Source organism: Amycolatopsis xylanica (assembly GCF_900107045.1).
Taxonomy (GTDB): Bacteria; Actinomycetota; Actinomycetes; order Mycobacteriales; family Pseudonocardiaceae; genus Amycolatopsis; species Amycolatopsis xylanica.
This window is the reverse complement of sequence record NZ_FNON01000001.1, coordinates 1,539,458-1,596,824: the sequence shown is the minus strand read 5'-3', so window position 1 is coordinate 1,596,824 and position 57,367 is coordinate 1,539,458. Positions and strand designations below refer to the sequence as shown.

General features: G+C 70.1%; 47 protein-coding genes and 6 tRNA genes (2 of these 53 cut by a window edge). 32 read left to right on the top strand and 21 right to left on the bottom strand.

Features of this window, described 5'->3' with window-relative positions; all coding sequences use genetic code 11:
- Positions 1 to 1,135, top strand: the 3' portion of a protein-coding gene (locus BLV57_RS07020; protein ID WP_091287669.1) for a permease prefix domain 1-containing protein. 227 nt of this gene lie to the left of the window's left edge; only the last 1,135 of its 1,362 coding nucleotides appear in the window; the start codon falls outside the window, past its left edge; its stop codon occupies positions 1,133 to 1,135.
- Positions 1,136 to 1,199: 64 nt separating this feature from the next.
- Positions 1,200 to 1,880: a class I SAM-dependent methyltransferase gene (locus tag BLV57_RS07015; protein WP_091287668.1), complete on the top strand. Its 681-nt coding sequence runs from the start codon at positions 1,200 to 1,202 to the stop codon at positions 1,878 to 1,880.
- Here the strand turns inward: BLV57_RS07015 and BLV57_RS07010 are convergent.
- Positions 1,864 to 2,814, bottom strand: coding sequence for a D-alanyl-D-alanine carboxypeptidase family protein (locus BLV57_RS07010; protein ID WP_091287667.1), 951 nt, complete (start codon positions 2,812 to 2,814; stop codon positions 1,864 to 1,866). The two genes, BLV57_RS07015 and BLV57_RS07010, sit on opposite strands and share 17 nt — an antisense overlap.
- Positions 2,815 to 2,970: 156 nt before the next feature.
- Here BLV57_RS07010 and BLV57_RS07005 point away from each other — a divergent pair, with 156 nt between their 5' ends.
- Positions 2,971 to 3,570, top strand: coding sequence for a dihydrofolate reductase family protein (locus BLV57_RS07005; protein WP_091287666.1), 600 nt, complete (start codon positions 2,971 to 2,973; stop codon positions 3,568 to 3,570).
- Between the two features lie 9 nt (positions 3,571 to 3,579).
- Entirely contained in the window at positions 3,580 to 4,692 is a 1,113-nt protein-coding gene (locus BLV57_RS07000) for a PucR family transcriptional regulator (protein WP_091287665.1), read from the top strand.
- A gap of 71 nt (positions 4,693 to 4,763) precedes the next feature.
- Here the strand turns inward: BLV57_RS07000 and BLV57_RS06995 are convergent, their stop codons facing one another.
- Complete coding sequence (locus BLV57_RS06995) at positions 4,764 to 5,711, bottom strand: alpha/beta hydrolase (RefSeq protein WP_091287664.1); 948 nt, start codon at positions 5,709 to 5,711, stop codon at positions 4,764 to 4,766.
- An 82-nt stretch (positions 5,712 to 5,793) separates the two neighbouring features.
- Complete coding sequence (locus BLV57_RS06990) at positions 5,794 to 6,459, bottom strand: DsbA family oxidoreductase (RefSeq protein WP_245757184.1); 666 nt, start codon at positions 6,457 to 6,459, stop codon at positions 5,794 to 5,796.
- Between the two features lie 78 nt (positions 6,460 to 6,537).
- Between BLV57_RS06990 and BLV57_RS06985 the strand changes: the two genes are divergently transcribed.
- From BLV57_RS06985 to BLV57_RS06975, 3 genes are all read left to right on the top strand, one after another.
- Positions 6,538 to 7,677, top strand: coding sequence for a glycosyltransferase (locus tag BLV57_RS06985; protein WP_091287663.1), 1,140 nt, complete (start codon positions 6,538 to 6,540; stop codon positions 7,675 to 7,677).
- Positions 7,678 to 7,806: 129 nt separating this feature from the next.
- Positions 7,807 to 8,361, top strand: a complete 555-nt coding sequence (locus BLV57_RS06980; RefSeq protein WP_176968515.1) for a M12 family metallopeptidase — start codon at positions 7,807 to 7,809, stop codon at positions 8,359 to 8,361.
- 191 nt (positions 8,362 to 8,552) lie between these two features.
- Positions 8,553 to 9,521: a PI-PLC domain-containing protein gene (locus BLV57_RS06975; protein ID WP_218134623.1), complete on the top strand. Its 969-nt coding sequence runs from the start codon at positions 8,553 to 8,555 to the stop codon at positions 9,519 to 9,521.
- Between the two features lie 68 nt (positions 9,522 to 9,589).
- Here BLV57_RS06975 and rimO read toward each other — a convergent pair whose 3' ends face one another.
- From rimO to BLV57_RS06955, 4 genes are read right to left on the bottom strand one after another with little or no spacing between them, the layout of a single operon-like run.
- A complete protein-coding gene (rimO, locus tag BLV57_RS06970; protein WP_091287661.1) occupies positions 9,590 to 10,957 on the bottom strand; it encodes a 30S ribosomal protein S12 methylthiotransferase RimO in 1,368 nt (455 codons plus the stop codon).
- Between the two features lie 8 nt (positions 10,958 to 10,965).
- A complete protein-coding gene (locus BLV57_RS06965; protein WP_091287660.1) occupies positions 10,966 to 11,256 on the bottom strand; it encodes an uS12 family ribosomal protein in 291 nt (96 codons plus the stop codon).
- A gap of 47 nt (positions 11,257 to 11,303) precedes the next feature.
- A complete protein-coding gene (locus BLV57_RS06960) occupies positions 11,304 to 12,491 on the bottom strand; it encodes an ATP-grasp domain-containing protein (RefSeq protein ID WP_091287659.1) in 1,188 nt (395 codons plus the stop codon).
- A gap of 9 nt (positions 12,492 to 12,500) precedes the next feature.
- Complete coding sequence (locus tag BLV57_RS06955; RefSeq protein ID WP_176968514.1) at positions 12,501 to 13,658, bottom strand: MFS transporter; 1,158 nt, start codon at positions 13,656 to 13,658, stop codon at positions 12,501 to 12,503.
- 129 nt (positions 13,659 to 13,787) lie between these two features.
- On the opposite strand from BLV57_RS06955, the gene BLV57_RS06950 reads away from it, so the two are divergent.
- From BLV57_RS06950 to BLV57_RS06940, 3 genes are all read left to right on the top strand, one after another.
- Positions 13,788 to 14,207 carry a YciI family protein gene (locus tag BLV57_RS06950; protein WP_091287657.1) on the top strand — a complete coding sequence of 140 codons (420 nt, stop codon included), beginning with the start codon at positions 13,788 to 13,790 and terminating at the stop codon, positions 14,205 to 14,207.
- 15 nt (positions 14,208 to 14,222) lie between these two features.
- Entirely contained in the window at positions 14,223 to 15,500 is a 1,278-nt protein-coding gene (locus BLV57_RS06945) for an RNA polymerase sigma factor (protein ID WP_091287656.1), read from the top strand.
- Between the two features lie 239 nt (positions 15,501 to 15,739).
- A complete protein-coding gene (locus BLV57_RS06940) occupies positions 15,740 to 19,240 on the top strand; it encodes a reprolysin-like metallopeptidase (protein ID WP_218134622.1) in 3,501 nt (1,166 codons plus the stop codon).
- Positions 19,241 to 19,287: 47 nt separating this feature from the next.
- Here BLV57_RS06940 and BLV57_RS06935 read toward each other — a convergent pair whose 3' ends face one another.
- Positions 19,288 to 21,891: a CHAT domain-containing protein gene (locus tag BLV57_RS06935; RefSeq protein WP_218134620.1), complete on the bottom strand. Its 2,604-nt coding sequence runs from the start codon at positions 21,889 to 21,891 to the stop codon at positions 19,288 to 19,290.
- A gap of 42 nt (positions 21,892 to 21,933) precedes the next feature.
- Between BLV57_RS06935 and BLV57_RS06930 the strand changes: the two genes are divergently transcribed.
- Entirely contained in the window at positions 21,934 to 23,412 is a 1,479-nt protein-coding gene (locus tag BLV57_RS06930; RefSeq protein ID WP_091287654.1) for a S8 family peptidase, read from the top strand.
- Between the two features lie 7 nt (positions 23,413 to 23,419).
- On the opposite strand, the gene BLV57_RS06925 is transcribed toward BLV57_RS06930, so the two are convergent.
- From BLV57_RS06925 to BLV57_RS06910, 4 genes are all read right to left on the bottom strand, one after another.
- Complete coding sequence (locus BLV57_RS06925; protein ID WP_091287653.1) at positions 23,420 to 23,860, bottom strand: carboxypeptidase-like regulatory domain-containing protein; 441 nt, start codon at positions 23,858 to 23,860, stop codon at positions 23,420 to 23,422.
- A complete protein-coding gene (locus BLV57_RS06920; RefSeq protein ID WP_091287652.1) occupies positions 23,857 to 24,414 on the bottom strand; it encodes a sigma-70 family RNA polymerase sigma factor in 558 nt (185 codons plus the stop codon). Before BLV57_RS06920 ends, BLV57_RS06925 begins: the two co-directional genes overlap by 4 nt.
- An 84-nt stretch (positions 24,415 to 24,498) precedes the next feature.
- Entirely contained in the window at positions 24,499 to 25,851 is a 1,353-nt protein-coding gene (locus BLV57_RS06915; protein WP_091287651.1) for a cobyrinic acid a,c-diamide synthase CobB, read from the bottom strand.
- On the bottom strand, positions 25,848 to 26,801 hold the full coding sequence (locus BLV57_RS06910; RefSeq protein WP_091287934.1) for a cobalamin biosynthesis protein: 954 nt from the start codon (positions 26,799 to 26,801) through the stop codon (positions 25,848 to 25,850). The genes BLV57_RS06915 and BLV57_RS06910 overlap by 4 nt, the downstream gene beginning before the upstream one ends.
- A gap of 152 nt (positions 26,802 to 26,953) precedes the next feature.
- Here BLV57_RS06910 and BLV57_RS06905 point away from each other — a divergent pair, with 152 nt between their 5' ends.
- A complete protein-coding gene (locus BLV57_RS06905; RefSeq protein ID WP_091287650.1) occupies positions 26,954 to 27,526 on the top strand; it encodes a cob(I)yrinic acid a,c-diamide adenosyltransferase in 573 nt (190 codons plus the stop codon).
- Positions 27,527 to 27,579: 53 nt separating this feature from the next.
- Positions 27,580 to 28,221 carry a 5,6-dimethylbenzimidazole synthase gene (gene bluB, locus BLV57_RS06900; protein ID WP_091287933.1) on the top strand — a complete coding sequence of 214 codons (642 nt, stop codon included), beginning with the start codon at positions 27,580 to 27,582 and terminating at the stop codon, positions 28,219 to 28,221.
- 19 nt (positions 28,222 to 28,240) lie between these two features.
- Here bluB and cobF read toward each other — a convergent pair whose 3' ends face one another.
- Positions 28,241 to 29,011 (bottom strand): precorrin-6A synthase (deacetylating), encoded by a 771-nt coding sequence (gene cobF / locus BLV57_RS06895; protein WP_091287649.1) that lies wholly within the window; start codon positions 29,009 to 29,011, stop codon positions 28,241 to 28,243.
- Positions 29,012 to 29,013: 2 nt separating this feature from the next.
- Here cobF and BLV57_RS06890 point away from each other — a divergent pair, with 2 nt between their 5' ends.
- Entirely contained in the window at positions 29,014 to 29,844 is an 831-nt protein-coding gene (locus BLV57_RS06890; RefSeq protein WP_245757183.1) for a zf-HC2 domain-containing protein, read from the top strand.
- A 69-nt stretch (positions 29,845 to 29,913) separates the two neighbouring features.
- A complete protein-coding gene (locus BLV57_RS06885) occupies positions 29,914 to 31,221 on the top strand; it encodes a hypothetical protein (protein WP_143046998.1) in 1,308 nt (435 codons plus the stop codon).
- A gap of 57 nt (positions 31,222 to 31,278) precedes the next feature.
- On the opposite strand, the gene BLV57_RS06880 is transcribed toward BLV57_RS06885, so the two are convergent.
- Entirely contained in the window at positions 31,279 to 32,229 is a 951-nt protein-coding gene (locus BLV57_RS06880) for a ferritin-like domain-containing protein (RefSeq protein WP_091287647.1), read from the bottom strand.
- Between the two features lie 161 nt (positions 32,230 to 32,390).
- On the opposite strand from BLV57_RS06880, the gene BLV57_RS06875 reads away from it, so the two are divergent.
- The 8 genes from BLV57_RS06875 to BLV57_RS43175 all read left to right on the top strand — a co-directional run bounded on the left by BLV57_RS06875 (position 32,391) and on the right by BLV57_RS43175 (position 35,793).
- The gene (locus BLV57_RS06875; protein ID WP_091287646.1) at positions 32,391 to 32,852 is read left to right on the top strand and encodes a MarR family winged helix-turn-helix transcriptional regulator; all 462 of its coding nucleotides are present in this window, start codon (positions 32,391 to 32,393) and stop codon (positions 32,850 to 32,852) included.
- 87 nt (positions 32,853 to 32,939) lie between these two features.
- Positions 32,940 to 34,400, top strand: a complete 1,461-nt coding sequence (locus tag BLV57_RS06870) for an aldehyde dehydrogenase family protein (protein ID WP_091287645.1) — start codon at positions 32,940 to 32,942, stop codon at positions 34,398 to 34,400.
- An 858-nt stretch (positions 34,401 to 35,258) separates the two neighbouring features.
- Positions 35,259 to 35,331, top strand: a tRNA-Gly gene (locus BLV57_RS06865).
- A gap of 13 nt (positions 35,332 to 35,344) precedes the next feature.
- Positions 35,345 to 35,418, top strand: a tRNA-Arg gene (locus BLV57_RS06860).
- Positions 35,419 to 35,445: 27 nt separating this feature from the next.
- Positions 35,446 to 35,519 (top strand) — tRNA-Pro (locus tag BLV57_RS43180).
- Between the two features lie 11 nt (positions 35,520 to 35,530).
- Positions 35,531 to 35,605, top strand: a tRNA-Ile gene (locus tag BLV57_RS06855).
- A gap of 31 nt (positions 35,606 to 35,636) precedes the next feature.
- Positions 35,637 to 35,711, top strand: a tRNA-Lys gene (locus BLV57_RS06850).
- 10 nt (positions 35,712 to 35,721) lie between these two features.
- Positions 35,722 to 35,793: transfer RNA gene (locus BLV57_RS43175), tRNA-Asn, on the top strand.
- A gap of 128 nt (positions 35,794 to 35,921) precedes the next feature.
- On the opposite strand, the gene BLV57_RS06845 is transcribed toward BLV57_RS43175, so the two are convergent.
- Positions 35,922 to 40,418, bottom strand: a complete 4,497-nt coding sequence (locus BLV57_RS06845) for a ThuA domain-containing protein (RefSeq protein WP_091287644.1) — start codon at positions 40,416 to 40,418, stop codon at positions 35,922 to 35,924.
- A 230-nt stretch (positions 40,419 to 40,648) separates the two neighbouring features.
- Here BLV57_RS06845 and BLV57_RS06840 point away from each other — a divergent pair, with 230 nt between their 5' ends.
- From BLV57_RS06840 to BLV57_RS06820, 5 genes are all read left to right on the top strand, one after another.
- Complete coding sequence (locus BLV57_RS06840; protein ID WP_143046997.1) at positions 40,649 to 42,043, top strand: hypothetical protein; 1,395 nt, start codon at positions 40,649 to 40,651, stop codon at positions 42,041 to 42,043.
- A gap of 114 nt (positions 42,044 to 42,157) precedes the next feature.
- On the top strand, positions 42,158 to 42,724 hold the full coding sequence (gene pspAB / locus BLV57_RS06835; RefSeq protein WP_091287642.1) for a PspA-associated protein PspAB: 567 nt from the start codon (positions 42,158 to 42,160) through the stop codon (positions 42,722 to 42,724).
- A 71-nt stretch (positions 42,725 to 42,795) separates the two neighbouring features.
- A complete protein-coding gene (locus BLV57_RS06830; protein WP_091287931.1) occupies positions 42,796 to 43,773 on the top strand; it encodes a zinc-binding alcohol dehydrogenase family protein in 978 nt (325 codons plus the stop codon).
- A 111-nt stretch (positions 43,774 to 43,884) separates the two neighbouring features.
- On the top strand, positions 43,885 to 44,823 hold the full coding sequence (locus tag BLV57_RS06825) for a nitroreductase family protein (protein ID WP_143046995.1): 939 nt from the start codon (positions 43,885 to 43,887) through the stop codon (positions 44,821 to 44,823).
- Between the two features lie 82 nt (positions 44,824 to 44,905).
- A complete protein-coding gene (locus tag BLV57_RS06820) occupies positions 44,906 to 46,621 on the top strand; it encodes a sensor histidine kinase (protein ID WP_091287930.1) in 1,716 nt (571 codons plus the stop codon).
- 7 nt (positions 46,622 to 46,628) lie between these two features.
- Here the strand turns inward: BLV57_RS06820 and BLV57_RS06815 are convergent, their stop codons facing one another.
- Together BLV57_RS06815 and BLV57_RS06810 are read right to left on the bottom strand one after the other, a co-directional pair.
- On the bottom strand, positions 46,629 to 47,285 hold the full coding sequence (locus BLV57_RS06815) for a response regulator (protein ID WP_091287641.1): 657 nt from the start codon (positions 47,283 to 47,285) through the stop codon (positions 46,629 to 46,631).
- Between the two features lie 95 nt (positions 47,286 to 47,380).
- Complete coding sequence (locus tag BLV57_RS06810) at positions 47,381 to 48,673, bottom strand: CHASE3 domain-containing protein (protein ID WP_091287640.1); 1,293 nt, start codon at positions 48,671 to 48,673, stop codon at positions 47,381 to 47,383.
- 452 nt (positions 48,674 to 49,125) lie between these two features.
- Between BLV57_RS06810 and BLV57_RS06805 the strand changes: the two genes are divergently transcribed.
- The 4 genes from BLV57_RS06805 to BLV57_RS06790 all read left to right on the top strand — a co-directional run bounded on the left by BLV57_RS06805 (position 49,126) and on the right by BLV57_RS06790 (position 51,851).
- The gene (locus BLV57_RS06805) at positions 49,126 to 49,494 is read left to right on the top strand and encodes a roadblock/LC7 domain-containing protein (protein ID WP_091287639.1); all 369 of its coding nucleotides are present in this window, start codon (positions 49,126 to 49,128) and stop codon (positions 49,492 to 49,494) included.
- 57 nt (positions 49,495 to 49,551) lie between these two features.
- Entirely contained in the window at positions 49,552 to 49,923 is a 372-nt protein-coding gene (locus BLV57_RS06800; protein WP_091287638.1) for a hypothetical protein, read from the top strand.
- A 37-nt stretch (positions 49,924 to 49,960) separates the two neighbouring features.
- Positions 49,961 to 50,668 (top strand): hypothetical protein, encoded by a 708-nt coding sequence (locus BLV57_RS06795; protein ID WP_091287637.1) that lies wholly within the window; start codon positions 49,961 to 49,963, stop codon positions 50,666 to 50,668.
- A gap of 88 nt (positions 50,669 to 50,756) precedes the next feature.
- Entirely contained in the window at positions 50,757 to 51,851 is a 1,095-nt protein-coding gene (locus tag BLV57_RS06790; protein WP_091287636.1) for a nucleotidyl transferase family protein, read from the top strand.
- On the opposite strand, the gene BLV57_RS06785 is transcribed toward BLV57_RS06790, so the two are convergent.
- The 4 genes from BLV57_RS06785 to BLV57_RS06775 form a co-directional block, all read right to left on the bottom strand.
- Positions 51,852 to 52,685: a hypothetical protein gene (locus tag BLV57_RS06785; protein WP_091287635.1), complete on the bottom strand. Its 834-nt coding sequence runs from the start codon at positions 52,683 to 52,685 to the stop codon at positions 51,852 to 51,854. It lies immediately after the preceding gene.
- Between the two features lie 24 nt (positions 52,686 to 52,709).
- A complete protein-coding gene (locus BLV57_RS06780) occupies positions 52,710 to 55,409 on the bottom strand; it encodes a winged helix-turn-helix domain-containing protein (protein ID WP_176968513.1) in 2,700 nt (899 codons plus the stop codon).
- Between the two features lie 8 nt (positions 55,410 to 55,417).
- Positions 55,418 to 55,669, bottom strand: a complete 252-nt coding sequence (locus BLV57_RS43170) for a hypothetical protein (protein ID WP_176968512.1) — start codon at positions 55,667 to 55,669, stop codon at positions 55,418 to 55,420.
- 350 nt (positions 55,670 to 56,019) lie between these two features.
- A protein-coding gene (locus tag BLV57_RS06775) for a glycoside hydrolase family 15 protein (RefSeq protein ID WP_091287633.1) crosses the window boundary here: on the bottom strand, positions 56,020 to 57,367 show its 3' portion. Its footprint extends 488 nt past the window's final position; the window shows 1,348 of its 1,836 coding nt (coding positions 489–1,836); the start codon falls outside the window, past its right edge — the gene reads right to left on this strand; the stop codon is at positions 56,020 to 56,022.

The window sequence follows — 57,367 nt, the reverse complement described above, 5'->3', positions numbered from 1 at the left end:
GGAGCGGTTGTGGAAGCAGCTGGTGCTCACCGGCGAACCCGACGGCCCGGCGGCATCGCGGTCACGCCGCGACCTGGTCGCGATGATCGTGTGCGCGGCGGGCGCGGCACTGTCCATCAAGGTCCCCGCGCTGTTCGGAATGGACCTCGAGCACGACATCGCCTTCTACGGTCCCAACATCGCCCTGTTCGTGCTGCCGTGGCTGGCGGGTTTCCTGGCGTGGCGCCGCCAGGCGCCGAAGCCGCTGATCGGGGCGCTGCTGGGGCTCTTCGTGCTCGGCGCGGTCGCGGCCAACGTCTTCCCGCTCGGCGACAAGTCGCAGACGCTGGTCCTGACCACGATCCATCTCCCGATCGCGCTGTGGTTCGCGGTCGGACTGTCCTATGTGTCCGATGACCCGCGTTCGCCCAGGCGTCGCATGGACTTCATCCGCTTCACCGGCGAATGGTTCGTCTACTGTGTCCTCATCGGACTCGGCGGCATCGTGCTGATCGCGTTCACCTTCGGCACCTTCAAGGCGATCGGGATCGTCCCGGAGACCTTCGTCGGCCAGTGGCTGGTGCCGTGCGGCGCCGCGGCCGCGGTCGTCGTCGCGGGCTGGCTGGTCGAGGCCAAGCAGAGCGTCGTCGAGAACATCGCCCCGGTGCTCACCAGGCTGTTCACCCCGCTGTTCGCCTTGGGACTGCTGGCTTTCCTGGTCGCGGTCGGCGTCAACGGCCACGGCATCGACATCGAGCGCGACGCGCTGATCCTGTTCGACCTGCTGCTGGTCGTGGTGCTCGCCCTGCTGCTCTACTCGATCTCGGCCCGTGACCCGCTGGGCCCGCCCACCCTGTTCGACACGCTCCAGCTCGCGCTCGTGGTCTGCGCGCTGGCCATCGACGTGCTGGTGCTGGTGGAGATCGTCGGCCGGATCTCCGAGTTCGGCACTTCGGCGAACAAGGCGGCCGCGCTGGGCGAGAACGTGATCCTGCTGGCAAACCTCGCCTGGTCGGCTTGGCTGACGCTGGGACTCGTGCGTCGGCGCAAGCCGTTCGCGGCCCTCGAAAGCTGGCAGACGAGCTATCTGCCGGTGTACGCGCTGTGGGCTTGGTTGGTCGTTTTGGTGTTCCCGCCGCTGTTCAGCTTCCAGTGACCGCGCGTTACGCCGCGGGCGGAATCCGTGGCGCCCGCGGCGACCGCGACGGTCCAATGGTGTGGTGGCGAAAACGGCATACGATGAGATCGCTGACTGGTACGAAGAGCAGTTCCTGAGCACCCAGCGGCTGGGTCACGATCCGCTCGGCATTGAAGGCGCGCTGTGCGCTCTTCTCGGCGAGGGCAGCGGTGTGTGCCTCGAGATCGGCTGCGGTACCGGGGTCCATGCCGCCGTCGTGCGGGAGCTGGGGTGGGCTCCGGTCGGTGTCGACCTGTCCAGCGGGATGCTGCGGCACGCCCGTGGACGGCTGCCGATCGCGCGCGCCGATGCCGGGCGGCTGCCCTTCCGGGACGGCAGCGTTCCCGCCGTCGTCGCCGTGATGGTCCACACCGATATGCCCGAGTACCCGGCCGTGCTGCGTGAGGCGGCCAGGGTGCTGCGGCCTGGCGGGGTGTTCGTGCACGCCGGTGTCCATCCGTGCTTCTGCGGTGGGTTCGCCGATCGCGGCGACCCCGGCGCGGTGGTCATCCGTCCTGGCTACCTCGACGGGCATTGGACCAAGGAGTCGTGGACCGACCAGGGAATTCGCGACAAGGTCGGCGCCGCGCACTGGCCGCTGCCCGAGCTGATGCAGGGGTTCCTCGATGCGGGCTTGACCCTCGAACGGTTCACCGAGGGCGGAAGCCCGGTGCCGATCGTGCTGGGGGTCCGGGCCCGCAAACCGCTTACCGGTTGGCGGTGACGATGGCGGGGAGTGCGTGCTCGACCGCGGCGATCAGCTTGCCGCTTTCGGAGAGCGCGGCCTCCAGGCCCGCTCGGGGTGAGTTGCCCGAGTTCTGGTGGAGCACGACACCGAGCACGAGGCGCTTCGTCGCGCCGTCGGTCGGCTCGGCCGCCCACATGAGCGCGCCGCCGGCGGCCGTGCTCGAACCGGTCTTGAGGCCGATCACGCCACTGCGGCCGAGCAGGGTGTTGGTGTTGGGCAGGGTCCGGCCGCCATTGCCCACCTGGACGTTCGGCATGGCCACGATCGACCGGATGACCGCGTCGCGCATGGCCGCGTGCGCCAGCAGGAGCTGATCGGAGGCGGTGCTGGTGGTCGAGTCCTCGACGCCGCTGGCGCCGGTGTACTTGGTGTCGGTCATGCCGAGGTCGGCGGCCGCGCGGTTCATCTTCTCGACGAAGGCCTCCTGGCTGCCCGCGTCCCAGCGGGCGAGCTGGCGGGCGATGTTGTTGCCGGAGGGGATGAGCATCAGCTCCAGTAGCCGGCGCTCGGAGAAACGCTGGCCGGCGCGGACCGGGGCGGTCGACTCCTCGGTCGACGAGGACTCGGCTTCGGCCTGCTGGTCGATGACGATGTCGGGCCCGGCCTCGCCGTCGCGCAGCGGGTGATCGCGGAGCACGACGTACGCGGTCATCACCTTCGTGACGCTGGCGATCGGGACGGGTGCCTGCACGCCGATCGTGCCGATGCGGCCGAGTCCCTCGACGTCGACCGCGGTCTGGCCGCCGGACGGCCAGCTCAGCGCCGGGACCGAGAGTGTGCGGGGGCTCGCCGAGCCCGCGATCGTGTGCGAGGACACCACCCAGACCGCGGCGCCCGCCATGACCGCCGCGACGACGGCGAGGACCGCCCAGTGGCGGCGCGGAGCGGTTTTGTCGGTTGTCAGCTGCATACTCGACACTCTGACCAGCGAAGATCGTCAGACGGTCCGGGAAGTTCGACGATCTTGCCCCGGTTATGTCCCGATTTCGTCCCAACCGGTGTCGAAACCGGGGATCGCCGATCGACGCGTTGACGGAAGCCACCGAACAACGAGGGAGAGATCCACATGAGCAAGGTCATCGCCGGAGCCACCATGTCGCTCGACGGGTTCATCGCCGGTCCCGGGGAAAGCGGCTTCGACCTGCTGTTCCAGTGGTACGGCAACGGTGACGTCGAGATCCCGTCGGACAGCCCGAACGTGCCGGCGTCGCGGGTCTCGGCCGCGAGCGCGGAGCTGGTTCAGGCCGAGTACGCGGGCATCGGCGCGCTGGTCGTCGGGCGGCACCTCTACGACATGACCAAGGCGTGGGGCGGGCGGCACCCGCTGGGCGTGACCACGGTCGTGCTCACCCACCAGCGCCCCGCCGACCGGCCGGAGGACGACGAGAACTTCGTCTTCGTCACCGAGGGCATCGAGGCTGCGGTCGCGAAGGCGCGAGAGCTGGCAGGCGGCAAGAACGTCGTGGTCAACGGCGGCCAGATGGCCAGGCAATGCCTTGAGGCCGGGCTGCTCGACGAGGTCGGGGTCGAGCTGGTGCCGGTCGTGCTGGGCGCGGGCAAGCCGCTGTTCGCCGAGCTCAGCGGTGCGCCGGTGCAGTTCGAGGGCCCGCACACCGTCGTTCAGGGCACCGGCGTCACGCACCTGCGTTACCGCGTGAAGAAGTAGCCTGGGCAGATGAAAGGGCTGCTTCTCCGACTGTCCGCAGTGGACGCCGACGCGGAAGCGGCGGTCCGGGTCATCGCCTATTTCGACGAGCTGGTGGCCAGGCAGGGACGGCCTGCCGACCTCGTGCGGGCCGCGGCGGCGCTGGCGGAGTGCGTCGCGGGGTTCGAACGGGACGGCGCCGCGCCGCTGCGGTTCTCATCGGACGGTGAACGGGCCGGCGCGGCCGTCGCCGAGCCGACGTCGGTGGAGCTGGGAGAACCGCCGGGCCGGGTCTGGTTGGAGCGGCCGGGGACACCCGGTCCGCTCGACGACCTGGTGCTCGAACGGTTCGCGATCGCGGCGCGGGTGCTGGCCAGTGCGGAGCGGGTCACACCCGCGCCGCATCTGGCAGACCCCGCGCTGGTCGAGTTGTTGCTGGGCGAGCAGGCCGCGGCCGAAGACCGGGCGCGGGCGTTGGTGCTGCTCGGACTCGACGCCACGCGTCCGGTGCGGGTGATCGCGGTCGGCTCCGAGGACGGTGGCGATCCCGGCGCGGCGGCCGTCGGGCTGCTGGCGCGCGGCGGGCCGCTGCCCCGGCTGCACGTGGCGGTGATCGGGGGTGTCGCGGCGGTGGTGTCGCAGCCGCGCGCGGACACCGTGATCGAGTCGCTGCGTGCCGCGCTCGACGATCGGGCCCGCGAGCGCAGCAGCGCCGGGCCGATCCGGGTCGGTGTCGGGGACGCCGTGCCGGGACTCGAGGTCCGGCGGTCGTGGGTGCAGGCCAAGCTGGCCGAGCGGTTCGCGGTGGCCGGCGTCGAGCCGGTCGTGGTGCACGGCGATCTCGGCTCCCTCACCCTGCTCGCGGAGATCCCGGTCGCACGGCTGCGGGACTCCGGCGACGTGCGCGCGCTCGACGCGCTGGCCGCGAGGCCGACCGGCGCGGCCGACGTCGCGACGCTGGAAGCCTTCTGCCGCACGGGATCGCTGCGGCAGGCGGCGCTCGCGTTGCATCGCCATCACAGCTCGGTGGCGACCAGGCTGGCGCATGTGGAGGAGGCGTTGGGCTGGCGGCTGGACGAGCCGGGCGACCGGTTCCGTGCCCGGCTCGCACTGCTCGCCCGCCGCCTCGCGCGGCGCGGCTAGGTGCCAAAAGCCCGAAAGCCACTTTCGCCAGATCGCATCTGACGAAAGTGGCTTTCGGGCTTTCGCGCGGCCTAGTCGACGCCCAGTGCTCGCCCGAGCACCGCGATGGCCTCCGCGGACTCGCGTTTGCTGACCGCGGCGTGCGGCACCAGCGACGAGCCGTGGAAGGTGCCGGGGAACAGGTGCAGCTCGGTGGTGACGCCCGCGGCGAGCAGCGCCTGGGCGTAGGCGATGCCCTCGTCGCGCAGCGGGTCGAACTCCATCGCCGAGATGTACGCGGGCGGCAGGCCGGAGAGGTCGGTCGCCCGCGCGGGCGCGGCGTAGACCGAGACGTCGGCGCCGCCGCGGACACCGGCGCCGAGGTAGCAGTCCCAGCTGATCTCCGCGCGCGGCTTGCTCCACATCGGCGTGTCGACGAACTGGCGCATGCTCGGGGTGTTCAGGCGGTCGTCGATCTCCGGCACACCGAGGTATTGGAACGCGATCGACGGCCCGCCGCGGTCGCGGGCGAGCAGCGCGAGCGCCGCGCAGAGCCCGCCGCCCGCGCTGACGCCGTGGATCGCGAGCCTGGCCGGGTCGAAGCCGAGCTCGGCGGCGTTCTTCGAGGTCCAGGCCAGTGCCGCGTAGCAGTCCTCGAGCCCGCCGGGAAACGGCGTCTCCGGGGCGAGCCGGTACTCGACCGAGACGACCACGACGCCGAGTTCGCGCGCGAAGCGGAGGTTCGCCGCGTGGTCGAAGTCCAGGTCACCGACGATGAAGCCGCCGCCGTGCACGTCGAAGATCGCGGCGGGTGTGGTGAGGCGCTCGGGCGTGTAGATCCGGATGGGGACGTCCGGTGCGCCGTTCGGGCCCGGCACCAGCTCGTCGCGCACGGTCACCCCGGTCGTGTCGACCTCGGTGCCGAGCGCGGCGAGCATGGTCCGCACCAGCTCGCGCGCGGCAGGCGGGTCGGTCAGGTCGGACGGCGGCGGCAACATCGGGATCACCGCGGCGATCTCCGGGTCGAACGCGTAGGTCATCGGTCCTCCATGGCGTCGGGTACCGGATCGATTCTCGGCGCACGCCGCCCGGATTTCATCCGCCACACGTCGCCGGACCGGGCTACCCGTCCCGACGGACGCGCGCCTGCTCCAACGCGGCCAGGAACGTTTCGGCCGATTGGGCGCCGGAAACGCCGTGGGTGCCGTTCAGCACGAAGAACGGGACACCCGTGATGCCGAGCCGTTTCGCCTGGTCGATGTCGGCTTGGACCTCGGCGGCGTACTTGGTGCCGCGCAGGACGTCGCCTGCCTCGTCCTCGGGCACGCCGACCTCGGCGGCGAGGCGGATCAGGGTGTCGAGATCGTCGAGCACCTCGCCGTCGGACAGGTGCGCCTTGAGCAGCCGTTCGTGCATCCGGTCGCCGAGCCCGTGCTCGGCGGCGAGGTGGCCGAGGCGGTGCGCGTCGAGCGTGCTGACCGCGATGGCGCGGTCGAGGTGATAGGTCAGGCCCTCGGCGGCCGCGAGGTCGGTCACCCGCTGCTGCATGGCGTTGACCTGCGCGGGCGGCGCGCCGAACTTCGTGGCGAGCATCTCCTGGACCGGGACGCGGTGGCCCTTCGCGTGCGCCGGGTCGAGCTGGAAGCTGTGCCAGTGGAGCTCGACCTCGTCGGCGTGCTCGAACTGGGCGAGCGCGGTCTCCATGCGCCGTTTTCCGATGTAGCACCAGGGACAGATGACGTCCGACCAGATGTCGATCCGCAAGCTCGTGGTGCGTGTTTCAGGCATGGGCCACTTCCAATAGTTTCTTCTCGTTAGTAACCCCACTGTACGGCAGTATCGGCGGCGCTGTGGAAGTGTGCCCGTGTGCGAGTGGCCATAGTCGCCGGTGCCGATCCCGGTCATGTCTTCCCGGCGATCGCGTTGTGCCTGCGTTTCCTCGAAGCGGGTGACGTGCCGACCCTGTGCACGGTCGATCCGTGGGTCGACGCCGCGGCGGAGCTGGGCATCGGCGTGATCCGGCTGAACGGGCTCGTGCCCGGCCGTGAACCGGACCTCGGCCGCGCGCTGCACGAACGGGCCGCGATGCTGGCGCCCGCGCTCGCGCCGCTGCTGGCCGACCTCGAGCCCGACCTGGTGGTCTGCGACGTCATCGCGCAGGGCGGTGGCATGGCCGCTGAGCTGGCGGGGGTGCCGTGGGCACAGCTCTCGCCGCATCCGCTGTACGAACCTTCGCGAGGCCTGCCGCCGATCGGCACCGGGCTCGCCGCGGGCGTCGGGGTCGCCGGGAAGCTGCGCGACGCGGCGCTGCGCGTGGCGGCGTCGAGGTCGATCCGGCGCGGCGACAAACAACGCGCCCGTGCCCGGCGGAGCATCGGGCTGGCCGAGCGGGGTCCTGGGCCGGTGGTCCGGCTGATCGCGACGCTGCCCGCGCTGGAGGTGCCGCGTCCGGACTGGCCGTCGAACGCGCACGTGGTCGGCCCGCTGCTGTGGGAGGCGTCCCAGCGGCGGCTCGCCCCGCCACCCGGCGACGAGCCGCTGGTGGTGATCGCGCCGTCGACCGTGTCGTCCGGAACGGCCGGGTTGGCCGAGCTGGCGCTCGAAGCGTTGCGGGACATGGGAGTGCGGGCGGTGGTGTCGACGTTCGGGCCGTCGCCCGCATTGCCCGAGTGGGCACGAGCGGGTCAAGGCAGGCAGGACGAACTGCTGCGCGAGGCGGCGGTGGTCGTGTGCGGGGGAGGGCACGGCCTGCTCGCGAAGGCGTTGCTGGCGAAGGTGCCCGCGGTGCTCGTTCCCGGCGGGGGCGACCAGTGGGAAATGGCCAACCGGGTGGCCCGTCATGGCAGTGGCGTGCTCGTCCGGCCGTCCACAGTGGACACTCTGCGCGACGCGGTGACCCGCGTGCTCGGCGACCCGCGGTTCGCGGCCGCCGCCGCGCTGGCCGGCGCTTCGGTGGCCGATGTCCTTGACCCGGTCGAAGTTTGCCGCGCCGCACTCGCTTCGTGATACTCCCTTCGGTGGCAAGGTTTCGGCCGTGCGCCTCCGTCCACAATGGACTTATGGGCCGATGGAGTGGATTTCGTGGCCGGGCGCCCGCGACGCGTGCTTGTATCGTCGCGGGAGAGGAGTGGGCTGATGGGTGTCATCAAGAAGAACGCGGGCCGTTGGAACGGTCACATTCCATACGAGTACCACACGAGTGTGGCGACGGGCTCGCCCGCGAGCAAGTGGCTTGACCAGAAGATCAAGGAGTTCAACGACTTCATCGGCAAGGAGATCTTCCGCCCGCGCTCGGGCGAGGCCGATTACGCGGTGTTCGACCTGGTCACCGGGAACTGCAACTCGGCGATCGGCAAGCAGGGCGGCCGCCAGGTCATCCAATACAAGGAGGACACCGGCGGGATGACCGTCCACCACGAGATGGGGCACTGCGTGGGGATGGGACACGAGAACTTCCATCCGGATTACCCGTACAAGACGAAGTTCACCAAGGGCAGCATTCCCGAGCTGCAGTGGCAGCGGAACCACACCGACTACGAGGCGCACGGCGACTTCGACAACGACTCGATCATGCGCTATGCGGCGGCTTCGCTGGAGATCACGCTCACCGGTGTCGAGCTGGCGAACGACGCGCGCCGGCAGAGCATGAGCAAGGGTGACAAGGCGACCGTGCTGTACCTGACGACCTGACGGTCCGGGGTCGTGAGTGTTTAGACCGGTTAGAACCGGCCGTACCACTCACGACCCCGCGAAAAACCAAGTCGGACGAAGGTTGCTTCGAGGACCCGACTTTGGACTCTTGGGACAACGTCACGCCGCGCGCGGGCAGAGTCGGGGCCGGACAGCGGCGGTGGTTGCTCGTTTTCGAAGACACTCGGTTCATGGGATACAGAAAACATCGCGTCGTGGCCGCGGTTCTCGCGGCGCTGAGTGTGCTGACAGGGGCCGGGGTCGTGGGGGCCCCAGCGGCCAGTGCCGCCGGGCAGCGGCCGATCTACGCGATCGCGCATCGGGTGGACACCACGGACGGGGTGCGGGCCGCGATCAAGCACGGGGCCAACGGCATCGAGATCGACGTGTGCTCCTGGTGGAACCCGAACGAGTGGCGGGCGTGGCACGACTGCTCATCGGCGGGGGACACGCGGCACGGGCCGAGCGTGGCGAGCATGTTCGACCTGATCGTGTCGGAGGCGCGGGCGAGGCGGCGGCTTTCGCTGGTGTGGCTGGACATCAAGGATCCGAACTACTGCGGGGAAGCGCCCAACCGGGCGTGCAGTGTCGCCGGGTTGCGTGACCAGGCGCAGAAGCTGACGGCCGCGGGGATCCAGGTGCTCTACGGCTTCTACGAGTACCACGGCGGCAGCACGCCGGACGTCGGCGGACGGGGCTGGCAAAGCCTGCAGGGCAAGCTCGGCAGGCTCGAAGGCATCACCACCACGGGCTCGCTCGCGTCAGTGCAGAAGACCTACGCCGACCATGGCGCGGGGCTGCCGAACGGCAGGCGGGCGATGGACTACGGCGATTCGGACATCACCAAGGGGTTCGGCAACTGCACGGAACCCACGTACTACACCTGCGCGGAGCTGAAGAAGGCCGCCGGGGCGCGGAATTCGGGTTCGCTCGCGGCGACGTTCTCGTGGACGACGGACTACAACGATCCCTGGTACGTCGACAAGCTGCTGGGTGAGGCCGGGGTCGACGGCATCATCGCCGGGTGGGCGAAGAACCAGGTGACCGAGTACAACGACGGCTGGCAGTGCTCGCAGTCGATCGCGGCCGTCCGTGACTGGGTCGCCAAGCACGGCGCCACCCACCGCATGGCCACCCCGAACGACCTGCTGTTCCACTAGCCAGGCCCGGGATAAAGCGGGCTTTATGCCGAGGTGGCATAAAGCCCGCTTTATCCCGGTTGTGGCCGCTAGACGGGGTCGGCCGTGAGGTCGACGCCTTGGGAGTCCACGACTTTGGCCGTGACCAGGTCGCCCATGGCGAGCCGGGGCCCGGTGATCGTGACCGTGCCGTCGACGTCGGGGGCCTGGTGGGCCGCCCAGCCGGTGCCGTCCTGGCCGATGATCACCTCGACGAGCGAGCCCTTGCGGTCTTCGGCGCGCTGGGACGAAACCTCGTCCGCCAGCAAGGCGAGCCTGGTCGCGCGCTCGGAGATCACCGAAGCGTCGAGTTTGTTCTCGAAGCCCGCCGCCTCCGTGCCTTCCTCGTCCGAGTAGCCGAAGACGCCGATCGCGTCGAGCCGGGCCTCGCTGACGAAGCGTTCCAGGTCCGCGAACTCCTCGTCGGTCTCACCGGGGAAGCCGACGATGAAGTTGGAGCGGATGCCCGCTTCCGGCGCCAGGTCGCGGATGCGGCCGAGCAGGTCGAGGAACCGCTCGCGGTCGCCGAACCGGCGCATGCGCCGGAGCACCGTGCCGCTGGCGTGCTGGAACGAGAGGTCGAAATACGGCGCCACGCCGGGTGTCCCGGCCAGCGCTTCGATCAGCGGCGGCCGCAGTTCCGCGGGCTGGAGGTAGCTGACCCTGATGCGGTCGACCGCGCCGGCCAAGCGGGGGAGCAGCTTCTCGAGCGCGCCGAGGTCGCCGAGATCCTTGCCGTAGGACGTGGTGTTCTCGCTGACGAGGATGACTTCGCGGACGCCGTGCCCGGCAAGCCATTCGGTCTCCGCGACCACGTCGTCCGGATGGCGGGAGGTGAACGCGCCGCGGAACGCCGGGATGGCGCAGAACGTGCAACGCCGGTCGCAGCCCGACGCCAGCTTCACCGGGGCGATCGGCCCGCCGCCCAGCCGGTGCCGGAGCACCCGCGGGCCGCTCGCCGGGCCCTCGTGGCCGGGGACGTGCGCGGTCCGCGCGGCTTGGCGCTTGACCGGGGTGATCGGGAGCAGCGTGCGGCGATCTCTTGGCGTGTGGGCGGTCCGCGTGTGTCCTTTGAGGACGTCTTCGAGCCGCTCGCCGATTTCGGGGTAGTCGTCGAACGAGAGCACCGCGTTGGCTTCCGGCAGCGCGGCGGCGAGTTCGGCGCCGTACCGCTCGGCCATGCAGCCGACCGCGACCACCTTCGCGCCCGAGCCGGCGGCCGCCAGCATCGTGTCGATCGACTCTTTCTTCGCGGCTTCGATGAAGCCGCAGGTGTTGACCACCACGACGTCGGCCTCGGACCCCGCGGGAGCGAGCTGCCAGCCCGCGGCGTCGAGCCTGCCCGCCAGCTCCTCGGAGTCGACCTCGTTGCGCCCGCAGCCCAGCGTGACCAGCGAGACGGTTCGTTTGGCCGTCATCGGGCCGGTCAGGCCGCGGTCACCTTCGCGGCGATATCGACTTTCGCCGGGTGGTGGTCACCGCAGGCGAACGCGGTCCTGGCGGGGTGGTGGTCGCCGGTGGTGCGCTGCGGCTCGATCTCGACCTCGGCGGAGATCTCGGGAACCTCGGCGCCTGCCGGAAGGTAGACGGTCACCTCGGAACCGGTGGTGAGCCGGACCCGCGCCACCTTGCGGTCGCCGATCTCGAACACGCCGGTGCAGATGGCGGTTTCCTTGCTGGCGCGGCGTTCTTCGGTGAGCTGCTTGATCGTCGTCATGATGCACTCCCCAGGTCTAGGCCGGTTTAGCCTGACTGTGGCAGCGATCACGCGGACCGGCAAGGTGGCGGATCCGCCACCTTGACAAGGCGTTCGAGTAACTCGGCGCGTGCGATTTCCGCGGCGTGCGCGGCTTTTTCGGCGTTCTCGGCCACCGCGATGACGTAGCCGATCCGGTCGCCGTTCGTCGTCGGCGGGGCGACCTCGACGCCAGGAGCGTAGTGCACGCGGACGATCTCGGGCGGGAGAACGAGATCGCTGGGCAGCTCGGGTGCGACGCCGGGGAACGGTGCGGTGAGGAACCGGATCGCCGCGCCACGCCGGGGGATTTCGCGGTGCTCGTGCGGCTCGCCGAGCGCGTCGAGGAGGGTTTCGCGCATGGGGTCGCGCCCGGTCGCGAGCACGAGCAGCTCGAAGATCCGGTCGCCGCCCATGCGCCGGTTGATCTCCGTGACCGCCGGGCCGTCGTCGGTGAAGACGAACTCGACGTGCGACGGCCCGGTGCGGTGACCGAGCGCCTCCACGGCGCGGATCGCTTCGATTTCGAGCGCGCTCGTGTCGATCCTGGCCGGGACCGTGTGGCCGAGTTCGAGGAAATGCGGCGGCCCGGAACACTCCTTCTCGGTCACCGCGAGCACCTCGTGGTCGCCGTCCACTGAGCGCACCTCGACGCTGAATTCGGGGCCGCGCAACCGTTCCTCGACGAGCACGGGTCCGTTCGCCGCAGCCGAAGCGTGCCGCCAGGCGCCGGGGACGTCTTCGGGTCCTTCGATCGCGTGCACGCCCGCTTTCGCGACGCCGATCGGCGGTTTGACCACGGCCTGGAAGCCGAGTTCGCGCGCGAAGTCCATGACCGCGCTTTCGCTCGCGCAGAGCCGGAATCGGACTGGCCGCGTCGCGGTCGCGGCGAGCAGCTCTCGCACACCGGCCTTGTCGACGTCGAGTGAACCGACCGGCCCCGGCACCGACCGCACGCCGAGCGCCGTCGCGATCGCTGCCAGCGCTGGCAGGGCGTAGTGCCGCACCCCGACCACGACATCGACCGGATCGGCGGCGTGGATCCGCGTCGCCGCTTCGACGGCCGCCGCCACGTCGGTGTAGTCGACCGGCACGTAGCGGTAGACCCAGTCCGCCTCGCGGCCGTCAGGACCCGGCTGCAGCAACGAAACCCGCGCGGGCAGCCCGACGAGCCGGTTCGCCAGCTCCGGCCAGGCGCCGACCATCAGCAGATGCACTTGTCCCCCTCAAGACACGAGCTGAAGCCGCGCGATCCGGCGCCGCAGCAGGACATACCCGGCCGCGTCGGCGAAGAGCACGAGCGAGGCCGACAGCCAGAACCCCAGCCTGCCCGCCGCCGAGCCGTCGAGCAACGCGCCGGCGAACAAGCCCGCCGCCGCGCCGCCGATGGCCCACGCGGTGGTCATGTAGCCAAGGTATACGCCGGTCGACCCGGCGGGCGCGAGCTGCACGGCGATCACCTCGGCGGCCGCGAACAACGCGAGTTCGCCCGCGGTGAGCAGCGCCATCGCGGTGTATAACGTCCAATACGGCTGGGCAATGCACAGCGCGCAGCCAACCGCCATGAAAAGCGCGGAGCAGACCAGCGTCCCGGCGCGCTGCGGCAAGGTGTGCCCGTCGGTCCGGCGGCCGACGCGCTTTCCGAGCAGTACGACGGCGAGCGCGTTGAGCGCGTTGATCAGGCCGACCTCGAGATACCCGAGGCCCCGGCCCGCGGCTTCGAGTGGCAGCGCCGCGACGAGCAGCGACATGCCGAACCACAGCGGGACGGTCAGCAGGCAGTACCCGGCGAACCCGCGGTCGGCCAGCGGGGCGAGTGCCTGCCGCCAGAGCGAGGTGACCTTCGCCGACGGGCGCCGCACTCGCCGGAACCGGACGACCGCCGCCACGGCGCTGGCGACGTAGAGCACCGCCGAGATCGCGAAGACCGCACGCGGTGCGCCGGCGGCCGAAAGCCCGGCCGCGACGAGCGGGCCGAGGAACGCGCCGACGTTCGTGGCCACGTAGAACCCGGCGAAGGCCGAGGCGGTGGCCGCGTCGGCGAGCACCACCTTGCTGCTCGCGTTGTAGGCGAGCCCGCCGAGCCCGTCGACGGTCAGCGCGACCAGCCACAGCGGGAACGACATCGACGAGGCCAGCACCAGGTAACCGGCGGCCTCCAGCAGCAGCCCGGTGACGAGCACCCGCTCGGGCGCCCAGCGGTCGCAGAGCAGGCCGACCGGCACGGCGAACGTGCGGCGGCAGAGCGTGTGGACGGCGATGAGCAGACCGACCTCCGCGGGCGCCATAGCGCCGGCTTGGAGCGCGATCGAGCCCAGCAGCGGGATGGTCAAAAAGTAGCCGAAGCTGGTGACCACCCTGGTCGAAGCGATGAAACGGTGCATCCATGACCCCCAGAGCCGCCGATGATAGAAAAAAGTTCCGGCGGGTGTCGATCGGTGGCGTTGCCCGTTCGACCTTGGGGTGAGAGGGTCCCGGCAGACGGGGTCCGAAGACATCTGGGAGACACGACCATGAAGTACATGCTGATCATGCGGGCCACCGACGAGACGTTCAAAGAGTTCCAGAACCTCGACTTCACCGAGATCATGAACGCGATGGGCAAGTTCAACGACGAGATGATCCGGGCGGGCGTGCTGGTCGCGGCCGAGGGCTTCGAGGACCCGGCCAACACGGTCGTCGTCGATTACTCGGGCGAGACGCCGGTCGTCACCGACGGCCCGTACGGTGAGACCAAGGAACTCTTCGGCGGCTTCTGGGTGATCAACGTTTCCTCCAAGGAGGAGGCGGTCGAGTGGGCGAAGCGGGCTCCGATGGCGGGCGCGGGCAGCAAGACGGAGATCAGGCGGATCACCTCGATCGACGAGTTCCCGCAGGACAACGAGTGGATCAAGAAGGAGCGGGCGTGGCGCGAGGCCACCGGCCAGCTCTGACCCTGGGGAGGACGTGTGGCCGATCCGACCGGCCGTGAGGCCGTCGCCGCCATCTGGCGTATCGAGTCGGCGCGGATCGTCGGTGCGCTCGCGCGCTACACCGGCGATTTCGCGCTCGCGGAGGACATCGCCCAGGAGGCGCTGGCCGAAGCACTCGTGAACTGGCCACGCGACGGCGTGCCGGGCAAACCGGCCGCCTGGCTGCTCACCGTCGGCAAGCGCCGCGCGATCGACGCGTTCCGCAGGCGCTCCGCGCTCGACGAGCGGTACACCGCCCTCGCCCACGACCTGGGCGAGGGCGGTGCCCTCATGACCAGCGTGCCCGACGATCCGGCCGACGACGTGCGCTGGGACCCGGACCAGATCGACGACGACGTGCTCGCGTTGATGTTCATCTCGTGTCACCCCGTGCTGTCGCGGGAGGCGCGCGTGGCGTTGACCTTGCGAGTGGTCGGCGGTCTGACCAGCGACGAGATCGCCAAGGCTTTCCTCGTGCCGACCGCGACCGTGCAGGCGAGGATCACCCGCGCCAAGAAGGCACTCGGTGCGGCGGGCGTGGCCTTCGAGGTCCCGCCGGCCGCGCAGCGCGCCGAGCGGCTGGGCTCGGTGCTGAGCGCGATCTACGTGATCTTCACGGAAGGTTCGTCGGCCAGCTCCGGCGACGACCTGATCCGGTTCGACCTGGCGGGGGAGGCGCAGCGGCTCGCGCGCGTGCTCGCCCGGCTGGTCCCGGACGAACCCGAGGTGCACGGGCTGCTCGCGCTGCTGGAGCTGACCGCCGCGCGGTTCCCGGCCCGCACCGGGCCCGACGGTGAGCCGGTGTTGCTCGATCAGCAGGACCGCCGCCGCTGGGATCGTGCCGCGATCCTGCGTGGGCGGGCCGCGCTGGCGCGTGCCGAAAAGGCGGGCCGAGGCCTTGGCGCGCATGGCTTGCAGGCCGCGATCGCCGAATGTCATGCCATCGCGCCGTCGGTCGAGGAGACGAATTGGGAGCGCGTGGTGCTCCTGTACGAGGCTTTGGGGAAGCTCGTGCCGTCGCCGGTGATCGAGCTGAACCGGGCGGTGGCCGTGTCGATGGCGCAGGGGCCCGAGGCGGCGTTGCCGTTGGTGGACAAGCTCGTCGCCGCCGAGGCGTTGCCGAACACGCATTTGCTGCCGACCGTGCGGGGAGAGCTTTTGACCCGGCTCGGCCGCGCCGACGAGGCTCGCGTGGAGCTGGAAGCCGCGATGCGGCTCTGCGGCAACGAGCGCGAACGCGCCGTCCTGCGGCGCAAGCTCGACGACCTCGGCTGATCGTTTCCGCAGGTCAGGACTCGTGAGTGTTCCGGCCGGTTAGAACCGGCCGGAACACTCACGACCTCTGACCTGCGCGAAAGCGGGAAGATCCGTCCTACTTTCGTCAGTTCTGGCCCGCCCGGTTTGTCGCGAGGATGGGGTTTCACCCGGCCCGGTGGGGAAGGCCGGGCTCTGGAGATCCCGCTGCCCCTCGCCGGGCGTTGTCTGAGGAGATTGTGACGTTGGGAAGATCCTCGTTGTCGCGTGGCAGAACCATCGCCACGCTGGCGGTCGCCGGTCTGGTGGTCGCGTTGCTGCCCACCGCGGGCTCCGCGGCCCCCGCCGGACCGGCCAGTCCGTGGACCAAGGTCGAGCCGGGCGCCGCCGCGCGGTCGGCCAAGCAGGCCAAGGAACCCGAGATCAGGACCGAGCGGTTCGCCGGGTTCACGCTCGACCGGCCGATGATGGCCTCGGAGCTGCAGCGAGTCGCCCCTCAGTCCGCCGAGGAGGTGCTGCTGCCGACGCCGGAGGGGACCGTGCAGCGGTTCTCGCTGGTGGACACGCCGGTGATGGAGAGCGGCCTCGCCGCCAAGCACCCGGAGATCAAGACCTACTCGGGCAAGGGCATCGACGACCCGACCGCGACCGTCCGCGCCGACCTGACGCCGCTGGGGTTCCACGCCTCGGTGCGCTCGGCCAAGGGTTCGTGGTTCGTCGACCCGTACTACAAGCGCGACCGGAGCCTGTACGCCAGCTACTACGGCCATGACCTGGCCAACCCGGCCGGGCCACTCGTCGAGCACGAGGACATCGAAGAGCTCGTCCAGGACGTGCTGCCCGCCGACGCCGGTCCGATCGTCAAGCTGCGGACCTACCGGCTGGCGCTGGTGACCGATCCGTCGTACGCCACCTACTTCGGCGCGGAGAACGTGACCGCCGCCAAGGTCACGCTGGTGAACCGGGTCGCGCAGATCTACGAGGACGAGACGGCCATCCGGCTGTTGCTCATCAACGACACCGACAAGACCAACCTGAACACCGTCGAGCAGGCGACCGGGCCGAACGGCCCGTGCGGCGCGGCGGCCTGCTACACGACCGCGCAGATCGCGGGCTGCACGGGCAGCCTGCTGAACCGCAACCAGATCGTGCTGGGACAGCTGGTCGGCGCGAGCGCGTACGACGTCGGGCACATCGGGCTCGGCGTGAACGGCGGCGGTGTCGCCGGGCTCGGTGTCGTGGGCGGCAGCGGCAAGGCGCGTGGCTGCACGGGCCTGCCGACACCGGTCGGTGACTTCTACGCCGTGGACTACGTGGCGCACGAGGTCGGCCACCAGTTCGCGGGCAACCACACGTTCAACGGCACCCAGGTGAACTGCTCGGGTGGCAACCGCAGCGCGGCCAACTCCTACGAGCCGGGCAGTGGTTCGTCGATCATGGCGTACGCCGGGATCTGCCAGCAGGACAACCTGCAGCCGCACAGCGACCCGTACTGGTCGCAGCGCAGCTACACCGAGATCTCGACGTTCACTTCGACCACCCGCCCGGTGATCAGCGAGGTGCAGAACGTTTCCCTGACCGCGTTCGACGGCACCGACTCGTTCACGCTCTCCTACGGCGGGCAGGCCTCGGCGGCGATCGTGCGTGGCACGAACTACACGGCCGCCGGGATCAAGGCCGCGATCGAGGGCACCCAGGGCTGGCCGGCCGGCGCGACCGTGAGCGTCTCCGGCTTCGGCGGCGGCGTGCTCAACGACACCGGCTTCCAGGTCGCTTTCGGCGGAGCGCTCGCCGGGGTGGATGTCCCTTCGCTGACCGTGACGGGCACCGGCACCAGCGGGTTCGCCGGTGAGACCGTCGACGGCGGCCCGCAGGAGAACATCGGGTTCAAGGTCGAGGACACCGCGAACCACGCGCCGGTCGTCTCCGTCCCGTCGTCGTACACGATCCCGGTCCGCACCCCGTTCGCGCTGAACGGCAGCGCGACCGACGCGGACGGCGACAAGCTCACCTATCTGTGGGAGCAGAACGACCGCGGCGCGGCGGCGGGCACGGCGCTGGTGAACAACACCAAGACCGCCGGTCCGCTGTTCCGCCAGTTCGGCACCGCGGCGATCGTGACCTCCGAGGACACGCTCAAGTACTACTCGCCGGGCGAGAACGCGGTGAACGGCGAGACCAGCCGGGTCTTCCCGGACTACCCGCAGATCGCGGCGGGCAACACCAACGCCAAGACCGGCGCCTGCCCGGCTGCCCCGGCGCCGCCGGCCGCGGTGCCCGCCGCGCTGGTGGACTGCTTCTCGGAGTTCCTGCCGACCGCCGACTGGGTCGGGTTCACCGGGGACCGGACGCTGCACTTCCGGCTGACCGCGCGGGACTACCGGCCGGGCGGCGGTGGCATCGGCACCGGTGACACGGCGTTGAAGCTGGCGTCGACCGCCGGTCCGTTCCTGGTGACCTCGCAGGCCACCGGCGGTACCTACCCCGGCGGTTCGGCGCAGCCGATCACCTGGGACGTCGCGGGCACCAACGTGGCGCCGGTCGACGCGGCCAACGTGAAGATCTCGCTGTCGACCGACGGCGGCCTGACCTTCCCGCACGTGCTCGCCGAGAGCACGCCGAACGACGGCAGCGAGACGCTGACACTGCCGGACTTGGCCACCACGAAGGCTCGTATCAAGATCGAGGCGGTCGGCAACGTCTTCTTCGACCTGAGCGACGCCGATTTCACCATCCAGGCCTCGCCCCGGGTGACGCTGCCCGCCGACTCGCCGGTCCAGTACAGCGACGCGGTTTCCTTGCCGGTCACGGCTTCGGACCCGGACAGCCCCGCCACCGGCCTGACCGCGACCGCGGCCGGGCTCCCGGCCGGACTGTCCCTTGTGGACAACGGAGCCGGCGCGTGGACCATCTCGGGCACCGTCACCGCGGCGCCGGGCTCGTACCCGGTTTCCGTCTCGGTGAAGGATGACTCCGGCCTGGTCGGCAAGTCGTCGTTCGTGCTGCAGGTGAAGCCGGAAGACGCCGTCGCCACGTACACCGGCGACGCGCTGGTGTACGGCGGCTCGGTGCTGCTGCGGGCGACCGTGCAGGACAACACCGACGCCACGCCGGGTGACGTCCGCACCGGCACGGTCACCTTCTCGGCCGGTGGCCAGGCGCTGTGCTCGGCTCCGCTGGCGCTGCTCGGGACCGACGCCACGTCCGGGTCGGGCAGCTGCACCGCGCAGCTCCCGCTCGGCGCGCAGCCGGTGACGGTCACCGTCGGCGGCAACTACGCGGGCACGGCGGCGGGCTCGGTCGAGCTGGAGCGTTCGCAGGTCAGCGGGGCGATCGTCGCGGGCAGCCTGCGTGCCGCGAAGTCGGCGGGCTCGTTCGCGGCGGCGCCAGGGTCGAAGATCGACCTGTCGCTGGTGCTGGCGCACGCCAACGCCAAGACGAGCGGCCTGGGCACGGTCACCTTCCAGTCCGGTGGCAAGCGGTACCAGGTGCTCGCGTCCGCGTTCGACTCCTTCGGCGCCAAGGCATCCCTGCAGTCGGGCTCGCTCGACCTGCGTGCCAAGGCCACGCTGAAGGAGGGCTCGCGGGTGGTCGGCTTCGGGCTGACGCTGCGGGTCACCGCCTCCGGCGGGTTACTGGGTTCGCACGGCGCGGCTTCGGTTTCGCTCTATGACGGGGAAAAGCTGCTGTTCTCGTCCGAGTGGACCGGCGCCTCGACCGCGTCCGTGCCGCTGACCGGCGGCGCGGTGCTGGTCGCCTGATCGAGGTCCCCTCGTGGTCACCGCGGTGACCACGAGGGGTCTTGGCCTCAGGCGGCCCCGAGCGCGACGAAGGACCACGCGGTCGCCTGGCATACCGGGTCGTCCTTGGCTTCGCGCCGGGCGACCGCCAGCGACTTGGCCATGGTCTCGCCGCGGCGGAGGCCGTCGTGCAGGCCGAGCATGAGCGGCACGGTGGCCTCGTCGTTGACCTGGACCAGGCTGGCCACGATCCCCGCCGTTCCCAGTGGCAGCAACGCCGTGGCCAGGCCGAGCAGCTCGTCCGCCCCGACCGGCTGGAGGCTGCCCGAGTCGCAGCTGGACAGCACGATCCGGAACGGCGCCCGGCGCAGCCGCTCGAAGTCGTAGCCGGTGATGGAGCCGCTGTCGACGCGGATCGAGGAGAACAGCGGGCTGTCGGCGCGGAACCTCCCGTGCGCGGCGACGTGCGCGAGTGAGCTGCCGTCGAGTGCCGCCAGCACCTGGTCCGGCGTCGCCGCGCCGTCCCTCAGCACTTGTGCTTCGTAAAGGCCGGTCAGGGTGGACAGTTCCGCGGCACGGCTGACCAGTCCCGGCCCGCCGACCAGCACCACCTTGTCCCGCTCCGGCCGGGCGGCGAGCTTGGCGTTGAGCCAGGCGATCGCCGACGGCGCGACGCTGTGCGCCACGCCGGTGAGGCAGGGCAGCGCCGCCCACGGCACGGCCTGGAGCCGCCCGGGCGGGACGATGACGACCGGGCCGTCGCCGACCAGTTTCGCCGCCGCGCCGAACAAGATCTCCTGCAGCGCTTCGCCGGCCACCCTGAGCCGGTCGAACAGCCCGCGTCCCGCTCCCGGTCCGTAGGCGAGCCTGCGCAGTACCCAGCGCGCGGCCTCGACAGCCGCGGTGGCGGCGGCCATAGTGCCCGTCTTGACGCGCCGGACGCGGCCGTCGCCGCAGACGAGCACATGCAGGTCCCCGTCGACGGCGACGATCTCGAACAGCCGCTGCTCGCCGAGGGTGTCGAGCAGCGCCGTGACGTCGAGCCGGGTGCGTGCGCCCGCCTCGGTGTCGCCCGGCGTTCTCCTTACCCTGTCCTGAATTCGGCGTTCCAGCCGGTCGGTCCGCTGGATGAGCCGGGCGGCCGGGGCGCCGTTCGCCCGCGCCTGGTCGATCCGGCTGGTCAGCTCCCGCAGCGCGACGAGATCGCGCTGGATCCCGGGGTCCGCGGGCGGGTGGACCGAGGGCACGGCACACGCGGTGGCGCGCCACCGCTCGCTCCACGAGAGCAGCTGCCGCGCGCGGCCATGACGCAGGCACGCGGTCTGCGCCAGCGCGGCGAGTTCGAGCCCTTGCGCGGTGGCCCTGGCCCGCAGTTCCGGCGCGCCGAGGGTGAGGCGGTGCTCGTCGAGCAGATCGAGGCCGCGCCCGCTCGCCGTCAGCGTGCGGCGGGTGTCCCCGGTCGACGCGGCCAGCAGCGCGACGGCCAGCCAGCCGTCGACGCGGGACAGGGCGGTGCCCCGGTTCCTCCACCGCGCGGCGGCCAGCAGATGCGCCGTGGACGAGCGACGGCGGCCGAGCGCGAGCGCCGTCCTGCCCGCGAGGAGGTGCGCTTGGAGCACGCCCGGCGCGTTGAGCGCGTCAAGACGCCTGGCCGTCTCGGCGGCCTGGGCGAGCAGCGAGGCGGAGTGCCCGGAGACGGCGAAACGGGCTCGCAAGTGCAGAAGGCGCGCGTGCTGACGCCACCACGTACGCCGCTGCGAGGTGAACAGCGCCACCGCCTCGGCCGCGCGGTCGAGCGCCGTCCGCGCGCCGCCTGCCGCCAGCGCCGCGTGGCCGGCGGTGAGCAGTAGTTCGGCCTTGCGCGTCGCCTGGCCGTTGCGGCGGGCCATGTCCGCGAGTTCGGTGTCGGCTTCGGCCAGCGCCTCCTGGGGCAGGCCCGCGGCGAGCAGCACCGCGCAGCGGTCGGCGATCAGTTCGGGCATCGGCGTGCCCAGCAGCCGGAACCGGTGGTTCGCCTCGCCGAGCAGGGTCAGCGCGGTGGGCAGGTCACCCGCCCGGAACGCGGCCAGCCCCCGGTTCTGCACCGCGACCGCCGAGTCGTGGTCCTGGTCGGTGTTCGCGAACAGCCGCTCCGCCCGCGCGAAGTCGGCGTCGGCCCGCATCACGGCCCCCAGCCCGAGTTCGATGTGGCCACGCAAGGTCAGCGCCCGCGCCGTCCAGATGGTGTCGCCGGACTTGCGCAGCAGCGGCACCGCGACGCGCAGATCGGCCAGCGCGTCATCGTGACGGCCGAGCACCCACAGCGCGGCACCGCGGCGGAACCGGACCCTGGCGCCGTGTTCCCCGTCGGCGTCGGCGACCGCCCGGTCGAGCACCGCGAGCCCGGCCCTCGTCTGTCCGGTGTGGACGATCGCGATACCGAGCGTCGCGCGCACATCGGACTGCCGCTCCGCCGAGCCCGCCTGCTCGGCCAGCCTCAGCGCGCGGCGCAGATGGGTGATGGCCGTGGACAGGTCGCCGAAATCGCGTTGGACGACGCCGAGCGCCTGGTGCGCGATCGAGGCTTCGTACGCGGTCGGCTTCCCGGCGAGCACCTGGCGGGCGAGCCGCGCCGCTTCCCTCGGGCGTGCGAAGACCAGGCGTAACAGGTCGCCGGGTGCTCCTCTCCCCACCAGATCAGGCTAGTCGGACTTCGAGGACGAATCCACGCGCCGATGTATCAGATCGGGCACCACCTGCATCACGCTCTCGATGTCGGCTGTCCTAGGGAGGGAGACGTACAGATGAATGACCCAGGTAATGACCCAGGTGCGGAATACGCAGGGAAAGGCCGCGTGGCTTTGCCGGTCTCGCAGTACCAGGACGTGCTGGCCGCGTTGCCGGAGGGAACGAAGCTCGATCGGATTCCGGAATGCGAGGACCTTCCCGCCGAGGTGATCTGGCAAAAAGACCACATTTTGCTGCGCGGTGACATTTCGTTGGAAGATGCCGAGCTGAAGGCACGCGGTGCCGTACTGGCGAAGGTCGATGGCAAAGTGCAGAAAGTCAGACCGGGTTTGGCGCGGCTCGTGAAGATCAACGGAAACGCGCGGGAGGCGGTCGAGGCGCTCAGCGGGAGGTTCGACGGCGGGATCTGGCTGAACCACCTGATGACCATCTGCGGGGTGAACATGTGCCCGGCCGACGAGCCGATCCCGGTGCCGAACAACCACCTGCCGCTGCCGCGCTGGGACAAGGGCGGCGAAGGCGGTAAGGGCGTCTTCGTGCGGGTGATCGACACAGGGCTCGCCTACGGTTGGCGGGAAGGGCACGACTGGGTCGCCGATGAGATTCAGGTGACGGGGGACGAGCTGGATCAGGGCAACACCTACCGGCCGGCCGGGCCGACGGCCGGGGACATCAAGCTCGACGTCGGCCATGGTGCGTTCATCGCGGGCATCCTGCGCTGTATCGCGCCCAAGGTGAAGGTCCACGTGGACAACCTCTTCAAATGGGCAGGGACGATGTTCGAGTTCCAAGTCCGGGACGCGATCCTCGCCGCGCTGGAGGCCACGCCGGCGCCGAACATCATCAGCCTCTCGGCCGGGTGCACCACACTGACCGGGAAGCCGCCCCGGGCCATGCAGGAGGTCATCGACGTGATGAAACCACTGGCCCATAAACCCTTGCTGGTCGCGGCGGCGGGCAACGACGGTCTCGGCGAGGGCGATCAGTCGCTGTTCTATCCCGCCGCCTTCGCGCAGGACCACGGCGATTTCGTGGTGGCCGTCGGCGCGCTGCGGCAGGATCGGAAAGGCCGCGCCTGCTTCAGCAACTTCGGCGACTATGTGTCCGTCTACGACGATGGAGAGCGCCGCGTCAACGCGTTCCCGAAGGGGTGGTACACCTACCACGAGCCGATCACCTACAACGCGGGCTCGCACCTGGCGAAGTGTTACTACTACCAGCCTGACCCGATCTACCTCGGCTGCACGTGTGTGACCGGAATCGACCAGGGCATCAGAGTGCAGTTCGACGGGATGGCGCGGTGGAGCGGCACCTCGTTCTCGACACCGATCGTCGCCGCGAAGGTGGCCAAGCAGATGTCGTCTACCGGTGACCCGGACGCGAGGCACGCTTGGGAAACCCTCTACAGCCACCATCAGGTCGTCGTCGACCAGGCGGGGGGCTACAAGCTGAAGGTCCTGCCGTAGCCGGTGCTCAGAGCAGTGTCCAGCTGGTGACGGTGGTCGTGCCGTCCTCGGCCAGCACGCGCAGCCTGGTCGGCCCGCACGGCAGGTTCGTGAAGGCGAACCAGCCGTCCGGGCCGGTCGTGGTCGACTGACGGGCGCCCGCGGAATCGGCCACGACCTCGCCGGCGGCGCCGAGGAGCAGCCCGGCCACCGAGCGGCCGCCTCGGTCCGCCGTCACCTGGAGCTCGACCGAGATCCTGCCGGACTCGAACGACAGGAGCCGGATGTCGTCGTCGCCGCGCACGAGCTCGGGCTGGAGCGAGGAGTCGAGCAGCAACGCGGCCAGTTCCTCGTCGACCAGCCGGGTGCTCAGCGCGGCGCGGGCCCGTTCGCTGACCAGGCGTGGCACCGGGTCGGCTTCGGCCGCGATCCGGCGGAGGTCGGCCATCAGCTCGTCGTCGGTGCTCATCGGCCTCGCTCCTGCAGGAGTTCGTCGCTCTCGGCGATCGTGCGCAGCTGTTCCAGGCACCGGCGGCGGGTCGGGCCGATGGAGCCGATCCGCATGCCGAGCGCCTCGGCGACCTCGGCGTACGCGGGTGGCGGAACGGCCATCAGCACGCGCAGCAGCCTTCGGCACTGGTCACCCAGTTCGGCCAAAGCGGCCCACAGCGCCGAGTCCCGTTCCCGGCGCAGCAAGGCTTGTTCGGCGGGCGGCGTGGGATCGCGGCGGTCGAGCGGCGTGTCCGTGGTGATCGGGTCCCGGCTGGTTCTCCTGATCGACTGTAGGCATTCGCGCTTGGCGGTGGTCGCGAGCCACGCCGCGAGCCGATCCGGCTCGGCGATCCGGTCGATGTTCTCGACGAGCCGCAGCCAGGTCATCTGCACGGCGTCGCCCGCGTCCGCGTCGCTGAGCCGATAGCCGCGCGCGATCGACCAGACGAGGCTCTCGAACCTGGCCACGAGCGCGTTCCAGGCGGCCTGGTCGCCGGCCGCCGCCGCGGTGAGCAAGCCGCCGACATCCATGTGGGCCTCCGTGTCCCTCACCCTTACAGAGGCAGCTTCCTCGCTTCCTGATGCAAACGCAGCCACTATTCGTCTGATGGCCCGCTATCCGCATGCCTCCACGAATCGCCTTACTCCGGCTGGATTCCCGGCCCAATGCGTGTGCAGGTAGGAGGCGTGGATCGCGCCGTCGACGAAGCCTTCCGGGCCGTGCCCCGCGCGATTCCAGGCAGGCCGCTCCCCGGCGGCGGGCGTGCACACCGTCCGGTGGAATTCGTGGCCGTGCACGGTCGTCCCGGCTTCGGCGAGGCACGAGTCGGTGACGGCGACCGCGCGCCGGTAGCCGAGCGTCAGCCTCGGGTGCATCTCGGCTTCGGTCGGGATCAGCCCGCACATCGGATGGCCGTCGAGTGACTTGGCGAGGTAGAGCAGCCCGGCGCATTCGGCGGCGATGGCGCCGCCCTCCCGCGCCAGCCTGCGCACGTCGGCCCTGAGTTCGGCGTTGCCGGCGAGCCGCTGGGCGTGGACTTCCGGGAAGCCGCCGCCGATCACCAGGCCTGAGGTCCCGGCGGGCAGGGCCGGATCGTGGATCGGGTCCAGCGGGACGACCTCCGCGCCGCAGGCGGTGAGCAGCTCGGCGGTTTCGGCATAGGAGAACGTGAACGCCTCGCCGCCGGCGACCGCGATGCGCGGCCTGCCAGGCAGCGGGCTCCCGATCGCCTCGGCCGGGTCCCACGCGGGCCCCGGCAGCGGCGGCGCGGTGTTCGCGAGCGCCAGCACGGCGTCGAGGTCGACCGATTCGGTGATCAGCTCGGAGAGTGTCCGGACGGTCTCGAGCGCGGGCGCCGCTCGCTCGGCGACCGGGACGAGGCCGAGATGCCGCGACGGCGTCGCGATCTCGGCGCGGCGCCGGACGACGCCGAGCACCGGCATCCCGATGTCCTTCAGCGCGGCGGTGAGCATGGCTTCGTGGCGGTCGGAGGCGACCCGGTTGAGGATGACGCCGCCGAGGCGCACATGCTCGTCGAAGTCGCGGAACCCCGACACCAGCGCCGCGACGGACGCGCCCTGTGACGAGCCGTCGACCACGAGGATCACCGGCGCCCGCAGCAGCTTCGCGACGTGCGCGGTGGAGGCGAACTCCGGCTGGGCCGCCATGCCGTCGAACAGGCCCATCACGCCCTCGACGACGGCGACGTCCGCCTGCCGCGGGGTCCGCACCCCGTGCAGGAACATCGGCACGATCCGCTCTTCGCCGACCAGGAACGGGTCCAGGTTGCGGCCGGGCCGCCCGGCCGCGATGCCGTGGTAGCCGGGATCGATGTAGTCGGGGCCGACCTTGTGCGGCGAGACCGTCAGCCCGCGTGCCGACAGGGCCGCGATCAGCCCGGTGGCGATGGTCGTCTTGCCCTGCCCGCTGGCCGGTGCCGCGATGACGACGCGCGGAACGGCCGTCATGAGCGACGTGTCCCGCGGCCGAGCACGGCCACCGCGGCCATGGCCACCGCCGCGGCGCCGTACGACACGGCACGCGACAGGGTGACCGCGCGCGCGATGTCATCGGTCACCGGCGGCTTGCCGTCGCCCAGCAGCGGGCGGTCCTCGGTCCGGTAGGAGTAGACCGTCCGGCCACCGAGCCGCACGTCGAGCGCACCGGCGAAGGCCGCCTCGCAGACACCGGCGTTCGGGCTCGGATGCGCGGCCGCGTCGCGGCGCCACGCCGAGATCGCGGCGGCGGGGCGGCCGCCTGCCAGCGGTGCGCAGGCGGCGACGAGCAGCCCGGTCAGCCGCGCGGGCACCAGGTTGGCCAGATCGTCCAGCCGCGCGGACGCGGTGCCGAACCGCTCATAACGGTCGTTGTGGTGCCCCACCATGGCGTCGAGGGTGTTGGCGGCGCGGTAGCCCAGCAGGCCGGGGATTCCGGCCAGCGCGCCCCAAAAGAGCGCTCCGACGACGGCGTCGGAGGTGTTCTCGGCGACCGATTCGACGACCGCGCCCGCGACGCCGTCGGCGTCCAGCACCGAGGGGTCGCGGCCGACCAGCCGGGGCAGCAGGCGCCTGGCCTCGTCGAGATCGTCCGCTCGCAGCGCGGCCGCGATGCGCTCGGCGTCACGCCCGAGGCTGGTCCCGCCCAGCACGGTCCAGGTCGCGACGGCGGTGAGGATCGCGCTTCGCCTGCCCAGCCGCTCCGCGAGCACTCCGGCGCCCGCCGCCGCGGTGACTAGTGTCACCGTGTAGGCCAGACCCCGGCCGCGGCTGGGGGCCCACATCCGCTTTTCGAGCGCGAGCGCCGTCGAGCCGAAGCCCGCCACGGGGTGGAACCGCGCGGGATCGGCCAGAATCCGGTCGGCGAGCACGCCGATTCCCAGTCCCAGCGCACGGCTTTTCCACCGGACTCGTCCCGTCACCGCCACCGAACTCCCAAGATTCTCGCCGTGCGTCAACGGATGTGACCAGATGCGGCGGCCCGCGTCAACCACGTCGCGGCGATCTTCGGATCACGGGCGCGCCGGTACACTGGACCGGCAGTGGTAGATCCGGCCCAACGGCGGAGGATGACATGTCGATCGTGCTCAGCAAGATCTATACCCGTGGCGGTGACGACGGCACCACCGCGCTCGGCGACATGTCGCGCACGTCCAAGACGGACCCTCGGCTCGACGCGTACTCGGCGGTGGACGAAGCCAACGCCGCGCTCGGCCTCGTGCTCGCGCTGGGCAACCCGGACGAGGAGATCACCGCGGTCATCCGCTGGATGCAGAACGACCTGTTCGACGTCGGCTCGGACCTGTGCAGGCCGATGGTCGAGGGCGACGACAAGTCCAGGGTGGACGATGGCTACGTCCAGCGGCTGGAGAAGGCGATCGACCGGCTCAACGAGGGACTGCCCGCGCTGCGCTCGTTCATCCTGCCCGGTGGCACGCCCGCCGCCGCGCTGCTGCACTCGGCCCGCACGACCGTCCGCAGCGCCGAGCGGCGCGCCTGGGCGCTGATCGAGGCCGTCGGCGAGGAGGGCGCGAACAAGGCGACCGCGCGGTACCTGAACCGGTGCGCCGATCTGCTGTTCGTACTGGCCCGGCTGGCGAACAAGGAGGTCGGCGACGTCACCTGGTCGCCGGGCGAGAATCGATGACGTCCACCTCTCCGCCCGCTGGTAGGTCCGAAGTGGACAGAGAGGTCACCTCGATGCCGGCGTTCTACGACGTGATCTCGCGCCGCAGGGACGTACGCGCCGAATTCACCGGCGAGCCGATCGACGGCGCGACGCTCCGGCGGATCCTCACCGCGGCGCACGCCGCGCCGAGCGTCGGCCTCAGCCAGCCTTGGGATTTCATCATCGTCGAGGATCCGGCTGTCCGGAAGGAATTCCGCGAGCACGTGCTGCACGAGCGCGAGGTCTTCCGCGAGCAGTTGAGCGACGAGGAGGCGAAACGCTTCGCCGGCATCAAGATCGAAGGCATCCTCGACGCCTCCGTCGGCGTCGTGGTCACCTACGACGCCGATCGCGGCGCTCCGGCGGTGCTCGGCAGGCACGCGATCGCCGACGCGGGCACGTATTCCGTATGCCTGGCCATCCAGAACCTGTGGCTGGCCGCCACCGCCGAAGGCATCGGCGTCGGCTGGGTGAGCTTCTACCGCGAGGAAAAGCTGCGCGAACTCGTCGGGCTCCCGGAGCGGATCCGGCCGATCGCCTGGCTGTGCGTCGGCCCGGTCACCCATCTGGAGACGGTGCCGGATCTCGAGCGGCACCGCTGGCGCGACCGGATGCCGCTGGACACGGTCGTCCACAGTGACCGGTACGGCCGACCGGCCGAGCTGGCCGACTGACCACAGTGGACGGTCAGCGTCACTCGCGGCGCAGCAGGTAGGTGTCCAGCACCCAGCCGGTGCGCTCGCGCAGTTCGGCGCGGGCCGCGACGATCTCCTCGATCACCTCGGTGAGCGGCCCGGAGCGCAGCACCTCCTCCGGCGTGCCGATGTTGGCGCCCCAGTAAATCCTGACGCCGGGGTCGTCGATCGCCTGGCAGGCCAGCGCGTCGTCCAGCATGACGGCGGTCGTGCCCTCCGGCGGTGAGGGATCCGCGGTGAGCCGCCTGCCGGTGGTGATGACGACCTGTTCGCCGATCTGGTTCAGCGGAACGCGGTGCCGGGCGGTGAGCGCCTGCAGGCTGGTGATGCCGGGGATGACTTCCCAGTCGAACTCGACGTTGCCGCGGTCGAGGATGTTGTGCACCACGCGGATGGTGCTGTCGTACAAGGACGGGTCGCCGATCACCAGGAACGCCGCGCAGCCGTCCTCCGGCACATCTTCGAGCAGGGTGGCCTCGAGCGCTTTCGCCCGCTTGGCGTGCCAGTCACGGACCGCGGCTTCGTACTCGGTCAGCGAAAGACCGTCCGCCCGCCTCGGACGGCGAGGGTCGGGGATCTCGACGATCCGGTAAGGACGCTCGCGCAGATGCCTGCGGCAGATCTCTTCGCGGAACTCGACGAGCTGGCGGCTTTCCTTGCCCTTGTCGAGAACCATGATCACGTCGACCCGGTTGAGCGCCCGCACCGCCTGCAGCGTGATCATGTCCGGGTCGCCCGCGCCTATCCCGATCACCAGCACCGTGCGCACGCGTGAACCTCCACCTGGTCGTCCCGACGGTGCTCACTATGCCCTATGGAATTCAAGGCCACGGGAACTCCGGACGGCACGAGGACGACTATGTCCGTGTGAGCTGCGAGATCTTCCGTGAAGCGCTGTCGGCCCGTGTGGACTCCGAGCAGGGGCCGCTGCCCGATGACCAGGTCGACCAGCACCTGGCCACCTGCCAGGCCTGCCGTACCTGGTACGAGCGGAGCCAGCGGCTGCGCCGGTCGATGCTGCTCCGCAGCGCGCCGGAGGTCCCGGACCTGACGGCTGTCATCCTCGAGAACTCCCCGCCACCCTCGCGCGAGAAGTGGGGTCTGCGCGTCGCGCTGGCCATGGTGGGCCTGGTCCAGTGCGGGCTCGCGTTCGCCCAGCTGCTCGGCACCGAAACCGGCCTGCACGGCGGGCATGGCGGCGCGGGCGCCGAGCATCTGCTCAACGAGGGCGCCGCGTGGAACCTGGCGATCGGCATCGGCCTGCTCTGGGCGGCGCTGCGTACCAGGGCCGCGGCCGGTCAGCTGCCGATGATCACCGGGTTCGTGCTGGTGCTCAGCGCGGTGTCGGCCAGTGATCTGATCAACGGCCAGGTGAGCGCGACCCGGCTGGTGACGCACGTGTTCCTGGTCGTCGGCCTCGCCCTGCTCTTCGCGGTCTACCGGCAGCACCGGGCGCGCCTGAGGCCGGACCCGCTCGTCGGCGACGCGCTCGGCACCGACGAGTGGGCCGAACCGGCCGTCGAAGGCACGCTGGCGCTGGCGCCCGACCACGAAGAGAGCCGTCCCGTGCGCCGCAGGCCGACCGGGCGTCACGCGGCGTAGCGCACGATGAATCGCGGGTGAACCTCGTTCTGACAACGTCGCCGTCCTCCTACACGCACGAAGGACGCGGTGATCGTATTGTCGAATGTCAAAACTCTCCATGTTTGCAAACAGGTATTCGCCGGCGCGGCGTTGACGACCATGTTCGGCCTGGCCGGAGCGGCCACGGCACATGCGGCGCCGCCACAGGATCCGTGCGCGTGCCCCCACACCGGCAAAGGCTCCGTGCCGCACCAGCCATACACACCGGTCACGCCGGACAGCCTCAAGCGGGCGATCGAAGCGCTGAAACCGGCCCCGAAAGTGGAAAAGGCTCCGGTCAAGAAGGCCGCGCCGCCCGCGAAGCGGCAACAACCCGCCACGCCGAGCAAGCCGAAAGACAAGCCCAAGCAGGACAAGAACGAAAAGCATCACGACTCGGATGCCCCGAAGCCGGAAAAGAAGGACAATCACCGGTCCGACGACAAAGACAAGAAGCCGGACAAAGGGAATCGTGAAGACGGCGAGCACCATGACAAGAAAGGGAGCGAGCGGAAGGGCGATAAGTCCCAGAAGGAAGAGTCCCACAAGGACGAGCACAAGCGGGACGAGCGCAAGAAGGACGAGCGCAAGAAGGTTGAGCACAAGGAAAATGAGCGCGAGAAGGTCGAGCATAAGGACCGCGACGACCGGGGCGTCTCCGAGCGCGCTCATGAACCCGAGCCGCGGCAGTCGGCGCGGGAGACCGAGCCAGTGCCCGACGAGCCCGAGCGCACCGACCCGGCACCGGAAGTAAGGCCCGCGGCCAAAGTCAAGCTCGCCACCTACCAGCCCGTCGGCAAGGTCCAGCTCGCGGACTACAAGACGGCCAAGAACCGCACCGCCGCGACCACGAAGCTCGCCCGGAAAGCCGCGGACGAGCCACCGCCACCCCGCGACCTCTACACGGTCGACTTTCCCGTGCAGGACCGGGGCCTGCCTTTGTACGTCGGCGCCGACGTCGTGCTCAAGGAGCTGGAACGATGCTTCAACTGCTCATTCCCCATCGACGGGGCTCCCGCGCATTTCCCGGCCGAGGGCGAGCATCTGCCGTTGTCCGCGTGCGTGCTGCCGGGCATCTGCATGGACGCGCCGGTCAAGTCCTACAAACTGATGGAGAACGGGCAGTTCAAGGGCCTGCGCTTCGTCGCCGAACCAGGTCATTTCGACGGCGCGGGCTCGACCATCGAATTCCGGTTCGGCAATGACGCCTCGGGAAAGCTGGTCTTGAACGTGCAAGCGAAAGTGGTGGACCCCGCGGTGCCGGACTTCGTCAACAAGGCCGTGGCAAGCTACAAATGGTCCGACTTCGCCGACGCTCTCTCGGCGAACATCCGCGAGCATCAAGGGGTCAAGTAGGCATCCGAAAAGCCAAGCGGCGCCGTCCCCGTGCTGACCCGGGGACGGCGCGCTGGGTCAGCCTGCCGCGCTCATGTTGACTTCCCCGTTCACGCCCTTGGGGAAGAACCCGCCGGAGGTGACGGCTTTCGGGTTCAGGTAGACGATGTTGAGCACCTGGCCGGGTGAGCGGCTGAAGGCGATGCCGTTGGCGTCGGCCGGGACGATGTTCGCCTGGCCCTGCTTGTCGACGACGCCCTGGTCGAGGTCGGTCGCGCCGTCGAGGCTGTCGCGGGCGTTGGACAGCTTGACGCTGGCACCGCGCAGGTCGACGCCGTCGGTGTACTGGAAGAGGGCGCTGCGGATGTTGGCCGCGTGGTAGGCCTCGACCGCGAGGATCCCGGCCGCCGCCTCCAGATAGGTCTTGTTGGTGATGAGCGGCGCGGCGCCCTTGTAGGCGGTCACGCCGACGTCTTCGAAAAGGTAGGCGGCGAGCAGGAAGTTCTCTTCGCAGGCGAAGGCGTCGAAGCTGTGACCGGGTTTGACCAGGCCCGCTGCCTGGGCGGCGGCGGTGAAACTGGACTGCAGGTCGATCGCGGGACGGCTGACCGCGGCCGAGCCGAGTGCCGAGCGCAGGAAGAGGACGTGCGCCTTCTCGTCGCCGGCGATCTCCTGGGCGAATTGGCGCACGGCCTTCGTTTTGAACCGCACCGCGCGGCCGCCGACGACACCGCCGTGGACGCCGGTGCCCGCGGTCATCGCGTCGGCCAGGCCCGCGCCGGTGACGGCGTGCAGGTAGAACTCGGCTTCGAGGTATTCGAGGTTGAGCGCGAAGTTCAGCACGGCGCCGTCGCTGACCTCCCCGGCGGGTGCGGTGGCGGAGGACGGCCCGGCGACCAGGCCGGTCACCGCCCCCGCTCCGACGAGACCGAGGCCGGTGATGCCCGCCGCCTTGAGGAAACGGCGGCGGTCCTGCGGGTTCTCGGCACTGCGATTGATCATCGACGAGACGTAGCGCTTACCGAACACGGGGTGATCTCCTCTCCGCCGCGCATGACGGCGGACGTGACCCGGCACCGGCGCCCCGGCAGGGGTGGATCTTTCTCGGACATCTCGCATTCGGAGCCGGGCGCGGCACGGATGGGTGGCGGAAGACGTTTGAATTCGAACGACTGTCGTAAGCTGCCGCCATGGCAGAACCCCGCTGGCTCGACGCGCGTGAACTGGAAGCATGGGAAGGCTTTCTGGAGGCGAGCGCGATCCTCGGGCGTCGCGTCGAGCAGCAGCTCAAGGACGACGCCGGGCTGTCCCACTCCCAGTACGAAGTGCTCACCCGGCTGTCCACCGCGCCCGGCGGGGAACTGCGGATGACCGAGCTCGCGGGCTTCGCCAAGACGTCCAAAAGCGGGCTGACCTACCAGGTCACGCAGCTCGAGAAGGCGGGGCTGGTTCAGCGGGTCTCGTCGCCCGGTGATGACCGCGGCGTGGTCGCCAAGCTCACCGCGAAGGGCGTGCGCGTGCTGCGCGAGACGGCGCCCGCGCATGCCGAGCTGGTGCGCGAGCTGTTCCTGGACGGGTTGAGCCCGAAGCAGTTCGCGGGGTTCGCCGAGGGGATTCGCGCGCTGCGCGGGCGGCTGTCCGAGTACGAGTGACAGGTTGTTCGAATTCGAACTAACGGCTACGGTGGTCACTGGTTCGAATTCGAACGATCACGCCGGTCTGCGAGGAGTGGGTTTTCCGTGACCATCAAGCGAGAGCTGTTCATCGGCGGCAAGGACGTCCCGGCGCTCGACGGGCGCACGACCGACGACCTCGACCCGTTCACCGGCGAGGTGTACGCGACGGTCGCCGCGGGCGGTCCCGCCGACATCACCCGCGCGGTCGACGCCGCGCAGGCGGCGTTCCCGGCCTGGGCGGCGACCTCGCCGTCAGCGCGACGGCACGTTTTCGCCAAGGCCGCCGAGATCTTCGCGTCCCGCACGGCCGAGGCGATCGAGGTCATGGCGCACGAGGTCGGCGGCGTGAGCAGCTGGGCCGGGTTCAACGCGGGCCTGGCCGCGGACATCCTGCGCGAGGCCGCGGCGGCGGTCACCCAGCCGCTGGGGGAGGTGCTGGCCACCGACACCGCGGACGAGCTGTCACTCGCGGTCCGCGAGCCGCTCGGCGTCGTCGCCGCGTTCGCGCCGTGGAACGCGCCGCTGATCCTCGGCGTCCGCTCGATCGCCATCCCGCTGGCGGTCGGCAACACCGTGGTACTCAAGCCGAGCGAAGACGCCCCGATCGCCTGCGGTCTCTTCCTCGCCGACGTGTTCCGCGAGGCGGGCCTGCCGGACGGCGTGCTCAACGTCGTCACCAACGCGCGCGAGGACGCCGCCGCCGTCGCCGAGACCTTGATCGCCGACGACCGCGTCCGCGTCGTCAACTTCACCGGCTCCACCGGCGTCGGCCGGACCGTCGGCACCCTCGCCGCCCAGCACCTCAAGCCCGCGATCCTGGAACTGGGTGGCAAGAACGCGCTCCTCGTGCTCGACGACGCCGACCTCGACTACGCGGTCAGCGCGGCCACCTTCGGCGCGTTCCACAACGCGGGCCAGATCTGCATGTCGGCCGACCGGGTGCTGGTGCACCGTTCGATCGCCGAGGAGTTCACCACCCGCCTCGCCGCCAAGGCCGCCGCGCTCCCGCACGGCGATCCCCGCGACCCGGCCACCGTGATCGGCCCGGTGATCAACGAGCGCACGGCCCAGCGCGTCGCCGACCTGGTCAGTTCGGCGGTCCGCGACGGCGCCCGCGTCCGCGCGGGCGGCGGCGAGCCTGACGGCACCCGCTTCCCCGCCACGGTGCTCGACAACGTGCGACCGGACATGCGCATCCACCGCGAGGAGATCTTCGGCCCGGCGGTCACGGTCATCCCGGTCGAAGACGACGACGAGGCGATCACCATCGCCAACGACACCGAGTACGGCCTGACCGCGGGCATCATCACCGAGGACTCCCGCCGCGGTTTCGCGATCGCGCGCCGCCTGCGCACCGGCATCGTCCACGTCGGCAACCAGACCATCGACGACGCGCCCCAGGTCCCCTTCGGTGGCGTGAAATCCACCGGCTACGGCCGTTTCGGCGGCCGCTGGGGCATCGACGCCTTCACCGCCACCCGCTGGATGACCATCGCGGGCCGCCACGGCCAATTCCCCTTCTGACCACCCATGGTCGTGAGCGTTGCGGCCGGTTCTAACCCCGATGCTGGGTGGTCAAGGCTTGGCTTGCGTTGTCAATCGACGCGCGAGCGTGCGAAACCCGAGTTTTGGCCATCCAGTGGCCCAAACTCGGGTTTCGCGAAGGCCGGGCCACCGCCAGCGGGGAGGGTGGACGTATTGAGCGGGGCGTATGCGTCGCTCAGCGTTGTGAACGCCCCGTTCACAACGTTCAACCGGCACCCGTCGAGCGTCAGGCCAGATCAACCGGTCCCGATCATGAACTACCCGGCATTGGGTTCGGACCGGTCTGAACACCCACGAGCCCAAGCCTCGCGTGGCCAGGTCGCGGGCGAGGGGAGCCCCTGCTGCATTGAACGCAGCAGGGGCTCCCCTCGTTCGGCAGCGAACGTGTGCGCGAGTGGTAACTTTGCTCCGTTAGACGCAGCAGAGTTACCACTCGCCAGAACCAAATCTCGATAAAGTCGATTGACGTGTGAGCGTGGGTGGGTAATTATGAATGCACGCAATCGAGCAGAGGGGTCACGATGACGAACATGTGGGAGCGAGGGACGCACCGGCCGGGTATGGCCGTCGCGGTCGCTGCCGTGTGCCCGTCGCCGCGCGGCCACCGCAATCCTGGCTCCATGCCGGAGAACATCATGATTCGCGTGGCTTCCTCGCCATGACGTAGAGACTCGTCATGTCACGGGAGCCGCCCATCGGAAAACCGATTCGGGCGGCTTTCTTCTTTGTCGCGCCATTTTATTCGGCGATTTCGGTTCTTTGACACTTACACAGTGGAGCAGACATTTATCCATGCCTGCCCTCGTCGCGCGATTCGCGTGGCCGGGGCGGGCGCTGGCGGTCGTGGTGAACTCGGCGGACACGTCGGTCTTCCAAACCGAAGCAGAGGGTTCGATGCCCTCCGGCCGCTCGCGAAGTAGCAAGCCCTTGTAGCTCAGATGGACAGAGCGCCGCATTACGGATGCGGAGGTCCCAGGTTCGAGTCCTGGCAGGGGCGCGGGCCGCCGTGTTCCGGCGGCCGCCACGGGTGCGAGGGGCAGTGGCGACCCCACCTGATTTGGGATCAGGGGCTTCCGCGTTCGAGTCGCGGGCATCCGACGTTGGTCGAACGAGGTGGAGCATGGCGGTCTGTGCGGCGCTCTGATGAAGCGACGGCCCAGGTTCAACTCCTGGCACCTCGACCAGCACGAATGGCCCGGCGCCGCCGGGCACCACAGGTCGCTAGCTCAACCGGTCCAGAGCAGCCGACTCTTACTCGGCGGGTTCGGGGTTCGAGTCCCCGGCGACCTACGCGACACGATCCCTTGAGGTGTAACCGGCTGCATGGCCCGCTGTTAACGGGTTGGACCAGGTTCGAGTCCTGGCGGGGGAGCGTGTGCGATCTTTTCTAGCACTCCACGCAGCGCGCGCGGTTCGGCAACCAGCCGGGACTCATAACCCCGGCCGACGTGGATCGACACCACGGCGCGCGACCATCTCCATGTCCGCTCCACTGTGTACTCACTCGGTCCAGCACTCGAACTCGTAGACGCGGGCCGCCCGGTCGGTATCCTGCGTCGGGGTGAGCACAGCCAGCCGGACGTACCGCGCCCGTACCGGCGTGACGGGGTGGGTGGTGACGTCGGCGGTGTTGCCTCGTGCGGACGTGACCGTGGTCCAGGTCGTGCCGTCCTGGCTGGTCTGGATGTCGAAGTCGCGCGTGTTCCAGCGGACCGCCTCGCCGCCCGCTCCGGCGTGCCTGACCACGAATCGTCCTAATGCGACACTGCTGCCGAGGTCGACCTGGAGGAACGGGGTAGCTCCGGTGGAGCACCACTTGTCCGAGTTACCGCCGGACACCGAGCCGTTGACGGCCTTGGCCGGGCCCTCGGCCGCCGCGCACTGGCTGTCCGCGGTGGCCGGTTTGTTCAGCGCCAGGTTGACGGCCGGGGTGGTGCCGCCGCGCCGCTTCTCGAACTCGGACACCCAGTAGGCGGTGCGGTCGAGGTAGGCGGTCTCGGCCGCGGTGCCTGTCTTGCCGTACGCGCCAACGAAAGTCTGGTAGCCGATGCCCGCGGGTGGGGTGCTGCTGGCTGGCTCGATCACCGAGCCTTCGTGCCACTCGTTGAACGAGGTGACCGACACCCAGGTCGGGACGCCGCCCTTGGCCGGGTCGAGCGCGTTGCCCCACTCGGTGTCGTAGGTGGCGCCGTTGGCTCGGGCCAGCGTCGGGGTGGTGTTGCCGGGCACGGCCCGGTCGTCGATGTAGCCGGGGCCGACCGAGGGTGCCCAGATCAGGCCGTGTGCGGCCGCGTACTCGCCCGCGGACTCCCAGCCGGGTGCGGTGGCGCCCGCGATGGCGTCGTAGGTGTACATGCCGCTGAAGTGGGCGATCTTGGTGGTGTCGGTGGTCTGGGCCAGCACGATACTGGTGCCGGTCACCTGGTCCAGCGCGGACCAGTCGGCGATGTGCAGGCTCTCGAACACGTAGAACGCGCCGCGGTTGCCGTGCTCGGCGTCGCGGTAGAACGCCGGGTGGGTGCCGTAGCGGCTGTTGATGTAGTTGATGTCCGCGACGGTCGAGGCGGCCGTCTGCCCGGCGTAGGGTTCGAGGTGCCAGGCGACCTTGATGCCCTGCTGCTGGGCGGCGTTGAGCACGCCGGCGACCAGACCGTCCTCATAGGACCCTTGGCCCCACCAGCTGTAGACGATCACGCCCGCGCCGGACTGGGCGACCTCGCGCATCTGCCCGGCCACCGTGCCCGCGAAGTCGCCGGAGTCGTACGGCCCGCGCGCCGGGTAGAGGTCGGCGCCGATGTCGTTCGGGGGTGTGTGGCCGCCCTGCTGCCAATGCCGGTAGCTGCCGAGCGTGGCCGGGCTGCCGTACCACGGGTAGTAGAAAAGGTGGACGTTCGGCGAGAGCGCGGGCGCGGGACCGGTGACGCCGGTGCCGACGAAGTCGATCCAGTTGACGTTAAGCAGCCCGCCGCCGGACCCGCCCCTGGCCACGAAGAACAGGGGAGCCGAGACGGTGCTGGCGGCCAGCGTCGCGGTGACGTCGGTGTAGGTCTGCCAGCCGCCCGTGCCCGGCACGGTCGCGGTGCCGAGCAGCGTCCCGGTGGCCGAGCCGCTGCGGATCTCCACCTGCCCGCCCGTGCCGCCGGACGCCGCGCGCAGCCGTACCGAGCCGATCCCGGTGAGGTTGGCCGGCGTGTACGCCCACCAGTCGCCGTCTTCGATGAAACCGATGTTCTGGGCGCCGCCCTGCGGATCGCCGGTGGTTTCCCGCTGCACACCGGGATCGCCGCCCGCCGGCGCCCCGGGCACGCGCCCGGTCGAGGTGAAGTACTCGGCCTGCTTGCGCTTGGGCTGCAGCTGGACCAGCGAGCGGCCGACCAGCCCGCCGCGGTCGGTGTAGGTGGCCTCCAGCACGGCGAACAGGTTCGCGTCCGCGCCATGACCGTCCGAAAGGGACGTTTGGACGACGCCGGAGCAGCCGGTGTACTGCTGGATCGGATGCGCGTGCTGGTCGTGCCCGAGGGAGTACTGCAACACCACCTTCGAGCAGTCGATGGCGCCGTCCTCGGGGTCGGTGACGGTGACGCCGAAGTTCACCCGGTCACCCCAGTCGAAGAACCCGCCGTCCGGTGGCGCGGTCAGCCGGACGGTCGGCGCCGTGTTGCCGACGCTGATGGGCACGTTGGCCACGGCGGTGTTGCCCGCCGCGTCGCGCACGGTCAATTGGGCGGTGAAGCTGCCGTTCGCCGTGTAGGTGTGGCTCGGGTTCGCGGCGGTCGAGGTGCCGCCGTCGCCGAACGTCCACGCGAAGCTGAGCGGCCTGCCCTCCGGATCGTTCGAGCCCGCGCTGGAGAACTGCACGGCCAGTGGCGCGGCGCCGCTCGACGGCTGTCCACTCGCGACCGCGACGGGCGCGCGATCCGTTGTGCGGTAATCGATCCGGTAGACGCCGGAGTCGTCGTTGTTGCCGCCGAAGCCGCTGCCCCACTCGATCAGGTAGAGCGCGCCGTCCGGGCCGAAGTCGAAGTCCATCGGGCGAATGGTCGACAGACCGGTCAGCAGCTGGTTGATGTCCACAAGGGACTTGCCGTCCTCGGCCACCTGCATCGTGTACAGCTTCGACTGGTTCCACTCGCCGAAGATCGCCTTGCCGTCGAAGTACGCGGGCCACTTGCGGTCCGACGACAGGTTCGGGTCGAACCGGTAGACCGGCCCGGCCATCGGCGCGCCGCCACCGCCGAGCTCGGGGAAGCGCGGGTTGCCGTCGTAGTCGTAGTCCACGGTGGCCGGGATCGCCGCGGGCAGGTTCACCAGCCCGGTGTTGTTGGGGGAGTCGTTGACCGGGGCGGCGCAATCGAACGCCGGGCCGCTCGGGCCGGAGGGGAAGGTGTAGTCGCGGTAGGCGACGTTGTTCCCGGTGCAGTACGGCCAGCCGTAGTTGCCCGCCTTGGCGACGATGTTCCACTCGACGGTGTTCCCCGGACCGCGCGCGGGGTCGGCCTGCCCGGCGTCCGGGCCGTAGTCGCCGACGTAGAGCGTGCCGGTGCGCGCGTCGACGCCGATCCGGAACGGGTTGCGCAGCCCCATCGCGAAGATCTCCGGCCGTGTCTTCGCCGTGCCGGGAGCGAAGAGGTTCCCGGCGGGCACGGTGTAGGTGCCGTCGGCCTGCGGACGGACGCGCAGCACCTTGCCCCGCAGGTCGTTGGTGTTGGCCGCGGTGCGCTGCGAGTCGAAGTCCTGCTGGCCCGGCCGTTCGTCCAGCGGGGAGTATCCGTTGGACTCGAAGGGATTCGTGTTGTCGCCGGTCGCCAGGTAGAGGTTGCCGTCGCGGTCGAAGGTCATGGAACCGCCCGCGTGGCAACAGGTGTTGCGCTGGGTGGTGACCGACAGGAGGATCCGCTCGCTGCTCAGGTCCAGCGTGTCGCCGGTGACGGTGAAGCGTGACAGCACATTGCGCGTGGTGGTCCCGGCGGGCGAGTAGTACAGGTACACCCAGCGGTTCGTGGCGAAGCCGGGATCGAGTGTGATCCCGAGCAACCCGTCCTCGTTGCCGGTGAAGACGTTCAGCGTCGCGGCGGTGACCGTGGTCTGGGAGTCCGGCTTGATGATCTGCACCCGGCCGTCGCGTTCGATGTAGAACACCCGCCCGTCCGGCGCGATGTCCAGCTCCATCGGGTTGCTGGTGTTGCTGTCCAGCGTCACCTTCTGAAAGCTCGAGGGCAGCGAAGCGGTGCAGTCAGCGCTCACCGCGCCCGCCGCGGTCTGGATGCCACCGAGCAGATGCGCGCGGAACCGCGGGTCGGCGAAGGCTTCCGCGCTGTGGCCGCCTCCGGTGTACCAGGCCCGGCCGCCGTCGAAGTTCTGGCACCACGCGGTCGGATGATCCGCGCCCATGGCGCCAGGCCCCGGTGCGTAGCTGGTCTCGTCCAGGCTCGCGAGCACGTGCACGGTCCCGCGCGGGTTGGTCCGGAAGTTGTACAGCTCGTCGAACCGGCTCCACCGCGACGGCAGTCCGGCCGTCGACGGATGCGCCGGGTCCTCGACCTTGACGGTCGCCTGCTGCTCGGCGGGATGCGAGGTGAAGTACGCGCCGACCAGCCGTCCGTACCAGGCCCAGTCGTACTCGGTGTCCGCCGCGGCGTGCACGCCCGCGTAACCGCCACCCGCCTCGATGTACCGCTCGAACGCGGCCTGCTGGGTGCCGTCGAGTACGTCGCCGGTGGTCGAAAGCCAGACCACCGCCCGGTATTTCGCGAGGTTGGCGTCGGTGAACGCGCTCGCGTCCTCGGTCGCGTCGACCGCGAAGCCGTTGGCGGCGCCCAGTTCCCGGATCGCCGCGACACCCGCGGGGATCGAGTCGTGCCGGAAGCCCGAGGTCTTGGAGAACACCAGCACCGAGTAGGCGGGTGCGGCCTGGCTGGTGGCCGGTACGGAGACCGGGAGCGAGAGGGCGATCGCGACGGAGGCGAACAGGGACAAGCGGCGTCGTTGCCGGAACATGGCCGTGCTCCTTCAACCTGCGGGGAGGGGTGTCGGGAGATCCTCGCAAGACTAGCGCGGCAGTTGGCAAGAAGTCCACGAACTATCGCAAACTTCGAACAGTCCGACGCAGAGAGTCGACGATAAGCTCGCTGACTCGTGTCAAGGCGCTGGCCGTGAGCCTGGGCGGGATCTGGGCGGCGCATCATCGATCATCCGGGTGACTCGCACAAGGCACCAAGGGGATGACGATGGCGTTCGCGGACCACCTGGACGAGACGGTCGAAAGGATCATCGACAGCGCGATCGAGTTCTACTTCCAGGCTTACGACTGGTACCCGAACCTGCACGGCAACTACCAGCGGCGCTTCTCCGACGGCGCCGAGATCACGCCGCCGGGCAAGCCGTCGCGGACCTCGGGCGGCCAGGTGCTGGTGCGCGGCCTGCCCGGCTACATCGAGAACTTCGAATTCGGGGCGGGTCCCGACGCGGGCACGAGGATGTACGCGCACTTCGAGAACACCATCCGGCAGTTGTTCCAGCCGTGGAAGAAGATCCCCACCCCCTCGGACTTCGACGGGTACCTCGACCTCATCCGCGAGGGCGCCTGGTACATCTCGCTCAGCAGCGACGGCACCAAGGTCGGCAAAATCGGCAATTCCGAGCTGACGGCCGTCGAGTTCCTGCAGCGGCGGATCAGCGGGGACGACATGGGCGGGAACATGATCATGAGGTTCGACCAGAACTTCTGCACCCCGCTGCCGACGGTCATCGAAGGCCAGTACTCGCTGGCGCTGCTCGCCGGCCTGACGCTGTGCGGCGAGAAGGAGATCTGGTCGAAGGCGCAGCAGGACATCCAGGCCGTCGCCGACAAGATGTACGAGGCGATGAAGGACCGGGGCAGGTCCGTCGCCGCGGACCTCGGCACGGTCACCGCGCTCTTCAGCCTCGGCGCGGTGTTCCCGACCCCGGCGGCCCCGGTGCTGGGCGCGGTGGCGTCGGCGTTGCCCGCGCTGGAAAAGCTGATGAACGCGGGCAGCGAGCCCAGCAAGCAGACGGTCGAGTTCGGCGCGGGCACGCCGGACAAGGTGATCGCGAAGGGCTCGGACGCGCTGAAGACGTTGGCGCAGACGATCAGGGACTGCGAGGGCGACCTCAAGGACTCGATCAAGAGCGCGATGGAAACCGTCACCGGTCACGCCGTCTCCTTCAAGATGCCCAAGCCCAAGCTGCTCGAGGAGTCGAAGCTCAGCGAGATGAAGGTCGACCTCGCCGACCTGCGCTTCATCGCCACTTCCACGTTGCCGCAGATCGAAAAGCAGCTCAACAGCGCGGCGGATCTGGTCGCGATGGCGGCGGGGTGCTCCGGACCGTGGTACCGGACGACCGAGATCAACGCGTCCGACACGCCCGACGGGCCCTTGGACGCGTGGCAGGCGCTGGTGTCGCTGGCTCAGGAGCTCATCACCGACCTCGCCTGGGAGGTCCGGGAGAGCGCGGCCCACCTGGAGATCGCCACCGACCGGATCGGCCAGACCGAAGCCGAGACCGAGGCCGCGCTTCGTCGCCACGCCAAGAAGCTCAGCGAAGTCGAGCGCGGCGACCCGCTCGGCCACGCCACCCAGTGGCTCGAGCGCGACCGCTGATCTTCTAGGGACCTTCGTCCCATGTGAACGGGGAACTTAGTGCCTTCGTGAGCCGTCGTCGCGCCCTATTCGCAGGACCCCGCCCGGGGCAGCCTTGGTGGCGACGAGAGGGGCGTGGTCACCGTGACTCTGCTGGGAAACCTGTTGGGCAGGAACAGAACGCCGGTGCTGCATCTGGAGTACCTGCCCGCCGCGGGCGGCGTGGAGGGCGAGTTCTGGACCGAGCTCGGACTGGTGCCGACGGGCGGTGGTTCCGTCTCCTTCAAGGTGACCGGAAGTCCCGCCGAGCTCACCAGGGCGGAGATCGTCGCCGCCACCGCCGGTGACGCCCAGACGCACAACCTGGTGAGTCACGAACCGGACGGCCGGACGGTCGTGCGGTGCTGGCAGAGCGGGAAAGACCTGCGGCGGCTGCTGTTCGATCTTCTGGACGTCAACGAGCGGCTGGCCGAGGCGGGTTTCGCCGACGCGCTGATCCACACCACGGTCGACTTCAACGAGAGCGGCGGGAGACGGGGCCGCAAGCTCGTGCTCGTGTACCTGCCGAGGCGGGGGACGTTCTACCCGTTCGTCCCGGCGGGCAGGCGTTCGCGCGACCGTGAGGTGGAACTGCGGGCGCGGGGCCTGCTGCGGCGCTTCGTGCCGATCGAGGCCGGGCTGGAGCTGTGCGTGCCGGTATGACGAAGGGAAACCGATGACTCCCGGTCGCGGTCCACTTGGCCTGGACCGCGGCCGGGTACCGGGAGGCGGTCATGCTGGCATGGCGGGTGATCCGGCCGGGTAGCGGACTGGCGTGCGTGAGCGATCCGCTGCCGTCGCCGTCCGAAGGTGAGCTGCTGCTGCGGGTGAAGGCCTGCGGGGTGTGCCGGACGGATCTGCACATCGCCGACGGCGACCTGCCGCCGCACCGGCCGCGCGTGGTGCCGGGCCACGAGGTGGTCGGCACGGTCGTGCGCGCGGCAGAGGGCTTCGCCGCGGGTGACCGCGTCGGCGTCGCCTGGCTGCGCGGTACCTGCGGCCGGTGCCGCTATTGCTTACGTGGCGCGGAAAATCTCTGTCCTTCGTCGATATACACCGGCTGGGACGCCGACGGCGGCTACGCGGAGTACTGCACGGTCCCCGCGGCCTACGCGCATCGGCTGCCGCCCGGGTACTCCGACGCCGAGCTGGCACCGCTGCTGTGCGCGGGCATCATCGGCTACCGGGCCCTGCGGCGCGCGTCGGTGCCCGCGGGCGGAACGCTGGGCATCTACGGGTTCGGGGGCAGCGCGCACCTGACCGCCCAGGTCGCGCTCGCACGCGGGATTACCGTGCACGTCATCACGCGCGACGCCGGCGCGCGGGCGCTGGCCTTGGATCTCGGGGTCGCGACCGCGCGCGGCACCGCGTCCGTGCCGCCCGAGCCGCTCGACTCGGCGATCCTGTTCGCACCGGCCGGTGAGCTCGTCTTGCCGGCGCTCGCCGCGCTGGGCCGGGGCGGCACGCTGGCCGTCGCGGGCATCCACCTCTCCGACATCCCGCCGCTGAACTACCAGCGGCACCTGTTCCAGGAACGACGGCTGTGCAGCGTCACGGCGAACACCCGCAAGGACGCGGCCGACTTCCTGCGCTTCGCAGGCGAACACCGGCTGCGCGTGACCAGCAAGCGGTACCCGCTGGACGCGGCGGACCGCGCACTCGCGGACCTCGCGGCCGACCGCGTCACCGGCGCCGCCGTCCTGCTGGCGTGAGCATGTCCGGTTAGGGCCGAAAGCCCCTGGCCGGTCGGGCACTCGGGCACTCTCGCCCGTCACCGGCGACCGGCGAAGCTGGACTCGGGGGCGCAGATCAGGGGGTTGCAGATGGCCACGTGGTCCGCGGACGAGGTGGAGGTGCTCGCGAGGGCGGTGACACGCGCGCCGTCCGTGCACAGCACGCAGCCATGGGAGCTCAAACTGGCCGATCGGCGCGCGGAGATCGCCGAGCGCCCCGAATTCGCGCTCGGCCACCACGACCCCGACGGCCGGGACCGGTTGATCTCCTGCGGCGCCGCACTCGCGAACCTCTGGCTGGCGGTGCGCGCGCTCGGCTGGCGCGCGCGGCTCGAAACCGAGGCGATCCCGCCGTGGACGGGCGCGGTGACCGCGCTCCGGCGGGAGCCACCGACCGCGGCCGATCTCCACCTCTACAGCGCGATCGCGCGCAGGCACAGTCATCGGCACGCCTTCGCCTCGACGCGGGTGGCGGAAGACCGGCTCGCCACGGTCATCGCCACGGCAGGCGACGGCGTGCGGGTCCGGGTCGTCGCGGAGGACGAACTGCTCGCCGTCGCGGCCATTTTGGAGCGGGCGGCGAAAATCATCCAGGGTGAGGCCGGTTTCCACGCGGAGCTCGCGTGGCGCGAGTACGCGTTCGTGGACCGGGAGCCTGGCCGGGCGGGCGCGCCGTGGGCAGGGCTCGTGCGCGTGGGGAGCCGGATCCCGGACGCGGTGACCCTGGCCGCCCGGCTGGAGAACGAGGTCATCCTGGTGCTCTGCACCGAAAACGACCGTCGCGCCGATCATGTCCGCACCGGGCTGGTGATGCAGCGGATCTGGTTGTCCGCCGTGGACAACGGTCTTGTCGCTTCGGTACTCACGCAGCCTTTGCACGTGCGGGAGACGCGTGAGGATCTGGCGGAAAAGCTCGCGCTGCCAGTGCTTCCGAGACTGATCATGCGGCTCGGTCACCCCGCGGGGCCCGTGCGGCCGCGCGGCGATGCTCCGAATGCCGGGCAGCCGATCGGTGTCGATCACGGATAGGCGGCTTGGCAAGGCCGGGACACAGTGGAACGCTGGCTGAGTGGTCACGCTGGGTGGCCGCCGCGGCGATCGGAGCACACGCATGCCGGCCGAACCGGGTCTGTCGGGGGAATCCCTTTCGCCGACAGGGGTTTTGGCCGCGCTACGCCTGGACGAGCTGCTCCACGAGGTCCAGGACCGGCTCAGTGAGATCGTCAAGACCCGGGACCGGTTGCAGGGCCTGCTCGACGCGGTGCTCGCGGTCGCCACCGGCCTCGAGCTCGACTCGACGTTGCAGCGCATCGTGCAGGCGGCGGTGGAACTGGTCGACGCGCGTTACGGCGCGCTCGGCGTGCTCGCCGACACCGAAGGTCTCTCGGAGTTCGTCTACGTCGGCATCGACGACGAGACCAGGTCGCACATGGGACACCTGCCGGAAGGCCGCGGGCTGCTCGGGTTGCTCATCGAGACTCCCGAACCCGTGCGGGTGCCGGACCTGTCCCGGCATCCCGCGTCCGTCGGCTTCCCGCCCAATCATCCGCCGATGGGCAGTTTCCTCGGGGTGCCGGTGCGAGTGCGGGACAAGATCTTCGGAAACCTTTACATGACCGAGAAACGCGGCGCCAGCGAGTTCACCGCGGACGACGAGGTGGTGCTGCAGTCGCTCGCCGCCGCGGCGGGGGTGGCGATCGACAACGCGCGGCTGTTCGAGCGATCCCGGACCAGGGAGCGGTGGCTCGAGGCGGTCGCCGAGATCAACGGCAAGCTACTCGGCGGCACCTCGGTCACCGAGAGCCTGAACCTGATCGCCGACCGGGTCCGCGAGCTGGTGGAATCCGACGGTGTGCTCATCCTGCTCGCCGAGGACGAAGGCGAGCCGAGGATGGCGGTGAGCGTGGCGGCGGGGGAGCGCGCGGCCCTGCTCGTCGGCTCGGCCATGACCGGGCGCCACCCGCAGATCGACGAGGTGCTGGCGACCGGGCACAGCAGGCTGATCGCCGACCTGGACGCGGTGTTCTCCGCCGACCCGGCCGTGAGCTTCGGCCCGGCCGCCGCGGTGCCGCTGAACAGCAGGGACAGTGTCGGCGGGATCCTGATCGCGGTGCGGGACAAGGGCTCCGAGCAGTTCAAGCCCGATCAGGTGCCGATGCTGTCGTCGTTCGCCGACCAGGCCGCGGTGGCGCTCGAGTTCGCCGAGAAGCAGCGCAACCAGCGGCTGCTCGACGTGCTCGCCGACCGCGACCGGATCGCCCAGGACCTGCACGACCACGTCATCCAGCGGCTGTTCTCCACCGGCATGAGCCTGCAGAGCATCCTGCGGCGGGTGCACGACGAGCACGCGCGCGGCCGGGTGGCGCTCGCCGTCGAGCAGCTCGACCGCACGGTGCGCGAGATCCGCACCTCGATCTTCGACCTGCACACCTCCGGCACCGACGAGACCACCAGCCTGCGCCGTCGTCTGCTCGACGCCGTGTCCGACCTGACCACGGACTCGGTGATCGCGCCGTCGGTGCGCATCTCCGGCGCGGTGGACACCCTGGTGCCGGTCGACCTGCACGAGCACGCGGAAGCGGTCACCCGCGAGGCGCTGAGCAACGCGCTACGGCATTCCGGCGCGAACGAGATCACCATCGACGTCGCCGCCGGTGAGGAGTTCGTGATCGAGGTCGCCGACAACGGGACCGGCATTCCCGAAGGTGGCCGCCGCAGCGGGCTGGACAACCTCCAACGCCGCGCCGAGCAATGCGGCGGCACGGTGGCGTTCGAGAATCAGGCTTCGGGCGGTACCCGGGTGGTCTGGCGGGTCCCGCTCATCTGACCGGCCGTTATTCGGGCGGCGGGCCGACCGGCCCCCGGCGCAGTTCGGTGGCGAGCACGGCGGCCTGGGTACGCCGCCGCATGCCGAGCTTCGCGAGCAGGCGTGAGACGTAGTTCTTGACGGTCTTCTCGGCCAGGAAAAGCCGTTCACCGATCTCGCGATTGGTCATGCCCTCGCCGATGAGGTCGAAGACGGCCCGTTCCTGGTCCGAGAGCGTGGAGACCGGGTCGCTGGTGTCGCGGTCGCGGCGGATCCGGTTCAGCAGCGCGGAAGTCGTCCTGGTGTCGAGCAGCGAGCCGCCCGCGGCGACGGTGCGGACCGCGGAGACGAGGTCGTTGCCGAGCACCTGCTTGAGCACGAAACCCGACGCACCGGCCATGATCGCGTTGAACAACGCCTCGTCGTCGGCGTACGAGGTCAGCATCAGGCACCGCAGCTTGGGGACGGTGTCGAGCAGCTCCCGGCACAGTTCGACACCGTTCCCGTCGGGCAGGCGGATGTCGAGCACGGCCACGTCCGCCTCGCTCGTCGGCACCCGGGTGAGCGCTTCGCTCACCGAAGAGGCCTCGCCGATGATCTCGATGTCCTCCTCGCTGCCGAGCAGATCGGCCAGCCCCCGCCGGACGATCTCGTGATCGTCGACCAGGAACACGCGTGTCGCCATGAGGCCCCCTTCGGGTTTCGCGGCGGATTCACCGTACTCCCGGGCCCGCGCCGGTGTATCGGTCGTGACGTCCCGCCGGATCGGGACCTTGGGCCCTAGCCGGGCGCACCGTCCGCGAGCGGGGTCTCCCAGACGAACGGCTCGGCCGCGTCCGTGGTGACCTCGAGGCGCAAGGCGGTCGTGGTCGCCGTGACGGACACGGTGGCCTCGGTCGCGCGGCCCAGCATGCCGAGCCGTTCTCTGAGCGCGGCCAGCAAGGCGTCCGCCGCGGACTTCTCGCTGAGCGTGTCGACCGGTCCGGTGAACTCCAGCGCCGGGGTGAAACCGAGGTCGCGTGAGCGCTCCTTGACCACGTCGTTGACCTTGACACGCAGTCCCGCGAAGAGGTGCGTCGGGGTCAGGTCGAAGATGGCGGTGCGCAGGTTCCGCACGATGCGGTCGGTGTCGGCGATCAGCGGCGCCAGCTCCGCCGCGTGCCCCGGATGCCGCGCGGCCGCCGAAGACAGGGCCATGCCGAGCGCGAACACCTGCTGGATGGTCGAATCCTGCAGGTCCGCTGCCATCCGGCTCTGCTCCTCGTGCCGGGCCAGCTCGCGGGTGTTGCGCAGGATGTTGCCGCGCATCCGGTTCACCGCGCCCGCGATGGCCGTGATCTCACGCGGGCCGTCGGCGTCGATCGCGTGGTCGTAGGCGCCGTCGGCGACCGTGCGGATCTGGCCGAGCAGCCTGCCCAGCGGCCGGGCGAGCAGCCGGTGCAGCAGCGGCACGGCCGCGAACGCGGTGAGCACCGCGAGCAGGATCGACGCGATCGCGACCACGTTCGCCGTCAGCTGCGCCGACGAGATCCGCTTCACCTGCTGAGCGGTCAGCTCACTGGTCCTGGTTTCGAGCGTGGTCAGGCGCTGCCGCAGCGCGTCGAACAGCTCTTTTCCCTTGAGCGTCAACGCGGACAGCTGGTCCGCGCCGAGCGTGCCCCGGCGGCGCGCGGCGATCTCCGGCGCCGCCGCCGAGGACTGCCAGGTGCCGGCCGCCTTCTCCACCTGATCGAGCGCGGTGAGCGCTTCGTGGTCGGTGCCGAGCAGCTCGTGCAGCCGGGCGCGCTGGCGCAGCGCGGCGGCTTGACCGTCGTCGAACGGCCGCAGGAACTCGCGGTCGCCGGTCAGCAGGAACCCGCGCTGGCCGGTTTCCTGGTCTACATAAGCCTTTCCGAGTGCTGAAGCGGCTTGACTGGCGGGTAGCAGCCGGTCGCTGAGTTCGTGCACCGCCCTGGCGACGGACGACCTGGCGACCACGGTGACGGTCGTCGACAAGATCAAGAGCCCGACCAGGGTGGCGATGACCAGCCAGGTCACGGAATGCAGGGTCCGGCGGCGGTTCCTCGCGCGCAAGGTTCCTCCCCTCTTCGGCTCTTGACGATAGAGGTAACTCCCCGGCCACCGGGGAAACTTTTGTGTCGGAAGTCGACGGGGCGCCGGGAAGTGCGGAAAGTATCAATTTCCGGGTGTTGTTCGGGAAATGCCGCTCCGGGGTATTCCGGGTCGAGGATGAGCCGTTACTGAATCTTTGGTCGGTTCACTCGATCGCGTGACGACGCGGCTGTCTGGGGGGTGCTGATTGAGGGCTCTGTAGTCACGGTGGTACGTTCTCCGCGAGCGAGAAACCCGATTGGGTGATCAATTCTAGGCATTGATTTTTTGCGAGGACGGGCTCGCGCGGAGCCATCTGGCAAATGTGATCTTCGAGCCGTCTTCGGCGCATCCGTGTGCGTTCCGCTGAATCCCCAGATCGAATTCGCCGGGGAGCCGCCCTCGCCTATGTCGCTGAGACAGGAAGTAGAGCAGTGGACTTCGAAGCATTGGCCGCCGAGCTGCGGACCCTTCGAGAGAACGTCGCTGGGGTGTCGGACACGGTGATCGCCGCGGTGGACGGGATTCCGCTCGTCGCCGACGCGGCGGAGGACATCGACCCCACGAAGATCTCGGCGCTCGCCGCGGCCAACCTGGGTATCGCGCGCCAGGCGGCAGAGCTGACCGGGAAAGGCACGCTCAGTCAGACCGTGGTGTTCAGCAGTGACGGTTATCTGGCCGTGTTCGCCGTCGGCCGCATGGCGCTGATGGCCATCATGGGAGACAAGAACCTGAATGTCGGGCGGCTTTTGTTCGAATGCCGTCCCGTCGTCGAACGGATCAAGGAGATCCTGCCCGCTTAGCACCTGTTACCGCCCAGATTTCCCATTTCACGACAATCGAACAAGTGGAGAGTTCCGATGAACATCGAAAATGCCCTGAAAGAGTGCATGTCGATCGCCGGGTCGCTCGGCGTCGCGCTGGTGGACCACGAGAGCGGAATGTCACTGGGTACCAGCGGGGGAGGGGATTGGCTCAATCTGGAGGTCGCGGCGGCGGGCAATACCGACGTGATCAGGTCCAAGCTCCGTGTCATGTCCGCGCTCGCGCTCAACGACACGATCGAGGACATCCTGATCACACTGCACCGCCAATATCACCTGATCCGGCTGCTGGACTCGATCCACGGCAGGAGCAGCCTGTTCCTCTACCTGGTGCTCGACCGCGAGCAGGCGAATCTCGCGCTGGCGCGGCACTACCTCAAGCGCATCGAGTCCGATCTCCAGGTCTGACCGCGCGCAAGCGGCACGCACAGCGGAGGAGGCGACGATGCCCGCAGGCGGATCCAGCCACCAGGCGCTCGTCGTCGGCTCGGCGTTCATGACCGATCTGGGATCCCTGTTCCCCGCCGGGCTGAAGCTCATCGGCGACGAGCTGGAGTTCATGTTCGTGCTGCCGGACGACCGGACGTCCGACCATCCGTTCGTCGAGCTGAAGGAACGGATGCGGGCGCGGTCCGACGCCGGCTCGGGCGGTCCCATGCCGCGCTTCTTCATCGACACCGGCGGGCGGTGGGCGCGGCTGCGGGTCGAGCTGACCGGCACCGCGGTCCGCGCGCTGATCGTGATGCCGGAGGAGGTGACGGCACGATCGCTGAACGCGCCGTTTCTCGGGCGGTGGCAAGAACACATGCCGTGGCTGGTGCGGCTGGCCGTCGACGAGATCACCCGGATGCTCGCCCGGTGCCACCACCAGGCGGGCGGCCCGCCGCCGCTCGTCGACCTCGACCTGCGGTACCTGCCGGTTCCGGACTACGCGAGCCGGGCCGCGGAAGCCCACGAGCCGGTCAGGGCGTTCATCCCGCCGGTCAGGCCCAAGCTCGGCCTGCGGTGGCGCTCGGTGACGTTCGCGCAGCGCCGGATCTTCATCGCGGGACTCGGTGAGGTCAGCACCACCGGCAAGTGGCCTCGGCACCGGCTGGTCACCCGGGTGATGGGCGTCGAGCTGGAACTGCCGTCCTGGGTCACGCCGTGGTGACACAGACATACCCGTCACGGGCGAAGACTTCGCGAGGCGGTCGAGGGCAGCTTGGGGTGAGCCACTGACCCCAGCGAAAGGTGATCAAGTGTCCGAGACCGATTTGCTGTACGACTCGGAGCAGTGGGCGCCGACCCCCGACATGCCCGGCACGTTCGCCAGGATGGCGCCCGAGTTCACGGTCGTCGGCGAGGCATGGCCGTGCGAAGGGGACGGCCTTGGCGGGGCCGCGGGTGTCGCCGCCGCGCTCACGGCGCTGGGTGCGAAGACGGGCCTGGTCTCCGTGTGCACGCGTGACCAGGACTGCGCGCCGCTGCGTGCGCGGCTGGCGGAACGAGGCGCGGGCGCGCCGTGCCTCGTCGTCGAGAGCGGCCGGTGGGCCTCGGTCGCCGGCTCACTCTCGGAAATGGTGCGGGAGACCGACTGTGTGCTGGTCTGCGATCGGACCGGGTCGGCATTGGCCGCGTACGCGAGCAGGCTGATCTCGGCCGATCGCGGGCACCTGCCGCCGGTCGCCGTCTACACCGGGGACACGGCGCGGTGGTCCGAGCTGCGGCCCGAACTGATGGCGGTGTCGGGCCAAGGCTCCGGCGACAGCGCGGCCGCCCGCCTGGTGCGGCTGCACGACCGGGGCATGACGCTCACCGTCCCGCGCCGGCGGCCGTACCGGACCTGGGCGAGGCCGCCGCACGGCAGGCGGGCGGGCGCGGCGGAGGAGAGCGGGGTCGCCGCGCTCGCGCTCGGCCTGGTCGCCGGTCTCCCGTCGACGACCTCGGCCGAGCTCGCCCAGGCCGCGGCCGACGTCACGGCCTGCCTGCCCGACCCGCTCGTGTGCGGCACGGAGCTGCTCACCATGTGGCTCAGGGACCGCCGGTCGGTCTTCGTGCCGTGGCAAGGGCTCGCCCCGCTGGTGCACGGGCACGAGCGGGCCGGGCGCCGGGTCGTGGTCGTCGGCGGCGTCTTCGACCGGCTGCGGCTGAGCGACGTCGACCGGCTCAACACGGCCAGGCAGCAGGGGGACGTGCTGGTGGTCGCCGTCCGGTCGGACGCGATGGTCCGCCGCGCCGGGAACCGGCTGCCGATCCGGCGTGCCACGGACCGGGCCGAGACGCCGTCCACGCTGAGCTGCGTCGACCACGTGACCATCGCCGAAGGCGGGGCCGTGCCGCTGGGACTGCCTTGATCAGTGCCGTTCCCAGGCGAACGGGCCGCCGCCGATCAGGTCGCGCGCGGCGGTGACATAGGCGAACACCGAGTCGGGGATCTCCTCCATGGCGCGCACGGCCGACGTGATCGTGGGCAGCTCGAGCCGGTCGAGCGCGCTGAGGAGGTCCGCCCGTTCGCTGAGCAGGCACAGCTTCTCCGTCCACGCGTCGGCCAGCTCGACCACCTGCCGCAGGCAGTCCGCGACCCGATGGGCGCCGTGCTCGATCTCGGTCAGCCCGGCCTCGACCCGGCGGACGTGCTCGGCCAGTTCGTCGTCGGCGCTCGCCGCGCTCACCCAGTCCCGTAGTTCCCGCGTTCTGTCCACACAGGACACTATTTCCCATGCCAGCTTGTGCACCTGCTCGAGCACGCAGGCGCCGAGCCAGTCGACGCCCTGGTGGCCGTGCAGCTTCGTGGTGTAGTCGATGATCTGCCTGACCTGGAAGGAGATCGGCTCTGGCAGGTCGTTGAAATCACTGGCGGCGTGGAACAGTTCGCCGCGCCGGGTCTCCATCAGCCGGTCCGCCGTCCACTTCCAGCACAGGTCGTGCTTGTCGCAGGCGAAGATCAGCCAGGTGAAGCAGGCGCTGGTCACCAGCAGCGCGATGCCGAGCGCGGTCATCAGCGCGGATTCGCTCAGCGCGATCGCGCAGGTGCCGACGCCGATGACGGACGCGGGCCACGGCCACAGCGAGTCCTTGAGCACCCGCCAGCGGACGGCGTGCCAGCGCAGCCGGTCCGGATCCACCCCCGGTTTCCACAGCACCGGATCGCCGCCGTCGGCACGGGAGTACCCGTGGTACTTCTTCATGGAATCGTTCCTTCCCGGCCGCGTTTACAGGAGCCCGCGCTGGCGGGCGACGGTGATGGCGTCACGGCGCTGGCTGACGCCGAGCTTGCGGTAGATGCCGCGCAGGTGGGTCTTCACGGTGTTGACCGAGACGTAGAGCGAATGCGCTATCTCCTCGGCCGTGCGCATCGACGGCAGCTCGGCCAGCAGCGCCTGTTCGCGTTCGGTGAGCCCGTCCGCTGGATCGGGCACCTTGACCGGCAGCGCGGTCAGCACCTTGGCGACGAACGGTTCCAGCCTGCCGAACCGGCCAGCCCCCTCGGCGAGCATCGCGCGGACGGACTGCCCGGCGTCACGGAACGGCCGCAGCGCCTGGTTCGGCGCGGCGAGGCCGAGGGCTTGCGTGAGCGCCTCGTGCGCGCGGTTGCCGTCGCCTGACCGGTCCGCGAGATACGCCTCCAGCAGCCACGCGTCGATCAGCGTCGGCGCCGAGATGGCCCGGGTCCGCCCGCTCAGCGCTGGCTCCAGCAGGCGCCGGGCCGCACCCACTTTCCCCTTGTGGGCATGCAGCATCGCCCGGAGCAGCACCCGCTCGGCGGAGCGGACGAGCAGCGCGTCGGCGCGTTCCATCACCTCGTAGGCCCAGGTGTACTCGCCGACGCGCAGTGCCATGCGTTGCTGCATCGGGGCGGCGTAGGCGACGAGCGCCGGAGCGAGTGTCTTGCCGCCCATGCGCTGCCAGTGCCCGCGCAGGGTGGCGGCGACCTCGTGTGGTTCGTTCGCGGTGTCGAAGGAGGTCATCGCGTCGACGGTGAGGACGAACAGCTCCACCGTCGGGTCGGCGGGCCTGGCCAGCAGCTTGGTGGCGAGCGAGGCGGACTTCAGCGCCTGTTCGTCTTCCAGCCGCTGGTAGGCCTCGAGCCCCTGCAGCGCGTGGATGTAGGCGCTGCGCGAGGTCATCGCCCACCCGCGCGCCTCGGCGAAGTCGAGCGCGGCCGCGGCGCGTTCGCCGAGCTGGACGAGGTCGCCTTCGGCCCCGGCCGCGGCGGCCAGCTGTGCCTTGCACTGCAGCACGACCGCGTCACGCCGTTCCACGGTGGCCAGCTGGTGCGCGCGCTGCAAGTCCGCTGTCGCGGCCCGATGGTGCCCGGTCCAGGCGTGGGCGGCGCCGCGGTTGACCAGCGCGAGCAGGTCGATGTCGACGACGCCGGTCCGGCCTGCCCGTGTGGTCTCGAGTGTCGCCAGCGCCGAGCCGAGGTCGCCTTGCATCCGTGCCCTTTGGAGCCGAACGGTCGCGTGCAGCGCGCGCAAGCGCTGGGTGCGCAACGGATGCGCGGCGTTGTTGATGCCGCGCAGCCTGCGATCCGCCGCCGACAGATCGCCGAGGTCGAGCGCGGTCGCGGCGGCGACCAGCGCGACCGACGGCCGGTCCAGCACGTGCGGCGGCACGGTGTCGAGCAGCCTGCGCAGCCTGCTGGACTCTCCTTTGTGGATTTGCTCGAGCCCGTACTTCGCGATCAGCCGGGTGACGAGGTCGTCGCCGCCCGCGGCGATCGCGTGCGCGATCGCCCGGAGTGGATCGCCGTTGTCGAGGAACCAGCGGGACGCGGTGCGGTGCAACTGGTTCTGCGCGGTCAGCCGGCGCCGCCCCAGCTCGGCGCGCAGATAGCCGCGCAGCAGCGGATGGTACCGGTACCACCGGGTCGACTGGGACCAGGTGACCACGACGATTCCGCCGCGTTCCAGCCGATCGAGAATTTGACCGGCGTTCTCTTGCTTGGACAATGCCGCCGCGAGTTCTTGGGTGAACGTCCGGCAGATACAGGTCGAGAGCATGAACCGCTCGACCTCCTCGGGCTGGCGGGTGACCACCTCGTCGAGCAGATAATCGGCGACCATCCGGTCGTCACCGGTGAATTCGGTGACGAAATCGGCGGTCCGGGCGGAATCGGCGAGCGACATCGCGGCGAGCCGCAGCCCGGCCGCCCAGCCTTCGGTGCGTTCCATCAGCAGGCCGAGTTCGGTTTCACTGAGCCGAATGCCTTGGTTCGAATAGAGCAATCCGGCTTCGTCCATCGTGAAGGTCAGATCGTCCGGCCCGATTTCCCGCAGCCTGCCCTCCAATTTCAGTCTGGGCAGGATCAGCGGTGGCGGGAATCTCGCCGACAACACGACGCGCACGGTGGCTGGCGCGTGCCGGAGCAGCAGATTCAAGGTGGCGATCGCATTTCCGGAGCCGACTTCGTGCACGCCGTCGAGCACGAGCACGACCGGGCGCGGCAGCCGTTCGAACGCCGCGATGACCGCGGCGAGGAACGCCGCGTACGAGCCGCCCCTCGGCGGCGTGAGACCGTCGAGCGGACCTGTCCGCTCCACCGCGCCGCTGACCTGCAGCGCACGGAGTATCGCCGACCAGAGCAGCGCGGGGTCGTTGTCCTCCCGGTCCAGTGAGACCCAGGCGACGCTCACGTCACCCTCGGCCGCCCTCCGCCGTGCCCAGGTGGCGAGCAGCATCGTTTTGCCAGCGCCCGCCGGGGCCCGTACCACGGTGACCGGCGAGCCCGTTTCGGAGCCCGCCACCGCCGTGTCCAGCATCGCCTCGAGCCGCTGCCTGGTCAGTGTCACGGTCGTGGTGACCGGGATCCTGACCTTCGCGGTGGCCACCGGGGTATCCGCCCCGATCTCCTCCGCGGTGTCGGCGGCCTGTTCGAGGCCAGCAGGAGTTCTCGTTCCGGCCAAATACATTCTTCTCCTCACCGATACGAATGTGTCCCGGCTGCGTGCGTCGGCGATGTATCGGAGCGGGTGACGAGTTCCAGGAATATGACGACCTCGCGCAGCATCCGGGGCAAAGCCGCCAGTGTCACCGCCACGCTGATGAGCCCGTTCGCTTCGCCGGTATCGCCTTGCTCGCGCCCGGTTCGCTGCGCGGATACGATGAGGGAAAGAAGCAGGCAGGCCGAAGCCAATTTGACTCGTCCGCGTTTTCGCCCCGGCTCGTCCATGAATGCCCGCTCCCGTCCCTGGTGCGCATCGCTGTTGTCGCAGAACAGTCATGGTGCCGACCGGAATTGGAGAGCACTTCGTCCGCCGCGGGTGACCTCGCGTGCACACAGAGTCCGGAGGGCGCACGCTACCCCAATCGCTTCCGCTTTCCGCCGATTGACCATGGCGTGTCCGGTACTGTCCACTGTGGACTCAAAGGGTGCAGCGGTGCTGGTGAATCATCCTTGACGGGTGAAGATCACGCCGAACGCCGCGCGGCATGCTGAGCACGCACCGGACCGGGCCCGCCGTGGTGCAGCCGGGGTTGTCGGGGACCACAGGGCCGCCATCGCCGATCCGGTCCGGTGCCTTAACCGTTTTCGGCGTCCAGCGCCGCGTCGAGCGCCATGGCCGCGTCGATGAGGGCCAGGTGGGTGAACGCCTGGGGGAAGTTGCCGAGCTGCTCGCCGGTCGGCCCGATCTCCTCGGCGTAGAGCCCCAGGTGGTTTCCGTAGGTGAGCATCTTTTCGAACACCAGCCGCGCACTGTCCAGCCGTCCCGCGCCCACCAGCGCGCGGACGTACCCGAAGGTGCACAACGAGAAGGTGCCTTCGGACCCCGGCAAGCCGTCCGGGGAAGCGGCCGGGTCGTACCGGTGCACCAGGCTGTCCGTGACGAGCTCCCGCTCCATCGCGTCGAGTGTGGTCAGCCACCGCGGATCGCGGTCCGCCACGAACCCGACCTGCGGCATGCGCAGCAGCGACGCGTCGAGCACGGCCGAGCCGTACTGCTGGACGAACGCGCGTGCGCCTTCGTGCCAGCCGTTCTCCCAGATCTGGGCGTAGATCCGGTCCCGTTCGGCCCGCCAGCGCCCGATCGCGCCGGGCCTGCGGAGCAGTTCGGCGAGCCGGATACCGCGATCGAACGCCACCCAGCTCATCAGCCTGCCGTAGGTGAAGTCCCGCCTGCCGCCCCTGGTCTCCCAGATGCCTTCCTCCGGCTGGTTCCAGTGATCGGCTAGCCAGTCGAGCAGCCCGGTGAGCGCCTGCCAGCCCTCGTGGCCGACGGGCAGCCCGCGCTCGGCCGCCCGATGGACGCTGTCGAGCAGCTCGCCGTAGATGTCGAGCTGGAGCTGCCCGGAGGCGTCGTTGCCGATCCGCACCGGGCGTGAGCCCTGGTAGCCCGCCCAGTCCAGCGTGGTCTCCGAGAGGTCGGATGAACCGTCCACTCTGTACATGATCCGCAGCGGCCCGCCGTCGGATTCCGGGTCCTGCTCCTGGTAGCGGTCACCGAGCCAGCGGGCGAAGCCGGCGGCCTCCTCGGTGAAACCCATACCGAGCAACGAGTACACGGCGAACGAGGCGTCCCTGATCCAGGTGTAGCGGTAGTCCCAGTTCCGCTCGCCGCCGATCCGCTCCGGCAGCCCGGCGGTGGGGGCCGCGACCATGCCGCCGGTCGGCGCGTAGGTCAGCAGCTTGAGCGTGATCGCGGATCTGTTGAGCGCCTCGCGCCACCGTCCCCGGTAGGCCGACCGCGCGAGCCAGCCACGCCAGAACCGGACCGTTTCGTCGAAGGCGCGCTCCACCTCGGCCGTCCGGATCGTCCTCGGCGGTCCGGGTGCGTCCGACTCCAGCACGAACCCGCGCACCTGCCCCTCGGTCAGCTTGACCGCGCCGCGCACGGAACCGTCCGCGGCGACCCGGACGTCCGCGATGGCG

Coding starts and splice junctions, on each gene's coding strand:
- BLV57_RS07010 (WP_091287667.1), bottom strand. CDS start 2,814: ATGCAGCTGACAACCGACAAAACCGCTCCGCGCCGCCACTGGGCGGTC.
- BLV57_RS07005 (WP_091287666.1), top strand. CDS start 2,971: ATGAGCAAGGTCATCGCCGGAGCCACCATGTCGCTCGACGGGTTCATC.
- BLV57_RS07000 (WP_091287665.1), top strand. CDS start 3,580: ATGAAAGGGCTGCTTCTCCGACTGTCCGCAGTGGACGCCGACGCGGAA.
- BLV57_RS06995 (WP_091287664.1), bottom strand. CDS start 5,711: ATGACCTACGCGTTCGACCCGGAGATCGCCGCGGTGATCCCGATGTTG.
- BLV57_RS06990 (WP_245757184.1), bottom strand. CDS start 6,459: ATGCCTGAAACACGCACCACGAGCTTGCGGATCGACATCTGGTCGGAC.
- BLV57_RS06980 (WP_176968515.1), top strand. CDS start 7,807: ATGGGTGTCATCAAGAAGAACGCGGGCCGTTGGAACGGTCACATTCCA.
- BLV57_RS06975 (WP_218134623.1), top strand. CDS start 8,553: ATGGGATACAGAAAACATCGCGTCGTGGCCGCGGTTCTCGCGGCGCTG.
- rimO (WP_091287661.1), bottom strand. CDS start 10,957: ATGACGGCCAAACGAACCGTCTCGCTGGTCACGCTGGGCTGCGGGCGC.
- BLV57_RS06965 (WP_091287660.1), bottom strand. CDS start 11,256: ATGACGACGATCAAGCAGCTCACCGAAGAACGCCGCGCCAGCAAGGAA.
- BLV57_RS06955 (WP_176968514.1), bottom strand. CDS start 13,658: ATGCACCGTTTCATCGCTTCGACCAGGGTGGTCACCAGCTTCGGCTAC.
- BLV57_RS06950 (WP_091287657.1), top strand. CDS start 13,788: ATGAAGTACATGCTGATCATGCGGGCCACCGACGAGACGTTCAAAGAG.
- BLV57_RS06930 (WP_091287654.1), top strand. CDS start 21,934: ATGTATCAGATCGGGCACCACCTGCATCACGCTCTCGATGTCGGCTGT.
- BLV57_RS06925 (WP_091287653.1), bottom strand. CDS start 23,860: ATGAGCACCGACGACGAGCTGATGGCCGACCTCCGCCGGATCGCGGCC.
- BLV57_RS06920 (WP_091287652.1), bottom strand. CDS start 24,414: ATGGATGTCGGCGGCTTGCTCACCGCGGCGGCGGCCGGCGACCAGGCC.
- BLV57_RS06915 (WP_091287651.1), bottom strand. CDS start 25,851: ATGACGGCCGTTCCGCGCGTCGTCATCGCGGCACCGGCCAGCGGGCAG.
- BLV57_RS06905 (WP_091287650.1), top strand. CDS start 26,954: ATGTCGATCGTGCTCAGCAAGATCTATACCCGTGGCGGTGACGACGGC.
- bluB (WP_091287933.1), top strand. CDS start 27,580: ATGCCGGCGTTCTACGACGTGATCTCGCGCCGCAGGGACGTACGCGCC.
- BLV57_RS06875 (WP_091287646.1), top strand. CDS start 32,391: ATGGCAGAACCCCGCTGGCTCGACGCGCGTGAACTGGAAGCATGGGAA.
- BLV57_RS06845 (WP_091287644.1), bottom strand. CDS start 40,418: ATGTTCCGGCAACGACGCCGCTTGTCCCTGTTCGCCTCCGTCGCGATC.
- BLV57_RS06840 (WP_143046997.1), top strand. CDS start 40,649: ATGGCGTTCGCGGACCACCTGGACGAGACGGTCGAAAGGATCATCGAC.
- BLV57_RS06830 (WP_091287931.1), top strand. CDS start 42,796: ATGCTGGCATGGCGGGTGATCCGGCCGGGTAGCGGACTGGCGTGCGTG.
- BLV57_RS06825 (WP_143046995.1), top strand. CDS start 43,885: ATGGCCACGTGGTCCGCGGACGAGGTGGAGGTGCTCGCGAGGGCGGTG.
- BLV57_RS06820 (WP_091287930.1), top strand. CDS start 44,906: ATGCCGGCCGAACCGGGTCTGTCGGGGGAATCCCTTTCGCCGACAGGG.
- BLV57_RS06815 (WP_091287641.1), bottom strand. CDS start 47,285: ATGGCGACACGCGTGTTCCTGGTCGACGATCACGAGATCGTCCGGCGG.
- BLV57_RS06800 (WP_091287638.1), top strand. CDS start 49,552: ATGAACATCGAAAATGCCCTGAAAGAGTGCATGTCGATCGCCGGGTCG.
- BLV57_RS06795 (WP_091287637.1), top strand. CDS start 49,961: ATGCCCGCAGGCGGATCCAGCCACCAGGCGCTCGTCGTCGGCTCGGCG.
- BLV57_RS06785 (WP_091287635.1), bottom strand. CDS start 52,685: ATGAAGAAGTACCACGGGTACTCCCGTGCCGACGGCGGCGATCCGGTG.
- BLV57_RS06780 (WP_176968513.1), bottom strand. CDS start 55,409: ATGTATTTGGCCGGAACGAGAACTCCTGCTGGCCTCGAACAGGCCGCC.
- BLV57_RS43170 (WP_176968512.1), bottom strand. CDS start 55,669: ATGGACGAGCCGGGGCGAAAACGCGGACGAGTCAAATTGGCTTCGGCC.